This is a genomic window from Methylobacterium sp. E-012, assembly GCF_057836545.1.
The window spans coordinates 2316289-2372349 of record NZ_JBYQEY010000001.1 but is presented as its reverse complement, the minus strand read 5'-3'; the positions used below and the strand labels follow the sequence as shown (position 1 = coordinate 2372349).

Below are 56061 nucleotides of genomic sequence, written 5' to 3'. Positions count from 1 at the left end.
GCGTCCCTGTCGAAGGAACTCGTCGACGAGCTCGCGGAGATGCTGCGACCGGCATCCCTCGATCCAGACACCCGCGCGGAGGTGGACGAGACCGCCCAATTGTTGAAGAGCAATCTCGATAAGGTGGTCCAGCACGGAAAGCGTGCCGACTCGATCGTCAAGAACATGCTGCTGCACTCGCGCACCGGGTCCGGCGAGCACCGGCCCGTGGACGTCAACGCCCTCGTCGAGGAGAGCCTGAACCTCGCCTATCACGGTGCCCGCGCATCCAAGCCCCGCTTCAACGTGACCCTCGTGCGCGACTTCGATCCCGCCGCAGGGGTCGCCGACATCTATCCGCAGGAGATCACGCGCGTCCTCCTGAACCTGATGTCCAACGCGTTCTACGCCACCGAGAAGAAGAGCGACGGGGCCGAGGCGGGCTACGCCCCGACCCTGGCGGTGTCCACGCGCGATCGGGGCGACAGGGTCGAGATCCTGTTGCGGGACAACGGCACGGGCATCCCGGACAGCGTCAAGGCCAAGATGTTCGACCCGTTTTACACCACCAAGCCCGCCGGCGAGGGCACGGGGCTCGGCCTGTCCCTGAGTCACGACATCCTGGTGAAGCAGCATGGCGGCGCCGTCGATGTCGCCACCGAGCCGGGCCAGTTCACCGAGTTCACGATCACGCTGCCGCGCGGTGGCGTGGCGACGGCCGGTCCCGCACCCGCGGGTGCGGCCATGGACGAGCCGAGGAGCCAGCCATGAATGTCCTGATCCTCGTCGTCGATGACGAACCCGATGTCACCGAGCTGTTCCGCCAGCAGTTCCGCCGCGAGTTGCGGGCCGGACGTTTCGAGATGGCCTTCGCGCATTCGGCGCCGGAGGCCCTTGAGCGCGTCCAGGCCGCGAGCGGGCCGAACCTGCTGCTGATGTTCTCCGACATCAACATGCCCGGGATGACCGGGCTGGAACTGCTGCCGCTGGTGCGCAATGCGCGGCCCGAGGTGCCGGTGATCATGATCACCGCCTATGGCGACGCCGAGACCCGCGCGCGGGCCGAGGCCGCGGGGGCCGTCGGCCTGATCACCAAGCCCATCGATTTCACCGCGCTGAAGGCCGAGATCGACCGGCGGCTCGCCCTCCGCGCGGTGACGGAATGATCGACGGCCTCCCCAGCGCCAAGATCCTGGTGGTCGACGACGAGCCGGATCTCGAGACGCTGATCACCCAGAAGTTCCGGCGGCAGATCCGGCAGGGCGTGGTCACGTTCCTGTTCGCGCGTGACGGGCAGGAGGCGCTGGACAGCCTCGCGGAGCATCGCGATGTCGACATGGTGGTGTCCGACATCAACATGCCGCGCATGGACGGGCTGACGCTGCTCGCCAGGATGCAGGCGCTCCCCGAACGGCCGTCGATCATCATCGTCTCGGCCTACGGTGATATGGCCAACATCCGCACGGCGATGAACCGGGGCGCCTTCGACTTCCTGACCAAGCCGATCGACTTCGCCGATCTGGAGACCACGATCGCGCGGACGCTGCGGCATGTCGAGGTGCTGCGCGAGGGGCGGCGGCGGCAGGCGCTGGCGGAGCGCGCACACGCCTCCCTGGCGCGCTACTTCTCGCCGAACCTCGCCGAGCGGCTGGCCGGGGACGCGTCGGGCCTGGAACTCGGCGGCCACCGGCGCGACGTGGCCACCCTGTTCACCGACATCGCGGGCTTCACCAGCCTCGTGGAGAGCCTCGACCCGACGCTGCTCGCCGAGATCCTGAACGGCTACTTCGCCGAGATGACCGACGTCGTCTTTGCCCACGAGGGGACGGTGGCCAAGATCGTCGGCGACGCGCTCCACATCCTGTTCGGGGCGCCGGGCGATCAGCCGGATCACGCCGCCCGGGCCGTCGGCTGCGCGCTGGCCCTCGACCAGGCGGCCGAGGCGTTCCGGGCCCGCTGGCGCGAACGCGGGATCGCGGTCGGCATGACCCGGATCGGCGTGCATGCGGGGCCGGCGATCGTGGGGAATTTCGGTGGCGGCCGTTATTTCGATTACACGGCCTACGGCGACACCATCAACACCGCGGCCCGCTTGGAGAACGCCAACAAGGCGTTCGGGACGCGGATCTGCGTCAGCGCGACCACGGTGACCCGCGCCGGCACCTTCCGCGGCCGGCCCCTCGGGGATCTGCTCCTGCGCGGCAAGCAGGAGGCCTTGCGGGCCTTCGAGCCCCTCACCGAAGCCGCCTGCGGCGACGCCGCGCTGGGCCAGTACCAGGACGCCTTCGCCAAATTGGAAGCCGGCGAGACTGCTGCCCTGCCGGCCTTCGCGGCCCTGGTCGGACTGCGGCCCGACGACGGGGTCGCGGCCTATCACTTGAAGCGCCTGCTCAACGGTTCGAGCGGCACGCGGATCGAGATTCCCTGACGCCGTGACCGATCGGTCTTCGACTCGCGCCGGTCGAGATATTAAGTGCCCGGAGACAGATTGGCAGCGCCTAGAAGATGGTCCGATGCCCGCGACGGTCATCGGGTCTCACGGTGGTCACACGGCATCGTCGGCCGGCCCGCGGCCGGACTTAACCCTTGCGCGATCGATCGGAATCGTGGTGGCCGGGAGAGCGGCGTATGAGACGGCGCGACGTCATTGCGGGGCTGGGTGGCGCCGCGATCTGGCCGATGGCCGGTCGGAGCCAGACCAGAGGGCAGCGCCGGCTCGGGATCCTCCTCGTCTACGGCGAGACGCATCCCGACAGCCCCGTGATCGTCGAGACCCTGCGGGACAACCTGCAGCGCGCGGGATGGGCCTGGGGCGAGAATCTCGCGGTCGATCTGCAGTACGGCGACGGCGATACCGAGCGTATGCGCCGACAGACGGACGCCATGCTCGCGCGCAGGCCCGATCTCGTCCTCGCGCAGGGCATCGTCGGCGCGACCGTGCTGCAGCGCGCGACCGCGACCACGCCCGTGGTGTTCATGATGCTGCAGGATCCGGTGGGCGCCGGTTTCGTCAGCAGTCTGGCGCATCCCGGCGGCAATCTCACCGGGTTCACGAATTTCGACTTCGGGTTCGTGGGGAAATGGCTTCAGCTGCTGAAGGAACTCAGCCCGGGCGTCGACCGGGCGCTCGCCCTGATCAACCCGGACTACCCCGCCCGTCTCGCGGGCTACGCCGCCGAACTGGCCCGGATCGGCCCGGACCTCGGCATCGACGCCCGGATCGCCGGCGTCCACGACGCCGCCGAGATCGAGCGGGCGATCACTGGCTTCGCCGGGGAACCACGGGGCGGTCTGATCGCGCTGCCGGACGCGGTGACGGGGATCCACGGCCCCCGGATCATCGCCCTGGCAGCGAGCTGCCGCCTGCCCGCCGTCTACGCCTACGAGGCGCAGGTGCGGCTCGGCGGCTTGGCTGCCTACACGACCAGCGTCGCCCAGGACGTCCAGCGGGCGGCCGGCTATATCGACCGGATCCTGCGCGGCGCCGTAGTCGGCGACCTGCCCGTGCAGGCCGCCGAACGTTTCCTCACCGTGGTCAATCTCAAGACGGCCGCAGCGTTGAATCTGACGATCGCCCCTTCGCTGATGGCCAAGGTCGATCACCTGATCGAGTAGTCCGGGCCCGCCGGGACGCGACCGTCACGGCGGGAATCCCCACGGTGCCTCAGCCGAGAGCCGGCAGGCGTCCGTCCGGCGAGTAGCGGTCGATCGCGGAGGGCAGATCGCGCGAGAGACGGGCGACCAGCTCGCTGCGGCTCAAGCCAGTCCGCTGCTCGAGGGCGGTGAGGGTCTCCGGCCCGATCACCCGCTCGAGGTCTGCGGCCGGGATGTCCCGGTTCGGCCCGTGATCGATCCAGGACTGCGCCGTCTCGGCATGCCCGCCCTTGCCGAAGTGATTGACCAATTCGCCGATCCCGTGGGCGAGGAGACCGCCCACACCCACGGAGCCCGCGCCCCCGAGCAGGCGATCCAGATTGCCCGGCGCCGCCGTGCCCGAACCTGCGGAGACGGGGGGGACGCGCGGGGCGGCGCTTGAATTCTCACCGTGGCTACCGAGCCATTCGGAGATCTTGTCGCGGTGCTGGTAGCCGGCTACGGCCAGCAAACCCAGCAGCGCGGTCATCGACGGGTATCCCTCACTCATCGTGTTCTCCTTTTTGCGAACGGGCTCGTCGGCCCGGCTGATAGACGGCGATAGGCTGCCGCTGCTCCCGCCCGACCTCCGGGGTCATCCCGTCCGTTCGATCGGGATGGGTGCCATCGGGGGCCGGGCTCGGGGGTGGGGCCGGGCCGGCACCACCCCCGGTCGCGGCCTCAGTGCTTGCCGGTGACCTTGTCGGCCAGGCTCTTGGCGCCGTCCTTGACGTCGCCGACCGTCTTCTGCGCCTCGCCCTTCAGCTCCTGCGCCTTGCCCTCGGCCACGAGCTTGTCGTTGCCCGTCGCCTTGCCGGCCGCCTGCTTGACGTTGCCCACGGCCTCGTTGGCCAGGCCCTTGATCTTGTCGCCGGTGCTGCTCATCGCGTGCGCTCCTTCAGGTTGAGGTTGAGGTTGCGGTTAAACTTCGCGGTTGCGGGTTGGCCGGGCCCGCGCCGGTGGTGCCGGCCCCCGCAGCCCGCGGGGGCCGACCGGATCGCGCCGGGTCAGACGCGCCGGGTCTCGTAGGTGCCGAGCAGCGTCGCCGGCTTGGGCGCGCCCAGGCGCCCGCCCAGGAAGGCCGCCAGCGCCCCCAGGATCAGGGCGATCGCCGCGTAGAACGCCCCCTGCGTGGCCGCCGACTTGGCCGTCACCGCCGCGGCCTCGGCCTTCTGCTTGGCCGTGGCCACCGCCTGGTCGTACTGCTTCTCGTAGTCCTGGATCTGCTGCTTGGCCTGATCGACCGGGATGTTCTGCGCCTTGGCCAGGGCGTCGGCCGCCCGCGCCTCGGCCTGCTGCTTCTGCCCGGCATCACCCGTGAACAGCGCCTTGACCGCCGCCACCGCCGCGTCGCGGGCCGCCTGCGGGTCCTGGCCGGCCGCCTGCTGGCGCACCGAATTCTCGATCCCGTCGAGGGGGTTCGAGATCTTCGACAGGGACGGCGCCGCCGCCTGGGCCGCCGTCTGCACGGTCCCGCCCACGAGGTTGCCCGCCCCGCCCAGCGCCCCCGAGACGGTGCTCAGCGTCCCCCCGACCAGCCCGGTGGCCGCCGAGGTCAGCAGGTACAGGACCACGAGGGTCGTCACCGCCCAGGACACCAGCCCGTGCAGCGCGGCCGCCCCCGGCAGGGTCTTGCCCGAGAGCCGGCCCGCGATCGCCCCGCCGGCCAGCGAGGCGACGATGCCCGAGGCCACGAACCACACGCCCGCCGACATCGACACGGTCGAGGCGGCCGGGTTGTCGGCGGCGTTGGGGCCCACCGAGGCCAGGCCGACGCCGACGCCGATCAGGTTGACGATCACCTGGGTCACGAGGGCGGTCACGGCGCCCGCGAAGATGGCGCCCCAGGACACCTGATTGAGCAGGACGGCGCGCGTGTCGGCATGCGCGTCGGGGGAAAGCGGTGTCGCGGCGGTCTGGATGGGGGTCACGCTGTCACTCCGGAAAAGGGGTCGTCGAGGATCTGGAGCGCCCGCCGCCGACAGGGATACCGGTTCGGCGTCGGCGGGCGCGTCGAGGCGAGGGGATGGCTCAGTCGCGGGTGGCGCTGACCAGCAGGCCGAGGCCGAAGCCGGCCAGGCCGGCGATGAGCAGGGAGGCGAGCGGATACTCGGCGACCTGATGGCCGACCTCGCGGGTGCCCCGGCGCAGGTACTGGCTGCCGCGCGCGTAGGCGTCCTCAGCGTAGTCCGAGGCCTCGTCGGCGGCGTGGCGGACGCCGCGCTCGGCGCGGTCGTAGTGGTCCTGGGCGGCGCCCTGGGCGCGGCGGGCGCGGTCCTCGACATCCCCCGATCCGACGACGTCGCCCACGGTGTCGCGGACCTTGCCGCCGATGTGACGGGCGGTGTCGGCGACGTGCCCGGCCGCGTCGCGGACGGTGTCCTTGGCCTGGCCGTACAGGCCCTCGGCCTGTCCCGCCGCCTCCCGGGCGCGGCCCTCGGCCGAGTCCCGATGCGAGCCGGTCAGGTCGCCGACCGCGCCCTGCACCTTCCCGCCCAGCTCCTTCGCGGCGCCCGTGATCCGATCCGTGTCCACCATGTCGTTCTTCCTCTCTGTTCTGTTCGTTCCAGCGACCCACCGGGCCGCCACGCGATGCATGACGCTCAGCCCCGGGCCCCGGCCGGGTGTCGGCGGGGGGGCCGTTTGCGTCCTGGACCGCACGCTTGCGCTCCTCGACCGGCTAACGCGCTCGAGCCGTCCGCTCGTCCCGGGTCAGGAAAGACCGACCGTCAGATGTCGATCGCCCCAGCCGTTACAATAGTGCTTTCGTACCGGTATTCTGAAATTCAGCTACCGGCCGCGTGAAGTGGAAACCCGTTTTCGCGCCCCCAGACGAGCGCCTCGGTGCGTCGGTGGACGCCGAGCTTGCGGTACAGCGCGGCCCCGTGATTGCGCACGGTGTTGCGCGACAGGCCGAGCTTGCGCGCGATGGCGTCGTCGTCGAGACCTGCGCAGATCAGGTTCAGGATCTGGCGCTCCCGCACCGTCAGGTTCGGGGCGGATCCGTCCGCGCTCTCCCGGCCGGGGCGGCGGAGGTTGGCGAGCTTCTCGATCAGGCCGCGACTGAACCACGAGGTATCGGCCATCACCGCTTCGATGGCGCCGAACAACTCGCGCTCGGTGTGCTTGCGATCCGTGATGTCCTGCAGAACCAGCAACACGAAGTCGGCATCATTAATGGTGACCCGCTCCGCGGAGACCATGCAGTCGAGGCTGGATCCGTTCTCGTGACGCAGGCACACTTCGACGCCGAGGACGCTCCCGTCCCGGGCGACCGCGGCCTCGAACGCCGCCCGCTGGGCATGCGCGACCCAGAGACCGGCCTCGTCCAGGCTGCGCCCGACGACCCGATCCTCTCCCAGACCGAAGACCCGCCCGAAAGCCTCGTTGACGCCGGTGACCGTGAAGTCGTCCGCCCGGACCAGGATGGTCGGGATCGGCGTGAGGCGAAACGACGTGGCGAACCGCTCCTCGCTCTGGCGGAGCGCGGTCTCGGCTTTGCGGCGCAACTCCAGATCGGCGAAGGTGAACAGCATGCACGGCTCGTCGCCCATCTCCATGGGCTGCCCGGCCACGATCACGAAACGTCGTCCGCCATCCGGCAGGTCGAGGCACGCCTCCATCTGCGGGATCGTGCCGCCCTCGTTGAGACGCGAGACCGCCAGGTCCCGGTTGCGGGCATTGGCGAGCACGTCGACCTCGTAGACGCTCCGTCCGATCACGGCCTCACGGGTGTAGCCGGTCATCTCCAGGAAGCCGTGATTGACCTTCACGTGACGCAGATCTGCGAGCCGCGTGATCAAGGCCGGCGCCGGATTGGCGTTGAAGGTCCGCTCGAAGCGATCCTCGGCTTCGAACTGGTCCGAGACATCCTTCAGGATCAGGGCGAGGCAGCTCGGGGCACCATCGCGGTCGGTGGCGACCAGGCTCCGGAGCGAGTGGACGAAATCGCAATCGGGTCGGTCCGCGCGGGTGACCTCGACCACCACATCGTGAAAAGTTTCGCCGGCGACGACGCGTTCGATCGGGTAATTCTCCGGCGCCCGATGGTTGCGGTAGCGGAGCGAGAAGCGCGCGCGATAGGCATCAACCGTCGAGCCGAGCTCGTCGAGCGTTTCGACCCCGTGCATCGCCAGGGCGGCGGCGTTGGCATAGGCGATCGACTGGTCGGGCTCGACCAGGATCACACCCTCACTAAGGCCGGCGATGATCTGCCGAAGTTCGTGCCTGTCGACGCCCTCCGTCACGATCCGACCGGTTCCCATCCGCGTGCCGCTGCCCCATTGGCAACGCGGCTCAAACGGGTCGCGCGCAACGTGGTTCCGGTCGGTCGGGAATTATCACTGGTATACTTGCATCATTGGCGCCATCGATATCGACCAGAGATGAGTGCCGGTCGCTCTCTGCGCCGAAGAACCCGACGGGTTCCAGACCATCGGTCGATGTGAATCATCCGAACGGGCAACCCGCCGGCGAACAGCGGGAACCGCCCAGCGATGCCAGCTCCGGTCACACCCAAATGCCGGGGCAACACGGCGACAGGCCACGCCAGAACGATTCGGACGGTGTCGCGAAAGACCCTCGCTCGCCCCTCGGCGCGATCCTGTGACGCCTGACCCAATCCTCGGTGGTGCCGCGATCGTCCGGCACGCCCGGGCGTCTTCATGGATAACCTGATCGGCCTGGTGCCGCGGTTGCACCGCTATGCCCTGTCGCTGGCCATCGACCGGCTCGCTCCCGCGTTCCAGTTCAGGCTCCCGCCATCCCGACGACTGCCTTCATCGGTCGGGCGATGGATCGGGGCGCATCCTCAACCGCGCCGCAAGGAGGACGGAGCGCAGCTCGGCCGGGCGAACCGGCTTCGACAGGATCGGGATGTCCGGCGTGCCCAGGTCCGCGCGTACGCGCGTCGCGTCGTGTCCGCTGATCACCACCGCCGGCAGCGCGCCCCCCAGGAGGCCGCGGACCGCCGCGATGCACTCCGTCCCCGTGACGCCGTTCCCGAGTTCGAAGTCGGTGATGAGGAGATCGATCTCGGCGACGGCGTCGGGGATCGCGGATTCGGCCTGAACCCGGCATCCCCAGGTCTCGAGCAGGCTCGCCGTCGCCCTCAGCACGGCCTCGTCGTCCTCGACCAGAAGCACCCGCAGGCCGCCCATCGTCGGGGACGGGTCGCGTGCAACCCCGGCCGCCGCGGGCCCAGGGTCCCGGGTGACCGGAAGGTTGCCGATGCTCACGCAGGTCCCGCGGCCCGGTACCGAGCGAAGCGTCACCGCCAGGTCCAGCAAAGCCCCGAGGCGGCGAACGATAGGCAGGCCGAGACCGACTCCATCAAGATCCCGGTCGCCGCGTTGGCGGACCCGGTAGAACTCGTCGAAGACCCGCTCCTGATGCTCGACCGCGATCCCGGGACCGCGATCGTAGACCTGGATGGCGAGGCGGCCCCCCCGTCGGCGACAGGCGATCAGGATCGGCCGGCCGGGGGCGTACTTGATCGCGTTGTTGACGATGTTCTGCACCATCGTGGTGAGCAGCGCCCGATCGGTGTTCACGACGCACTTGCAGGGACGCGCGCGCAAAGCCGTCCCGTCGCGCAGCGCCGCCTCGGAATTCTGGCGCCGCACGTCCTCGATGATCGCGTCGATCGACACGGGCTCCGGACGGGGCTCCAACTTGCCGCTGTCGAGGGTCGAGATGTCCAGCAGCGACTTGAACAGGCGCGAGACGCTCTGCAGGGACCGGTCGATGTTCTCGACCATCTGCAGTTCGTCCGGACCCAGCCTGGCGCTCCGCAGGCAGGCGGTGAACAGGCTGATCGCGTGGATCGGCTGGCGCAGATCGTGGCTCGCCTGCGCCAGGAAGCGCGACCTGGACAGATTCGCCTCTTGCTCGCGGGCGTAGGCGCCGCGGAGGCGCTTCAGTAGGGTGTAGATGTAGGTCGGCACGAGGAGCGTGATGGCCGTCAGCGTCAGGACGACGAAGGGATTGTCGCGCCAATAGGCGTTGCAGTACGTCGTGACCGCGATCGAGATCAGGGCGGCGGCCGTAGATGCCGTCAGGGCGCCGGTCCCGTAGCGCAAGCCGTTGCCGACGATCAGCCGGATCACGATCATGTACAGAGGCAGGAACGGGGCGCCGCCCACGGCCATCGCGTAGGTCATCCCACCCAGGTCGAGGAGGACGGTGATCACGCGCCGCGGTGTGTTGCCGCCGGGATGCCGGGCGATCCAGCCGTACAGCGCCACGGCGAAGAGCCAGTGACACGTCACCAGGTACGCGACGAACCGGGCTTCCGGCGGGGCGATCCCGCCGAAGATCTGGGGCAGGAGATACAGGCAGACGCAGCCGATGATGACGGCCCGGATGAGCGCCTGGGCCTTCTCGTTATCGTAATCCTCGTCCGCCCGGCTTCGCGATAGGGTCATCGGCGGCTCAGGGCTGCCCGGCGGGGCGCAACGCGGCGCCGATGCCGTCCCGTGCCTTTGCTCGGGGCGCCCCTCTGGCGTCCGCTCCGAGCCCCACCGGGCCGGCCCCGGCGCGCTGTCGTCGACTCCTCGAGTCCAGGTGCCCTGTCGCGTCGCAGCCCGGCCGTAACCCCGTCATCCCCCGAGGCCGGCATTGGCCGCCTTCGCGGCGGCCGCGGACCGGGAGGGGACGTCGAGCGCCCTCAGGAGCGACGAGACATGGATACGCACCGTGAAGGGCGAGATGTCGAGCTCCCGGGCGATCTCCTTGTTGGTGCGCCCCTGGGCGACGAGGCGCAGCACCTCGTGCTGGCGCCGCGTCAGGGGCGGGAGCGGACAGCGCGGCATGCCGAGGCCCGAGACGGCGCTGCGCCGGATCACCAATTCCCCGTCGCGGATCGCCGCGATCGCCCGGGTGATCTCGCACGCGGGCAACGATTTGCCGATGAACCCGTCGGCGCCGTCCGCCATCGCCGCCCGAATCAGGCTCTCGTCCTCGATCATCGACACGACGACGATCGAGGCGCGCTCGAATTCCACGCGCAGCGCGCCGATCGACCGCCGTGGATCGAGGCCGGGAAACAGGAGGTCCAGGAAGAACGCCTGCGGGGGTAGCCCGGTACGGGCCGTCGCCAGGACCTGCTCCATCGTGGCGGCCTCCCGGACGAGAGCCTGCGGGTAGAGCCGTTCGGCGATCTGCCGCATGCCCTCACGGAACAGCGGATGATCGTCGGCGACGATCAGGGTCTCGCAGGCTGAGCCGTTCATTCCACTCCCAGAAGCGGCATCGCAATCGGTCCTCCGAGGCCGCGTCGACGCTGCCAGACCGGGAAAGACCTGCGCCTCGTCAAGCCTGTTGCGATAGGTCCGGAGCACCAATAGACCGGTTTTTTCCGTCTGCCTAGAAGTCGGTTTGGTGGCCGCACAGGCATATACCATGGTGTTTTTGAATCTATATGATCAATCCTAGTCGATTGGCGGATATTTTGAGAGAATTTGGCATGAGAATTACATCATTCCGTTTTCGTGGCCCTGACGAATGTCAAAAATCGAATACGAGAATAGTGCGCACCGAGTGCAGGTCGACGACACGGTTCTCGATCGCGGCACAGCCCGCCCCGGCTCGGGCAAGCCGATGCTCTCGCCGAGCCGCATCGTGATCGTCGGCGGGTTGGTGGCTGCGGGCGCAGTGGCGGGGATGCTGCTCGCGGGCGGCCGCGAGGCGGCCGAGGCCTGCCAGGCGTCGCAGGGCATGATGCGGCTGTCGAAGACGACGGCCGATGCCGGCGGCGCGGTGCGCATCCGGATCGGCAACGACCTGTCGCCGGCCTTCACCGTCGCCGACGGGCCGATCAACCTCGAGATGTCGCGCGTAGTGCTACTGGTACACCGGAGTGGACAGGGGCCATATTTTGCGCGGGCGCATTAGCTGGCCATAAGAAAGTCCGCCGCAATTATTGCAAATTTAGCAGTCGTATTGCTTAGAATGGTCAACTATTTAGGTTGTAACTGGATGATAACTCACAAAAATGTTTGGCAGGGAAGCTGAAAAACCTGATTTCCGCGGCCGAATCGGCCGACGACACTTTCCAAAACGCGGAGCGTCTTCTACCGTCACGCACCGGTACCGAATCGGCACGACAACATCCGATCGCATGACCCTGTCCGCCGATCAGATCCTCGATTTCGCCCCGGATGCGGCCAGCCGCAAGGCCGGCCAGGATCAGGCGAAGCCGGCGAAATGGCACGGGCTCGGGCGCACCGGCACCCTGGTCTGGGGCGAGATCAAGGGCAGCGGAGCCGCGCCCTACCGGACGGTGGCGGATCCGGCCGGGCCGGCGGCCAAGTGCAGCTGCCCGAGCCGGAAATTCCCCTGCAAACACGCGATCGGACTGATGCTGGTCGGGGCCGCCGCGGCGCTGCCCGAGGCCGAGCCGCCGGACTGGGTCGCCGCCTGGAGCCGCGGACGGGAGAATCGCGTCGCCGCGAGCCGAGCGGGAGGCGCCGCCAAACCCGTCGACGCAACCGCACAGGACCGGCGGCGGCAAGCCCGCGCCGAGAAGGTCTCCGCCGCCCTGGACGAACTCGACCTGTGGCTGCGCGATCTGATGCGGCGCGGGCTCGCGGCGGCCCGGGCCGAGCCCTACGCGTTCTGGGACCGCATGGCCGGGCGTCTGGTCGACGGGCAGGCGCCCGGCCTGGCCCGTCGGGTCCGTGCCCTGCCGGGCCTCGCCGCGGCGGGGTCCCGGCCGGGCGCGGCTGCCCCCGAGACGGCTCTGGCCCTCGGCATCGGCCGGCTCGCGCTCCTCGTCCGGGCGGCCCAGCGCCTCGACGCGCTCGCGCCGGAACAGGCGGCCGGCGTGCGCGGTGCCATCGGCTTCCCCGTGAGCGCCGACGCATTGGCGGCCCGTGCGGGGGTACCCGACGAGTGGGCCGTCCTCGCCCACACCGTCACCGAGGAGGACAGGCTGACGGTCCGCACCGTCTGGCTCGTGGGGCGCCGGACCGGCCTTCCGGCTCAGGTGATCGATTTCGCCGCCGGGGCGGGAGCTCTGCCGCTCGTGCCGTCCCCGGGCCAGGATTACGTCGGGAGCCTCGCCTTCCATCCGGGGGACCCGCCGCTCCGGGCGGTCCTCCGCGACCGCACGGTCGTGGTCGCCGCCGCCGCGCTGCCGGGCGCTGGGAGCGTGACGCTGGCCCGGGACACCTTCACGGCAGCCCTGGCACGCGCACCCTGGACCGAGGCCTGGCCGGTCTGCGTGGCCGGCGTGCGGCTCGGGCATCTCGCGGGCGGCGGCGGCCTGGCGGCGGGCGATTCTACCGGCTGCCTGCCCCTGCGGGCCGACCCGCACCTCCCCGCCGTGCTGGCGGTGTCAGGGGGCCATCCGGTCGATCTGTTCGGTCTCTTCGATGGCTTCGGCCTCCAGGTCCTGGCCGTGGGCGCCGCCGGGCGCCGCTTCGCGGTCCCGGCGCAGGATCCGCGCCCGATCCTTCTGCGGGCGGCCTGATGGACGCCGTGTCGCCCGGATCGACCGCGGTTGCGGAGGCCTGGGATCGGACCCTGGCGGCCGCCCTGCTCGGGGCCGACCGCGCCGGGGCGCACGGGACCGGCGACGACCGCGTGGCGCTCGACCCGAGCGGCGATGCCGGCGCCACCCTGCTGGCGCGGCTCGCTGCCCACGGGATCCACCACCTCGCCGGGTCAGGCCTTGCGCCGGACGCGCTGGTGCCGGTGACCGTGCGCCCACCCGCGGGTGCCGAATGCCCGCCCGCGGCGGCGTCGCGCCTCACTTTGCTCCTGACCAAGGGGGACCGGGCCCGCGTGGCGGAATGGTGCGATCTCGCGGGCGAGGCGGGGCTGCGGGCCCCGGCCTGGCTGCTGCCGGCACTGGCGGCCCGCCGCGGCGACCTGCCGGAGGCGGTCGCGCGGGTCGCCGGCGCCGAACTCGCCTGGCTCGACCGGGCCTGTGCCGGCGCGGGCGAGCCGGAGGCCACGCCAACCGCGCCCGACTGGACCCTGGGCGCTCCCGCGGAGCGCCAGGCCGCCTTCCGCAGCTTGCGCGCAGGCGACGCCGCGGCGGCGCGCGCGGCCCTCGCAGCCGGATTCACCGCCGAGAAGGCGGGGCTGCGCGCGCGATTCGCGGCGGCCCTGGTGGTCGGGCTGTCGGAGGCGGACGGTCCGTTCCTCGAAACCTGCCTGGATGACCGCGCCGCCGAAGTTCGGGCGGAGGCGCAGTATCTGCTCCCCCGCCTGCCGGGTTCGGCCTTCGCGGCCCGCATGGCGGCCCGGGCGCGGGAAGCCCTCCGGATCGAGGCCAAGCGCCGGCTGCTCGGAACCGCCTACACCCTGGTCGTCACCCTGCCGGAGGAGGATCCGGCGCTGGCCCGGGACGGAATCGCCCCGCGTGCCCATGCCGGGCAGGGGAGCGGCATCCGGGCCGGGCTGCTGCGGGAGGTGCTGGCGGCGTCACCGCTCCACGCCTTGGCCGAACACCCGCCGCGGCGCTGGATCGAGCTGGCGCTGCGCACCGACTGGTCGCGCGAGATCTGCGCCGGTCTGCTGACCGCCGCGCGCCGCGCGGGCGAGCCCGCCTGGAGCGAGGCTCTGGCGACGGTGCTGGGCGAGGCCTGCGCCGGGCGGCTCCCGGGCGTCGCATCCTCCGAAGCGCTCCGGGCCGACTGGGCGGCGGCGGCGGCCCTGCTGCCGGCGACGGATTGGGAACGGCTGGTGGAGGGACTCATCCGGGCCGACGCGACGGCGAACGTGCTCGTGCATCTCGGACAGGGACCGTCGCGCTTCTCCGAGCCGTTCACGCGCGTCCTGCTCGGTTGGCTCGCCGCCCTGATCGGGCGCGGCACGGTACCGGACCCGCCCTGGCAGCTCGGCCGCCTGATTGACGGCTTGGCCGAGCGGGCTTGGCCGAGCCGCGATGCCGCGGCCGCGGCGGGCGCACTCCGCGACCGGTTCCCGCAGGACGGCGACCGGCATCTGGCCAGCGCCCTCGCCCGCCTCGCCGAGACCCTGGAGCTGCGCGCCGCCATGCGGCGCGACTTCGCCGCCTGACGTGACCCTTTCGGAGACCGCCCCACGATGAGCCCGACCGACACGTCCACCCCGGCTTGGCTGCGCCTGGCCGCCGAGGAGGCCTTCGCGGAGGAGATCGCGGCCTTGTGCGTCGCCGACGACCGGCCCCGGCCGCCGAACTGGCGGATGTCGCCGCAGGCGGTCGTCACCTATCTGATGGGCGGGTCGCTGCCCTCCGGCGCTGCGATCAGCCAGAAATACATCGGTGACCGGCGGCTCATGGAGATCGCTGTGGCGACGTTGGCGACAGATCGGGCCCTGCTGCTGCTCGGGGTTCCGGGGACCGCCAAGAGCTGGGTCAGCGAGCATCTGGCGGCGGCGATCTGCGGCACCTCGCGGCTCACCGTGCAGGGCATGGCCGGGACCAGCGAGGAGGCGATCCGCTACGGCTGGAACTACGCCCTGCTGCTCGCCAAGGGGCCGAGCCGCGACGCCGTGGTTGCCTCGCCGGTGATGCGGGCGATGGAGCGGGGCCAGATCGCCCGGGTCGAGGAGCTGACCCGCATCCCCTCGGAAACGCAGGACAGCTTCATCACCATCCTGTCCGAGAAGACTTTGCCGATCCCCGAACTCAATGACGAGGTGCCGGCCCGGAAGGGCTTCAACCTCATCGCCACCGCCAACAACCGCGACCGGGGGGTGAATGAATTGTCGAGCGCGCTCAAGCGCCGGTTCAACACCGTGGTGCTGCCGCCGCCCGACACGATCGAGGCCGAGATCGCAATCGTGGAATCGCGGGTGGCCGCCCTCGGGCGCGCCTTCGAGATCCCGGCCCAGCCCCCGGGCGCCGACGAGATCCGCCGGGTGGTGACGATCTTCCGGGAGCTGCGCGAGGGCGTGACCGCGGACGGGAAGGCCAAGGTCAAGCAGCCCTCGGGGACGCTGTCGACTGCCGAGGCGATCAGCGTGGTCGGCAGCGGCCTCGCGCTCGCCGCCCATTTCGGCGACGGGCGGCTCACGGCGCGGGACCTTGTCTCGGGGATCGGCGGCGCCGTGGTGAAGGATCCCGTGCAGGACGCCATCGTCTGGCGGGAATACCTGGAGACCGTGGTCAAGGAGCGGCCGGACTGGTCCGGGTTCTACCGCGCTGCCCGCGAGTTCGGCTGAAGGCGCGTCATGGCCGAGATCCGGATCTTCGGCATCCGCCACCACGGCCCGGGCTCGGCCAAGTCCCTTCGGGCGGCGCTCGACGGGTTCACGCCGGATTGCCTGCTGATCGAGGGGCCGCCGGAGGTCGAGCCGCTGCTCCCGCTCGCCGCCGATCCCGGCATGGAGCCGCCGGTGGCGCTCCTGGTCTACCGGCCGGACCGGCCGCGCTCCTGCGCCTTTTTCCCCTACGCCGGGTTCTCGCCGGAATGGGTCGCCCTGCGCCACGGCCTCGCCGCTGGGGTCCCGGTCCGGTTCATCGACCTGCCGCAGGCCGTCCGGCTCGCGGACGGGTTTCCGCCTGGGCCGAGGCCTCCAGAGGCCGCGGCAGCCGATGCCGCAGCGGAGCCCGCGATCGAACGCCCGGACCCCGCCGCCGCGATGCGGCGCGATCCACTGGGCGAGCTTGCGCAGGCGGCCGGGCACGCCGACGGCGAGCGCTGGTGGGACGCCCTGGTCGAAAGCCGGGGCGGTGAGGCCGGCGACGTGTTCGGGGCCATCGCGGAGGCGATGACGGCCCTGCGCGAGGCCGAGCCGGAGGGGGTCGAACCCGAGGACACGGCCCGTGAGGCGCAGATGCGGGCCGGCATCCGGCGCGCCGCCCGAGACGGGTTCGCGCGGATCGCCGTGGTCTGCGGCGGGTGGCACGTCTCGGCGCTGCTGCGCCACGACGCCCGCGGCCAGGCGGCCACCGACACCGCGATTCTGAAGGGCCTGCCCAAGGCCAAGGTCGCCGCCGCCTGGGCACCGTGGTCCTATCCGCGGCTGGCGGCGTCGAGCGGCTACCGGGCCGGCGTGCTGTCGCCCGAATGGTACGACACCCTGTGGAACCAGGAGGGCCGGGTCGCGGCCCGCTGGCTGGCCCGGGCGGCCGCCCTGCTGCGCGCAGCCGATCTCGACGCCTCGCCGGCCTCGGTGATCGAGGCCGCTCGCCTTGCCGACGCCCTGGCGGGCTTCCGCGGCCGGGCGCAGCCCGCCCTGGAGGATCTCGACGAGGCGGCTCTCGCGACCCTGTGCTTCGCCGACCCGGCCCCGATGGCCCTGATTCGGCGCAAGCTCGTGATCGGCGAGCGCCTCGGCGCGACCCCGCCGGGCAGCGCCGGCACCCCCGTGGAGGCCGATTTCGAGGCCCAGTGCCGGCGCCTGCGGCTCAAGCCCGGCGCGGAGGCCGGCGAGATCACCCTCGACCTGCGCAAGGAGACCGACCTCGCCCGCAGCCGGTTCCTCAACCGGCTGCGCCTGCTCGACATCCCCTGGGGGACGCCCCGCCACGCGCGCGGGCGCGGCACCTTCAAGGAGGCGTGGGCCCTCGCCTGGCAGCCTGATTGGGTGGTGGAGCTGGTGGCGGCCTCCGCCGATGGCGGTACGGTCGCGGAGGCCGCCGCCGAGCGGGTCCGCGCCAAGGCGCGGGGCGCGACCCGGATGGCCGAGCTCGCGGCGCTGATCGGCACGCTGCTCGATGCCGACCTCGCGGCGGCGAGCGGCGACGTGGTCCGGGCGTTGGATGCCCGCGCCGCCGTCTCTGCGGACGTGTTCGACCTGATGGAGGCGTTGCCGCCGCTCGCGGAACTCGCCCGCTACGGTTCGGTCCGGGCCTCCGACACGGCACCGGTCCTGGCCCTGGTGCGGGGGCTGCTGCCCCGGGCCGCCGCCGGCCTCGTCGCCGCCTGCCAGAGCCTCGACGATGCGGCCGCCGCTGCCGCGAAGACCTGCATCGTCGCGGTCTCCGGCGCGGTTGCGCTCCTGGAAGATCCGGACCTCACGTCGGTGTGGCGGGACGCCCTGCGGGCGCTCGCCGACCAGGAGCATGTCCACGGCCGGGTGGTCGGCCGGGCCGTGCGCCTCCTCCACGAGGGTGGCGCCTTGACGGATGCCCAGGCGGGCGACCATCTGCGCCGCGCCCTGTCGCGGGCGACCGGGGCCCTGGCGGCGGCGGCCTGGATCGAGGGTTTTTTGGGAGACAGCGGCACGACGCTGATCCACGGCCGGGGCTTGCTCGCCTTGGTGGATTCCTGGCTCTGCGGCATGCCCCAAGAAACCTTCGCGGAACTCCTGCCCCTGGTGCGCCGGACCTTCGCGACGCTGGCCCCGGCCGAGCGCCGCGCCATCGGCGAGGCCGTGGCCCGGCCGGAGGGCGCGGGCGCCGGCGACGGACTCCCGGGGGCGACGTTCGATGCGGCGCGCGCCGCGCGGGTGCTGCCGATCCTGCGCCTGCTCCTCGGGCCCGAGCCCGCTGCCTGGGAAAAAACATCGGAGGAGACGGCGTGAGCGAGACCGAGCGCCTGCGCCGCTGGCGCCTCGTCCTAGGCGGCGGCCCGGCCGACGGCACCGGCTGCTCCCTGTCGGAGCGCGACCTGCGGATCGATCAGGCGCTCGGTGCCCTCTACGATTCCGACCGCAAGGGCGGGCTCGGCGCCTCCGCGCCCTCCGTGCCGCGCTGGCTGGGCGACATCCGCGACTACTTCCCGGCCTCCGTGGTGCAGGTGATGCAGCGCGACGCGTTCGAGCGGCTCGATCTCCAGCGCATGCTCACCGAGCCCGAGATGCTGGAGGCCGTGGTGCCCGACGTGGCGCTGGTCTCGACGCTCATCGCCATGCGCAGCCTGCTCGGCGGCCGGACCAAGGAGACCGCCCGGCTGGTGGTGCGCCGGGTGGTCGAGCAGCTGATGCGCAAGCTCGAAGAGCCGGTGCGGCAGGCGGTGAACGACGCGATCGACCGCTCCCGGGTGAACCGGCGCCCGCGCCACGCCGAGATCGACTGGAACCGCACCATCCGGGCGAATCTGCGCCACTACCAGGCGGACTATGGCACGATCATCCCGGAGACCCGGCTCGGCCACGGGCGTCGGAGCCGGGGCTCGCTGAAGGACGTGGTTTTGTGCATCGACCAGTCAGGCTCGATGGCCGCCTCCGTGGTCTATGCCAGCATCTTCGGGGCCGTGATGGCCTCGCTGCCGGCGGTCTCGACCCGACTCGTGGTGTTCGACACCGAGGTGGTCGATCTCTCTGACACCCTCGATGATCCGGTGGAGGTGCTGTTCTCGGTGCAGCTCGGCGGCGGCACCGACATCAACCGGGCGGTGGGCTACTGTGCCTCGCGCATCACCCGGCCCGAGGACACGATCCTCGTGCTGATCTCCGACCTCTACGAGGGGGGCGTCACGGAGGGGCTGCTCGGCCACGCGCAGCGCCTCGTCGCCGCCGGGGTGCAGTTCGTGGCGCTGCTGGCCCTGTCGGATTCCGGCGCCCCGGCCTACGACCGGGCGCTGGCGGCCCGGCTGGCGGCCTTGGGCGTGCCGGCCTTCGCCTGCACGCCCGACTTGTTCCCCAACATGATGGCGGCGGCGATCCGCAAGGCCGACCTCGAAGCCTGGGCGGCCGCGGCCGGCATCGCGGCGGTGCGGGCGGATCCGGGGCCGGACGCCTGACCCTTCAGGGGGCACCGATCGGGTGCGACCTGTTCAGCCGCGCTCCAACCCGTTCGCGCGCACGCATTGACGGGCCGCGTGCCATCCCTGCGTCAAGCCCCGGCGTCTCGCCGATCTCGGCACGGGCCGACCGACGATTTTCAGAAGACTGGATGCAGAGAATCCATTCTCGTTTGCTGATCGGATCAAAATTCCGCGCGTCTTTCGCCTCGGCGCAGACCTGTGCGGAGAAGTACCGGAGCGAGGGCATCCCGATGCTTCAGCCGCTCACGTATCAATCCTGGGCCATCATCCCCGGCGTGAACCCAAAGGTTGCATTCGACCGGACGACCCAGGCCGTCCTCGCGGAGGGCGTCACGGTGATCAGCACGGCCCCGATTGCCAGCCAGACGCACTGGCTGGCCACAAGCGACCCGCTGTTCGGCGGTTCGGCGAAGGGCGACATCGCGCTCGATCAGGAAACCCGGACGAAGCGCCTGCGCAAGGTTATCAGTGAGCACTACGCCAAGGGAGAACGTGGTCCCACCGCAATTGCGGGTTCCGAGCGCACTTCTATTAAGGCGCTGTCAAAGCTTGCGAAAAATGCACCGGTGGCGCTCCCAAGGGGAATCGAACCCCTGTTTTCGCCGTGAGAGGGCGACGTCCTAGACCGCTAGACGATGGGAGCTTTCCGGCGGTGCGGGGGTGCTATAGCCACGTGCCGCCGGGGGGGCAAGGGCCTTCCTCGGGAAATCCGCCGCGACAAGGCGGATCGAGCGCGGACAGGGATCGTGGTGGACAGGGATATCGAGAACCGCGCCGGGATCGTCGCGGAGGGCGGCCTGCGGCTCGACCGCGCCCTGGTGGCGCTGTTTCCGGACCTGTCCCGAGCCCGGTTGCAGGATCTCATTCGGGAAGGCCACGTGACCAGGGATGGCGCGCCAGTGCGCGATCCCGCCCAGAAGGTCGCGGCCGGCGCCCGCATCGCCCTGACGCTGCCCCCGCCGGCACCGGCCGTACCGGCGGCGGAGGCCGCGGACCTGCCGATCGTCTACGAGGATGGCGACCTGATCGTCATCGACAAGCCGGCCGGCCTGGTGGTTCATCCCGCCCCCGGCCACGAGAGCGGGACCCTGGTCAACGCGCTGATCGCCCATTGCGGGGCGAGCCTGTCGGGGATCGGCGGGGTGCGCCGCCCCGGCATCGTCCACCGCCTCGACAAGGATACGAGCGGGCTCATCGTTGTCGCCAAGAACGACGCCGCCCATCAGGGGCTCACCGCGCAGTTCGCCGATCACGGCCGCACCGGGCCGCTGGAACGCGCCTACGCGGCCGTGGTCTGGGGCCTGCCCCAGCCGCGCGCCGGCACGATCCGCGCGAATCTCGCCCGCTCCCGCTACCACCGTGAGAAGATCGCCGTGGTCTCCGACGAGTCCGGCCGGCACGCGGTGACGCACTACGCCGTCACCGAGGTCTACCCGGAGGCCGCCCTGGTACGCTGCCAGCTGGAGACGGGGCGGACGCACCAGATCCGCGTGCATCTTGCCCATCGCGGCCATCCCCTGCTCGGGGATCCGGTCTATGGCGGCGCGTTCCGGACCAAGGCTGCACGCCTGGCGTCGGATGCTCGGGCCGCCCTGGAGGCCCTGGAGCGACAGGCGCTGCACGCGGCGCTGCTCGGGTTCAGCCATCCGCGCACCGGCGAGACGCTGCGGTTCGAGAGCCCGCTCCCCGCCGATCTCGCCGCGCTGGTGACGCATCTGCGGGCCGGCGTGAGGGATGGCACGGTGCTGTAACCGCTCCCCTGCGGCGTGCGAAAGATCACCCCGTACCGCGTCACATCGTGCCATGGTACGACCAAATCGGCCGATGGCGCGTTGCTGGCGATGTAGGTGTCCTCAATCGCGACCGGCTCGCCGGCGGCTCATGCGAACATGGGTTGCCGACAGGGTCGGCTCAAGAGCGGCCCGAGTGGACGGCACTGTTGTCCGTCGCGTCCGCCCGACAGGGGGACATAGGTTTAGGAGATTGCCATGGCCGGTACGCTGCCCGTGCTCGCCAACGAAGGTGGCCTGTCGCGCTACCTCGACGAAATCCGCAAGTTCCCGATGTTGGAGCCGACGGAGGAGTTCACCCTCGCCAAGGCGTGGCGGGATGCGGGTGACCGCGAGGCCGCGCATCGCCTCGTGACGTCGCACCTGCGCCTCGTGGCCAAGATCGCCATGGGCTACCGCGGCTACGGTCTGCCGATCGGCGAGGTCGTGTCCGAGGGCAATGTCGGCCTGATGCAGGCGGTCAAGCGCTTCGATCCGGACAAAGGTTTCCGGCTGGCGACCTATGCCATGTGGTGGATCAAGGCCGCGATCCAGGAATACATCCTGCGCTCGTGGTCGCTGGTGAAGATGGGTACCACCGCCAATCAGAAGAAGCTGTTCTTCAACCTGCGCAAGGCCAAGGGCCGGATCTCGGCCCTGGATGAGGGCGACCTCAAGCCTGACCAGGTCGCACACATCGCCACCCGCCTCGGCGTGCCCGAGCAGGACGTGATCGACATGAACCGGCGCCTGTCCGGCGACACGTCGCTCAACGCGCCCCTGCGCGAGGAGGGTGAGGGCGAGTGGCAGGACTGGCTGGTCGACAACGCCCCGAGCCAGGAAACCGTGCTCGCCCGCGAGCAGGAGGGACAGAACCGTCTCTCGGCCCTGCGCGACGCCCTCGGCGTGCTCAACCCGCGCGAGCGCCGCATCTTCGAGGCCCGGCGGCTCGCCGAGGATCCGATCACCCTGGAGGATCTCTCCGGCGAGTTCGGGGTCTCCCGTGAGCGGGTCCGGCAGATCGAGGTCCGCGCCTTCGAGAAGGTGCAGGAGGCGGTCAAGCGCAACATCGCCAACCGGGAATTGCCCCGGGCGGGTATCGAAGCCCACTGATCCCCGGGGTGGGCGCGCCCGTCGCGCCTCCCCACCGCCGGGGCCGCGGCGCTCACTGCCAGGCGTCGAACGCGCTCTTCATCACCTGCGTCCCGGCCGAACCCTTCTCGAACGTCAGGACCGCCCGCCGGCCGGACGTGTAGCGCAGGGCCAGATCGAACCAATTCCGGTGCAGCAGCATGTCGGTGTTGCGCTCCACGTCGTTCGGGAGCGACGAGAGCCCGATGAGGAACAGGTTGTCGCGAACGCGCACCGGCAGGCCTGAGACCGGGGAGCCGCGGGCGTTCTGATCGTCCTTCGCCTGAAGCAGGCCGACATCCTGGACCATCCGGCCGCCGCCACCGCCGGTCTGGCTGAAGGCCAGGTTCACCGTGTGGGACGCCGGCAGGGTCGTGTCCAGATTGCGCTGGATCGTCATGACCAGCGTGAGACCCGCATCCGGAACGGTCACGGTTGCCACCACGGCGTTCTGAAGCGGCTGCCCCTGTTCGCCGTTCACCGTGTCGAGGCGCCAGGTCACCCGGCCCGGGAGCGATGTCGGCTGCGCATTCTCGCCGCCCGCTCCCTCTTCGATGAGTTCGGCCCGCTGGGCGACCGAGACCGACGGCTCGTTGGCCGGCGCGGCGGCACGCGGCGGCGCGGCACTTTCCTGACGCGGGGCGGCGCGTGGGGCGGGCGTCGCGTCACCGCCGACGCGGTCGCCGAACTTCGTCTCGCCCTCAGGCTGCTGCGTGTTCGCTGTTTCGGCACCCCCCGAGGCGAGGATCTGCGGCCGGTCGCGGAGCAGGAAGGCCGCAACGGCGATCAGGGCGATGACCACGGCGAGCACGCCGCCGACGAAGACATTGCGCAGCACCCGGGATCGGCCGGCGCGCGGGGGCACGACCTCGATGCGTGGGCGTTGGCGGGCGTTGCCGGGATCGATCGCCGCCGCGGCGGCATCGGGATCCTCGGCCGGTGGGGCTGCGGCGGCCGGCGCGAACGGCTCGGGCGCGGCCGCCTGGGCCGGGCCTGGGCGCCGCGGGGTGATCGCGATCGGGGCCTCACGGGGCTCCGGCTCGGGTGTGAGCGTCGGCGGCTCGTAGCGCGCCTCCACGGGCGCGTCGTCGGGCGCATTGAAGGGCGGCCCAGCGGCGGGAAGGGTGGGCTCGGGAGACGGCTGGGGGGGCGACGGCTCCGGGAGCGCGGGCTGTCGGGCGGCCTCCGTCGCCTGCGCGGCATCGTTGGCCGGGGCCGGAAGTCCGCCGTGATCGACTTCGAGCCGCTCGATCGCGGCGTCGAGGGCCCGGCGCTCGAGGTCGATATCGGCCTCGGATAGCGGCGGGTCGAGGGAGCGGAGCTGGCTGATCAGGGCGTTGCGCGCACGGTCGTAGACCGCCTTGCGCAGGGCGGGCGTTCGATCGGGCAGCGCATCGAGTGCGCGTGCCAGAAGCGGGTAGTAATCGGCCATGTGCCCCTGATCCGCCCCTACGGCCGCTATCCGGCGATGCCGGTCGGTGGCCGGAAGCCGAACACCGCGCCCGTCCCGGCCGGGTCGGTCACGGCCCTCGGCCGGTGATGTCGTGTCCTCCCAGCGCGAGGCCGCGGCCGAACGCCGGTCGTGTCTTCGTTGGCCGCCGGCCTCCAGGACGGCTGCCGAGCCGCGTGTCCTTCTAGATCGCGGTCACGCGGCGTGGATACAGACGGGATCGTCGAAAAGACGCGTCGTCAACGGGATAGCGTTCCGCGCGTCAATCCTCGAAGGGGTTGTGCATGAGGATCGTGTCGTCGCGCTCCGGCGAGGTTGACAGCAGCGCCACCGGCGCGCCGATCAGCTCCTCGATCCGGCGGACGTACTTGATCGCCTGCGCCGGCAGGTCCGCCCAGGACCGGGCGCCCGCGGTGGTCTCGGACCAGCCGGGGATCACCTCGTAGACCGGCTCGACGCGGGCCTGGGCGGCCTGGCTCGCCGGGAGGTGATCGATCGGCTTCCCGTCCAGCATGTAGCCGGTGCAGACGCGGATCTCCTCGAACCCGTCGAGGATGTCGAGCTTGGTCAGGGCGATCCCGTGAATGCCGGAGGTCCGGACCGTCTGGCGCACCAGCACGGCGTCGAACCAGCCGCAGCGGCGCTTGCGTCCGGTGTTGACGCCGAACTCCCGGCCGCGGCTGCCGATGGTCTCGCCGATTTCGTCGAACAACTCGGTGGGGAACGGCCCCTCCCCGACCCGGGTCGTGTAGGCCTTGGCGATGCCGAGCACGTAGCCGATCGCCCCTGGGCCGAGGCCCGAGCCGGTGGCGGCCTGCGCGGCCACGATGTTCGACGAGGTGACGAAGGGATAGGTGCCGTGATCGACGTCGAGCAGGGCGCCCTGCGCCCCCTCGAACAGGATCCGCTTGCCGGCCCTGCGCTCCTCGTCGAGAAGCCGCCAAACCGTGTCGGCATAGGGCAGGACCTTCGGTGCGATGGCCTTCAACTCGGCCAGCAGGGTCTCGGCGTTGACCTCGTCGATCCCGAGGCCGCGCCGCAGGGCGTTGTGGTGGGTCAGGACGCGCTCGATCTTGGCCGGCAGTGCGTCCGGGTCGGCGAGGTCGACCACGCGGATCGCCCGGCGCCCGACCTTGTCCTCGTAGGCCGGCCCGATCCCGCGCTTGGTGGTGCCAATCTTGAGGCCGGCATTGGCGGTCTCGCGGAAATGGTCGAGCTCGCGGTGAAGCGGGAGAATCAGCGTCGCGTTGTCGGCGATCCGCAGGGAGGCGGGCGAGACCTCGACGCCCTGCGCCCGAATCCGGTCGATCTCGTCCACGAGGTGCCAGGGATCGACCACGACGCCGTTGCCGATCACCGAGAGCTTGCCGCCGCGCACCACGCCCGAGGGCAGCAGCGCCAGCTTGTAGGTCACGCCGTCGATGACCAGCGTGTGGCCGGCATTGTGCCCGCCCTGGAACCGGACGACGATGTCGGCCTGCTCGGACAGCCAGTCGACGATCTTCCCCTTGCCTTCGTCGCCCCACTGGGCGCCCACAACGACGACGTTGGCCATGTCTGCCTGCTTACCCGCGACGGAAACCGGGACGGCGCCATCCACGGGTGCAGGCGGCGCACGTCGTGAGCCGTTTCCGCGATCCAGGCAGCGAAATCAAGCAATCCGGCCGCATGGCGGCCCCCGAGACCGGTCGCAGGGGATTACTTCGCCTCGGTTCCCGGCGAACGCCCCGGCAATTCGTTCGGCTTGATCACCGGCATCGAGCCGGACTGGTCCGGGCTCACCACGGTCCCGGTCGTTCCGGTTTCGGGCGGCTTGATGACGCCGTCGTTCTGCCGGAGCCTGTCACTGAGCGACTGGTCCCGGGACGGCGTCTCGGTCGCTGGCGGCCGGGCCGGGTCGGGCGTCTGTGCGTCAGCGGACCCGGCAAGGGTCGTCGCGGCGAATGCGGTTGCCGCGAGGGCGGCCAGCAGGAGCGTCTTCGGCAAGAGGAGCCTCCCCGTTTTGAGATACGAATTCGGGGAGGAACAGACGGAGCGTGGATCCGTTCCTGCCGTCGGCTCGGGCTGCGGCAGCGCCCCGGGGCGGGATCCGGGCCTCAACCCTGGCGGGCCGTCTCGATGTATAGCTCGCGCAGGCGTCGGGTGAGCGGACCGGGACGGCCCTCTCCGATCGGCCGGTTGTCGATCTCGACCACCGGCATCACGAAGGCCGAGGCGCTGGTATAGAACGCCTCCTGAGCTTCGTAGGCCTCCGCGACGGGGATCAGGCGCTCCTCGATCCGCAGGTCGGCCTCCTGGGCGAGCCGCAGGACCGAAGCCCGGGTGATGCCGGGCAGGAGCGCCGTCGACAGCGGCCGGGTCACCAGCACCCGGTCGCGGCTGACGATGAACGCCGTGGACGAGGAGCCCTCCGTGACCGCCCCGTCCTCCACCATCCAGGCCTCCGCGACGCCGGCCTCCGCGGCCTGCTGCTTGGCGAGCACCTGGGCCAGCAGGGCCACCGATTTGATGTCCCGACGCTTCCAACGGAGATCCTCGACGGTGATCACCCGGGCGCCGGTCTCGACCAGCGGGTTGGCCAGCACGGTCTTGGCCTGCGTGAACATCATCACGGTGGGCGCAACATCCCCCTTCGGGAAGGCGAAGTCGCGCTCGGCGACGCCGCGCGTCACCTGCATGTAGACCAGCCCTTCGGTGACGCCGTTCCGGGCGACCAGCTCGGTCTGCAGGCGCTCCCAGCCGGCCGCATCGTGCGGGTTACGGATACCGATCTCGCCCAGGGAGCGATCCAGGCGGGCGAGATGCGCGGCGTTGTCCACGAGCCTGCCGTCGAGGATCGCCGAGACCTCGTAGATCCCGTCGGCGAACAGGAAGCCGCGGTCCATGATCGGCACGCGGGCCTCCGCGAAGGGGAGGAATTCGCCGTTGAGGTAGACGATGCGGCTCATGATGGTGGCTCTCTATCGAAGTCTCAGGTCAAAAATCCGAGTGGCGCTTATCGACCGCGTTGCCTGCATGGCCAACACCATTCGGACGTTGGCCACCCCAGACGAACACACCGGCCAGTCCCGCGATCGGCGTGACCAGGGCTGCGATGGCGTAGACATTGGCACCTTGAGCCACTGCGAATGCACCCAAAGCTATGGTGCCCGACGCGAGAGCCGTGCCGAGGAACAAGCACAGATGCCGGTAGATCCGCGCGTGCGAAGCATCGGCCACCATGGTCCGTAGCTGAGCCCGTCGTTCGTCGTCATCCGTTTCCAAGGCACGAAAGTATGCGTCCAGGAAGCGTGCGCCACTGCCCGGAACGAGCGCTTCGAGGTCCGCCACCACACCGAGATCGGGCCAAGCGCCGTTCGACGGCTTCGGTGGCCCGGACATCTCAGTGTTCGAAAGCCTTCAGGAAGAAGGCGGCGAAGCCCACGCACGCCCCGGATGCGGCGATCAGCAGTGAACCGTATGATAACAGCCGCGTAAAGCGCTCCTCGCGCGCGAGCAGCTTCTGAACCCAGAGATCTCGGTCGGACCTGCGTTCTGCGAGCGCGACGATGCGCTCGGCAGAGCCGGGCAGGACCTGCTCATACTTTTCCAGATCGCTTGGCGCGGGCAATGCGGAGGAATCGGCCATGCCGAACCTCATAGCACGACCTGCGCCTCCCCGGCCCGTTCAGGCCGCGCCGAACACCCGCGAAAAAATCGTGTCGACGTGCTTGAAGTGATAGCCGAGATCGAAGCAGTCCTCGATCTGCTCGGGGGTGAGCGCGGCGGCGACCTCGGGATCGGCCTTCAGCAGCGCCAGGAAATCGCCCTCCCCGCGCCAGACCGGCATCGCGTTGCGCTGGACCAGCCGGTAGGAATCCTCGCGGGAGACCCCGGCCTGGGTGAGCGCCAGCAGCACCCGCTGCGAATGGACGAGGCCGCCGAGGCGGTCGAGGTTCTTCTGCATGGTGGCCGGGTAGATCAGCAGCTTCTCGATCACCCCGGTCATGCGGGCCAGGGCGAAGTCGAGGGTCACGGTGGCGTCGGGGCCGATCATCCGCTCCACGGAGGAATGCGAGATGTCGCGCTCGTGCCAGAGGGCGACGTTCTCCAGGGCCGGGGTGACGTAGCCGCGCACCATCCGCGCCAGGCCGGTGATGTTCTCGGTGAGCACCGGGTTGCGCTTGTGCGGCATGGCCGAGGAGCCCTTCTGGCCCTCGGAGAAGAACTCTTCCGCTTCCAGCACCTCGGTGCGCTGGAGGTGGCGGACCTCGATGGCCAGACGCTCCAGCGACGAGGCGACGACGCCGAGCGTCGCGAAGAACATCGCGTGGCGGTCGCGCGGGATGACCTGGGTCGAGACCGGCTCGGGCGTCAGGCTCATCTTCGCCGCGACGTAGTCCTCCACCCGGGGGTCGATGTTGGCGAAGGTGCCGACCGCCCCCGAGATGGCGCAGGTGGCGACCTCCGCGCGGGCCGCGACAAGGCGCGCCCGGTTGCGCGCGAACTCGGCATAGGCCTGGGCGAGCTTGAGACCGAAGGTTACCGGCTCGGCATGGATGCCGTGGGAGCGGCCGATGGTGGGCGTATGCTTGTGTTCCAGCGCCCGGCTCTTCAGCGCCGCCAGCAACGCGTCGACATCGGCGATCAGGATGTCGGCGGCGCGCACAAGCTGCACATTGAGGCAGGTGTCGAGCACGTCCGAGGAGGTCATGCCCTGGTGGACGAAGCGCGCCTCGGGACCGACGATCTCCGCGAGATGGGTCAGGAAAGCGATGACGTCATGCTTGGTCACCGCCTCGATCGCATCGATGCGGGCGACGTCGAAGACGGCGTCCCTGCCCTTCGCCCAGACCGTCTCGGCGGCTGCCTTCGGGACGACGCCGATCTCGGCGAGCGCCGTGGTGGCATGGGCCTCGATCTCGAACCAGATCCGGAAACGGGTCTCGGGCGACCAGATCGCCGTCATCGCGGGGCGGCTGTAGCGGGGGATCATGGGGCCTCGGCAGGGTCCGGAATACGTGCCAGGCGGGTAGCATGCACCGCCCCGGGCGCTCAATGCGGATCCGTCATGGCGGAACGGCACCGGATGCGGAGCGTCAGTCCGCCCGTACCCAACCCTGGCCCATCAACCGCTCCTGCGGCAGGAAGCGGGACTTGTAGTCCATCTTGCGCGAACCCTCGACCCAGTAGCCGAGGTACAGATACGGCAAGCCGAGGCGCTGGGCGCGCCGGATGTGGTCCAGGATCATGAAGGTGCCCGGCGAGCGCCCGGCCTCAGCGGGATCGTAGAACGAGTAGACCATCGACAGACCGTCGGCGAGGACATCCGTCAAGCAGTAGGCCAGCGGCGGGCCCGAACCGCGCCCGGTGATCGCCGTGTCCGGCCCGTGCCGCCGGTACGACACCAGATGCGTGTCGACATGGCTGTCCTCGACCATCATGGCATAGTCGAGCACCGTCATGTCCACCATGCCGCCGTCGCCGTGCCGGGCATCCAGGTAGCGACGGAACAGGGCGTATTGCTCGGAAGCCGGCCGGTTCGGCTCCGGCGTGCCGACCCAGTCCGCATTGCGGGCCAGGATGCGCCGCTGGCTCGCGCTCGGCTCGAACGCATCGACCACCACGCGGACCGAGATGCACGCCCGGCAGGTCTCGCAGGCCGGCCGGTACGCGATGGTCTGCGAGCGGCGGAATCCGCCTTGCGTCAGGATCTCGTTTAGGTCGCGGGCGCGCCGTCCGACGAGGTGGGTGAACACCTTCCGCTCCTCCTGATCCGGCAGATAGGGGCACGGCGAGGGCGCGGTGAGGTAGAATTGCGGTGTGTCGCGCGGATGACTGGTCACGCTCGGTCTTGACCCTGCACCGGGTCTGTCCTCTCGGCGCCGGCGTGCCAATGTACAGGCGTGGCGGCCCGGCTCAATGCCCCGGGCCGCCACCGGGCGAGATTTTCACCGCGGCACAGACGCCTCAGCGTGCGTGGACGACGGCGAGGCCGAGCAGCACGTCGTGCCCGAGCCGCCGGTCGGACCGGACGAGGCCGAAGGCGACGTCAACGCACCACAGCAGGAAGGTCGAGACCGCCACGTAGAACAACAGGGCGTGGACGGCCGCCGTGATGATGTCGACCCGGGCACCGCTCTCGGGTGACACGACCCGCAGACCCATCAGCCGCTGCCCGATCGTGCTCTGCCGTGCACCGCCGACGGTGATCGCGCTGTAGATGATCCCGCTCGCCGGCAGGACGGCGAACAGGGTCCAGCCCAGCCCGAAGGTCACGACGCCCACGACCGTGATCAGCAGCGTCAGCAGGGCGGTGAAGCCCATGATGAACAGGATGTCGAGGAGGTAGGCCACGGTGCGGCCGCCCAGGCTCGCGCGCACGAACGGGACGGGCAGCGAGGCCGCGTAACCGGTCGTCTCGAATCGCGGGGCGTAACCAGATTGCGTGTTCTGCATGATGTCGCGTCCTGCAAGCGAGGCTGCGGACGATGAAGTGGGTGCGGGGCGCGGGGGTCGCAAGGGGCCTCCGCGCGGAGACGCTCGGGCCGGTCAGCGCTCGACCGGGTCGCCGGCTTCGGCATCGGGCGTGTCCAGATAGAAGCGCTTCAGCATGTACAGCGCGGGACCCGACAGGCTGCGACCCTCGGTGCCCAGGGCCAGGAGGGTTGTGCCCGCATCGAAGCGGCAGGTCAGCCAGTGCTGGCGGGTGCCTTCGACGTAATCGACCCGGACCGTATCGGCCGCCGACCCTGGTGCGGCGCGCAGCAGGCGGATCCCGGGTTGCGGCGCGATCGCCGGTAGCGCCCGGCGACAGGTGGCGACCCGCTCGCGCCGCTGGGTGTCCTGGCAGGCCGCGAGCCCGCCGAGGAAGCCCGCCGCGACCGCCGCCCCGAGGAGCCAGCGGTGCGTGGGCTTCACGGTTGGCTGCGCAGGCGCTCGGCGACCCGGGGGGCGTGATAGGTGAGGACACCGTCCGCTCCGGCCCGCTTGAAGGCCAGCAGCGCCTCCACCATCGCGCGGTCGCCGTCGAGCCAGCCGTTCCGCGCGGCCGCCTCGATCATCGCGTACTCCCCCGACACCTGATAGGCGAAGGTCGGCACCTGGAACGTGTCGCGGACCCGGCGGATGATGTCGAGATAGGGCAGCCCCGGCTTGACCATGATCGAATCGGCGCCCTCGTCGAGGTCGAGGCGCACCTCGCGCAGGGCTTCGGCGGAGTTGCCCGGGTCCATCTGGTACGTGCGTTTGTCGCCGACGAGCGCGGCCTTGGTGCCGATCGCGTCGCGGAACGGCCCGTAGAAGGCGCTCGCATACTTGGCCGCGTAGGCCATGATCTGCACGTCGAGGTAGCCGGCCTGGTCGAGCCCGGCCCGGATCGCGCCGACGCGACCGTCCATCATGTCGGAGGGCGCGATGATGTCGGCTCCGGCCTCGGCCTGGATCAGGCTCTGCTCCACGAGGATCGCCACGGTCTCGTCGTTGAGGATCGCGCCGCCCCTCATCACGCCGTCATGGCCGTGGCTGGTATAGGGGTCGAGGGCCACGTCGGTCATGATCCCGACCTCGGGGACCGCCTGTTTCACGGCGCGCACGGCCCGGCAGACGAGGTTGTTGGCGTTGAGCGCCTCCGATCCCGTCGGGTCGCGCAGGGCCACCTCGGTGAACGGGAAGAACGCCACGGCCGGAATGCCCAGCCGCGCCGCGCGCTCGGCGTCGCGGACGATCTCGTCCACGGAGAGCCGCTCGACCCCCGGCATCGACGCGATGGGCTCGCGCCGCCCGGTTCCGTCGATGACGAACATCGGCCAGATCAGGTCGTCGACGGTGAGCGTGTGCTCGCGGACCATGCGACGCGACCAGGCCGCCTTGCGGTTGCGGCGCGGGCGCTGGGTGATCTTGAGGCCCTCGACGCGGGCGGCCTCCAGGGCGAGGGGACGCGGCTCTGGCAAGGTGTCTGACATGCGGCTTCGCTACCGTTCGCGCGGCCGACGCCGCGGATCGCTCGGCGCAGGCGCGCCGGAAGCGCCGGATTAGCACACCGGGCCGAGGCGGCGAAACCCGACCGTTGACGCAGAGTCGCGGAACCGCTTCAACCCGGCATCCCCGCCGCCATCAATCAGGATCCCGGCCCTCATCATGCACCGGCCCCTCCCTTCCGCGAGCACGCCGTAGTGCCCGGCTACCTTCCGATCCGGCGCAAGGCCCCCCGGCCCGGCGAGATCCCGACCGACCGGATAGAGCGCGCCCAGGGCCCCGCCTCCGGCACGTGGGACACGGTGCTGATCTGGTTCATGCGGCTCACGGCGCTGCTCTGGCTGCTCAAGAGCATCGCGTCCTGGGCCACGATCCTCGACGTCATCCCCGGGGCGCGGCCGTTCGAGACCGAGCCGTTCGGCCGGCAGGCGGCGATCGTCGCCTTCGCGGTGGTGGACGCCGCGGCGTCGATCGGCCTGTGGCTGACGAGTGCCTGGGGCGGCGTGATCTGGCTGCTGGCCGTGACATCCGCAATGACGCTCGCGGTCCTGACACCGCAACTCCTGCCGATGCCGCTCGCGCTGCTCGTATTCGGGGGCTGTGTGGTGACGCTGTACTTCCTGCTGTCCTGGCTGGCCGCGCAAGAAGCACGGTGAACGAACCGTTCTGATCTTCGCTTCAGTTTGTCTTTACCGCGAAGCGTAAATCGGGAATTCATCCTGTCGCTTAAATCGCCTTTCATTCCCGAGCGATAGCTTATCCATCATCAGCTGCACCGCATCGAACGGACACCGCAGCATTGGATGGCGAGGCAGAGATGAAGACGCAGAGCGCCCGGGTCACGCAGATCGAGACCGCCGACGAGCCGCTGGCCGGGAAAGGCTCCTATCTGGAGGCTCTCCACCTGGTGGAACGGCTGCACCGCCGGCTCCTCGACGTGATCAAGGACGAGTTCGAGCGCCGCGGCCGCGAGGACGTCAACAGCGTCCAGGCCCTGCTCCTGTACAACATCGGCGACAAGGAGCTCACCGCGAGCGAGCTGCGGACGAAGGGCTACTATCTCGGCTCCAACGTCTCCTACAACGTCAAGAAGCTCGTGGAGTCGGGCTACCTGCACCACGCCCGGTCGAAGACCGACCGCCGCTCGGTCCGGATCAGCCTGACCGACAAGGGCCGCCAGGTGCACGAGATCATCCAGGGTCTCTACGACAAGCACGCCCGCACGATCGCGCCGATCGGCGGCATCTCCGACGACGACTTCAACCGGCTCAACCTGGCGCTCGGCCGTCTGGAGCGGTTCTGGACCGACCAGATCCGCTATCGCCTCTGACGTGCCCTACCAGAGGTTCAGAAGTCCCAGGATCCCGGCGATGACCGCGTAGGCGAAGCCGGCGTTGATCGCGACGCCGAACAGGCCGATGACCAGGCCGCAGATCACCACGATGCCGTCCCGCTCGACGAGGCCGAGGCCCACGAGGCAGACGGCGAGCCCGAGAGGGATCTGTCCGACGATGGGCGCGGCCACGATCAGGGCGAGCGCCAGGGCCAGCAGAGCAACGCCCATGCCGCGCATACCCAGCGCGGTCTCGAACACGCTCATGCGCGGGCGCGACCAGCGCTCGAGGCGCCGCAGCACCGGTACCGCCCGGGTCACGGCGCGCCGCACGTCGGCCAGAGCGATGGAACGGCCGAGCAGCATCCGCGGCAGCCATGGCGCCGACATGCCGGCGGCGATCTGGACGGCCACGAGCAGCAGCAGCAGGCCGCAGATCAGCGGGATCGGCGGCGGCATCGGCAGGCAGTTCGGCAAGCCGAGCAGCACGACGAGCAGCGCGAAGGCGCGATCCCGGAGGACCGCGACGATGTCGCCCACGGTGAGGCGCTCGCCCTCCTGGCTCGCCAGCACCGTGAGGACGTCCGACGTTCGTGCACCGGAGGTCAAGGATCCGCCAACCTTCGCTGTCCCGCGGGCGCTCTAGCCGAGATCCTGTGGCAGGCCAAGCATGGCAGCTTTGCGACAGGGCGACACGGAGCCGACCGCAAACGGTCGCCATCAGAAGACGACGGCCTCAGGCCGAGCAACGGTGATGTTTCTCGAAGATCTATCGATGGATCTCATCGTCTCTTGCGACGCTGCAGAACCAGGGGCGATGCTTTTTTCCGTTGATACGTCGGGCGTACCGCTCGTTTTGCTCGGGTTCGTCAGACATCGTCCCTGCGTCAGGGCCGATCGGTGCGACTCGTGCGTATCTTATCGAGGCAGAGCGGTATTTTCATCTGCGCGGCCACGGACCTTCTCCGCTGCGCGCTGTTGCCCGCTGGAGCCCGGGCCGGGGAAATCGACACGCTTCTGTTCGGCAGCCTTGACGCCGCGGCCGCGACCTTCGTGACGACCGGGGTGAAAATCGGCCTGCCGGCCCTCGATCGTGACGGCGCCGTCGTGCTGGCGAGCCTCGGCGGCGGAGGCCGGGACGAGCGCGGCCCGGACGGCGCCCGCCGGCGCTACACGGCCGCCGGCGCCCTGGTCGTCGGCTACCAATGGTTCTTCGATTGGGGCGTGGTCGCAGCCTTCGCGGGCCCCGAGTTCACGCGGGAGATGCTCGTGGGCAACCGGGGGCCGGCCCTTCTGCCCGCCCGTTACGCCCTGCGCCTCCACGGCGAAATCTGGGCGCGTCCGACCGAGGCGACGTTGCTCCAGATGACCGTGATCGTGGGCTCGGGGCGCGACAGCCTGTGGGCCCGCGCAGCCTGGGGTTACCGCCGTTGGGGGGCCTATCTCGGGCCGGAGCTCAGTCTGTACACGGATGCCACCGGCTATCGGAAATGGAACTTCGGCCTGCATGCCACGGATTTCGCCGTCGGTCGGTTCACTGTCCGCGTCTCCGCCGGCGTCCAGACCGAGACCGGTCGGCGGACGATCGGTCCCTATATGGCGTTCGCCGTCTGGTCGCCCTGGTGAGCGGCATCGGGCCGGCTACTCAAGGACTCCAGGAACGCGGCGGCGTCGTGGCGGATCTCGGCGCGCCGCTTGTCCGTCATGCCGCGCAACGTCCGGTACGGCATCGCCATCCGGGGATTCTGCGCCAGCCGATCCTCGTTCTCGATCAGAAAATTCCAGTACAGGTAGTTGAACGGGCAGGCCGCGGCTCCTGACTTGACCTTCACGTCATACGTGCAGGATCCGCAATAATCCGACATCCGGTCGATATAGGCCCCCGATGCGGCATAGGGCTTCGAGCCCATCACGCCGCCATCGGCCCAGAGTACCATCCCGTGCACGTTGGGCAGCTCGACCCATTCGTAGGCGTCGGCGAAGACGATCAGATACCATTCCTCGACCTGCGCCGGATCGAGGCCGGCGATCAGGGCGAAGTTGCCCGTGACCATCAGGCGCTGGATGTGGTGGGCGTAGGCATGGGCACGCGTGTCCGAGACCACCTGGGCGATGCAGTTGAGCTCGGTCTCGCCCGACCAGTAGAACCACGGCAGCGCCCGTCCCGCTTCGAGGGCGTTCGTCTCGCGATATGCGGGCATCCGCGCCCAGTAGACACCCCGGACGTATTCCCGCCAGCCGAGGATCTGCCGGATAAACCCTTCGACGCAGTGCAGGGGCGCCGCGCCCTCGCGATAGGCCCGCTCGGCGGCCCGGCAGACCTCTTCGGCGGTCAGCAGACCGGCATTGAGGGCCGGCGAGATCAGCGCGTGATAGAGGTAAGGCGCGCCGGTCTTCATGGCGTCCTGATAGTCACCGAAGGTCGGCAGGCACGCGGCGATGAAATCCCGCAGCGCGGCAAGGGCATCGTCCCGCGTCACGGGCCAGGAGAACGTGGCGAGATCGCCGAAATGCCCGTCGAACTCGCGCTCCACCAGGGCGATCACATCCCGGGTGACCGCGTCCGGCTGGAATCCGATCCGGTCGGGTACCCGATGCCCCCGCGGCAGGCGCTTGCGGTTCTCGGCGTCGAAGTTCCAGCGCCCGCCGACCGGCTCGCCGTTCTCCATGAGCAGACCGGTGCGGCGGCGCATGCCGCGGTAGAAGGTTTCCATCCGCAGATGGTGCCGGTCCTCGGCCCAATTGGTGAAATCCGCGCGCGGGCAGAGGAAGCGGTTGTCGTCGCGGATCTCCACCGGCACGGCAAGCGTCTCGCGCCAGTCCTGCATCATCGCCCAGACCCGCCATTCCCCGGGCTCCGTGACCACCACGCGCTCGGGACGGTGCCGGGCGACCGCCCGCTCCAGTTCACCGGTGAAGCTGCCGGTATTGCCGGGGTCGGTCAGGCGAACGTAGTCGACGGTCACGCCCTCGGCGGCGAGGTCGGCCGCGGCATGGCGCATGGCGGCGAACAGGAAGGCGATCTTCTGCTTGTGGTGGCGGACATAGGTCGCCTCGTCCCGCACCTCGACCATGAGCACGACATCGCGCTCCGGATCGAGGTCGATCAGGCTCGAGACGCGGCGGGTGAGCTGGTCGCCGAGGACGAACCGCAGCGTTCCACAGGATCCAGCGGGGCGCTTTACGGGCATCGCCTCAGCCCTTCGTCCGCAGGTTGGAACGGCCGCCATCGACGCCGATCACCTGACCGGTGATCCAGGCCGCCTCGTCCGAGACCAGGAAGGCGGCCAGCGCACCGACATCATCCGGCCGGCCGAGCCGCGGGATGGCGTGCATCGCGGCGATGCCCTGGGCGAGGGTCTCGTTGCAGGTGATCGCGGCGGCGAGCGGCGTCCGGGTCAGCGACGGCGCCACCACGTTGACGCGGATCTGCGGAGCGAGTTCGGCCGCCAGCGACAGCGCCAGCCCCTCGACCGCCCCCTTGGCCATGGCCACGGAGGCATGCGCCGCGAAGCCCTGGGCGACCGCGACCGTCGAGAACAGCACGATTCCGGCGCCCGCCTCGCCACCGCCGCGCTTCAGCGCACCGGCCGCCGCCTGTACCGCCGAGAAGGCGCCGAGGGCGTTGATCCGGAAATCGGTCTCCACGTCCGCCCGCGTCAGCCTGCCCAGGGGACGCAGATTGATGGTCCCGACCGCGTAGACGAGCCCCGCGAGGTCCGGGCCCGCCTCCTCCGTCGCCGAAGGGAAGAAGGTGGGATCGGCGATGTCGCCGGCGCTGAACGTGGTCTCGCCAAGTCGCTCGGTGGCCTCGGACAGCCGATCGCCGTCCCTGGCGGCGAGATGCAGGGCATAGCCGCGGGCGCGCAGGGCCGCTGCGGTCGCCAAGCCGATCCCCCCGGTTCCGCCGTAGATGATCACCCGTCCCACGTGGAACCCCCGCGCTACCCAATCCGATGGGATCAAGGTAAGGCCCGTGGCGGTGTCGGGCAGGCGATAGGCCTGCGCGCAGCACGTGCACAAGGTCGCAGGCGGGAAGCATGAAGTTCGCGTTCGCCGGCATCGATTTCCTCGGCGGCGTGTTCGAGGGGCTTCTGGATGCCGGCTGGACGCCGATCAAACTGTTCACCCGCCCCTGCGACGGGATCTACGACCACAACGACGTGATCGTTGCCCGCGCGCGGACGCTGCGCCTTCCGATCCAGCTCTCGCGGATCCGGGAGCGCGACATCGAGGCGATCCAGGCCGAGCACGGCAAGGACTGGGCGCTCGTGGTGGCGGGCTATCCGTGGCTGGTGCGCGGCTGGCGCGGCCGCGCCGCCTACGGGTTCAACATCCATCCGTCGCCGCTCCCGATCGGGCGCGGCCCCTACCCGCTGTTCCGCGCCCTGCTCGACCGTTACGAGACCTGGGGCGTGACCGCCCATGTGCTCGCCGACGGCTTCGACACCGGCGACATCCTCGCCCAGGACATGTTTCCGCTGAGCCCGCAGGAGAACCACGAGACCCTGCTGGCCAAATGCCAGATGGCGGCCCGGCGCCTCGTCGCCGGCCCCCTCGGCCGCGACCTGCCGAACCGATGGCGCTTCGCCGAGCCGCAGGGAGACGGCTCCTACTGGCCCCGCGCCAGCGATTCCGACCGCACCCTCGATTTCCGGCAGGACGTGACCGCGATCCTGCGGCGGGTGCGGGCCTTCGGCACCGTCGAGACGATCGCCCGCTTGGGCGAGACCCGGGTCTTCGTCGCGGAGGCCCAGGGCTGGCAGGAACGCCACACCCACGCGGCCGGTGCGGTGGTGCATCGGCACCGCCGCCACATCGTGGTCGCGGCCCTGGACGGATACGTTCAGATCACCCGGTGGTCGCCGCTGCCGCTGACCGAGGCGGCCCAGATCGGCCGCTGACCGGAGCGGGGCGGGAACCGATCCGGGATCGGCGGTGTTTCCGCGAGCCCTGGTGGTCACGGAGCCCGACATGTCGAAACGCGCAAGCCTCGCGGCCGCCCTCGGGTTCGCCGCCCTGTTCACCGGATCCGCCTTCGCGCAGGCCGTGATCGTGGAGCCAGACGAGTTCGGCCCCGACGACGATGTCGTCGTGCGCGACTACATCGTGCGCCGTCCCGTCGGGCCGGGCCCGATCGTCGGCTCGATCCCGCTGCGGCCCGGCAGCATCGTGCCCGAGGACGTGCGGCTCGCGCCCTTCACGGAGGCCCCGAACCCCCGCCTGCGCCGCTTCGGCTACTTCGTGGCGCCGGGCGACAAGATCGTGGTGGTCGATCCCGCCACGCGCGCGGTGGTGCGCATCCTCGACCGCTGACGTCCGGCGCCGCGGCGCTCACCAGTCGCTCAGCGGCGCGCGCTTCCAGCGGTTCAGCGCCACGCAGCGGTACTCGTAGGCCTGGTCCCAGGCGTGGTCGCCGGGGAGGCAGGCCTCGCCGCTGCTCCGGGGCGGGTGTGGCAGCGTCTCGCGAATGGCGGCGGCCTCGACCCGACCGGCATCGCTCACGCGGAACACTGGCGCGCCGCCGATCCCGTAGATCAGGTCGCGCCCGTCGAAGCCGAGGCTTCGGGTGAACCCACCCTGGCGCGTGCCGTCGAGGCCGATCATCTGCCCCGGGCCGAGCAGGATCGGCACGCCGGTGAAGTGGGCCGCGGCGGCGTCGATCCCGATGCCGTAGGTGCCCTCGCCCTGGAACGAGAGTCCGCGGTCGGTGACGGATCCGGAGAGATTGCCCATCAGGATGCCGTATCCGGTGTGGGCGCCCGGCACGCCGCCGGTGGAGACCTGCAGGCCGACCCGCTGGCGGTTGCGATCCGTCGTCGGCGATTGCGCCGACACGTCGATCTCGGCGCCGATGCAGGAGGCGACCGGGTCGGCCTCGCTGGTCATGTCCACGCAGTTGAAGTTCCCGGCCCAGGACGGCCCGACCGGCCCGAGGCCGTTGGGCTCCTTGAAGATCGTCCCGTTGACCGCGACGTTCTGTGCGCCGGCGCTGGCAAGCGCCCGGTTGTGCTGTTCACCAGTGATCGTCCACTCGTAGCCGGCGTTGTGGGGTCCGGAGGAACCGAGCACCCAGAGCGCCTTGTAGGTATGGGTGGCCTCCCCCGACCCCTCCGGCACGTGCCGGTCGACCCGGAGGGTCGAGACCGGATCGAAACCTCCGGGCCGGTTCCACAGGAAGACGTGTCCGCCATCGAGCCCCGGCACGCCGGTGCCCTGGACGTTCTGGGAGAAGTTCTGCGGCCAGGCGAGAGCCGCCGTGACGGTCGGCGGCGCCCCCGGCGCTTCGGCTGACGCGGGGGAGGTCAATCCTCCGGAGAGAGCGAGGAGGCTCGGCAGCAGCGCGAGGCCCGTGTGCAGACGCATGGTGGTTTCCCGATGACCCTCCGGTGTACCCCCGAGCGGCCACCGGGGTGAGGAATTTAACAGCGGATCGGATAGGCCCCGTGGTCCGGGGAACGACCGCACCGTCGTTCCAGGGCCATGCGGCCCCCGGCCAGGGATCCCGGACAGCGCCGGGGTCTGATATCGACACGGGTGGCAAGCAGGGAGCGGTTCACGATGAAGGCGCTGCGATTTCTGAGAGCCTGGTTCCTGATGTCCGTCCCGCTCGGCCTGATCGTGGGCAAATTCATCAAGGCCGGCAAGGGCCCGCCCGCGCGCGGTCACGACCGCCGATAGGGCTCCCCGGTGGCGTCGGCTTCGCGGACCTGCGCGGCGTCGCGAGATGTGCAGTCGTCAATTACATATTAGTAAATCGACTGCATTTTTAAGGAACTCGCGCCATGTTGGCCGACATGGGCAGGAACATCGGCCATGTCTCGCAATGCCACGCCCGGCAGCGGCGCCGTGGAACGACGCCGTACCGCACGAAAACCCACTGCGCTGCTGGCCTTCGCGCTGCATCCGGATGGGGCGCGGTTCCCCTGTCAGATCAGGAATATCTCTGACCGCGGCGCGATGCTGGAATTTCTCGGCTCACACGTGACGCTGCTGGAGAACGCGTTCGAACTGGTGCTGACCGACGCCAAGATGCGTTATGCGGTCAAGGTCGTCTGGCGGAAGGAACGAACCGCCGGCGTGGTGTTCTGCCTGGACGGGGAATGACGCGGGGCGAAACGCGGTCGGCACAGACGCGCCGGCCGGCCGCGGCCTTGCAATCCGGTCCGGATCCGTCGAGGCCCACGGGGGAGCCGCGCCAGCGAGGATGGTCGGCCGAGCGACGGACGCACGGATAGGTCATGACGAGCGGCAATGGGGTGGCCGTGGGGCAGGACGGCTGGCTCTACTGGGTCGGGCGGGCCGGGGAAGTCGAAAGATTCTACGGGGACACCGCCCTGTCGCGCCGGATCCTCCGACGCTGGGCGCGGCTGATCAACCGGCGGGCCCGCCGCCTGGACGGGCTCGGGATCCGGCACGTCCACGCTGTCGTACCGGACAAACTGGCTGTCTATCCCGACACCCTCGGCCGCGCCTTCCCGGGTCTCGACGACCCGCCCGGCATGCGCCTCGCGCGGCTTCTGGCGGCAGACGGCCTCGCCCCGATGGTCGATCTGCTGACACCGCTGCTGGCGGCGAGGGACGACGAGCCGGTCTATCTGCGGACGGACACGCACTGGACGTATCGCGGCTATCTCACGGCCTACCGCGCCTTGTGCGAGGCCCTTGACGCGCCGGTGGCCGAGCATGTCTTCGCGGGCACGCAGACCTGCGAGCGCTTCACCTTCGATCTCGGCGAGAAGCTCCAGCCGCCGGTCGATGAAGCCTATGTCGCCTACGACTTCCCGCGCCGCGCCGAACGGGTCGACGCGAACGCGCTGGTCCGGGTGCGCGAGACCGGACAGGTGGTCCGACAGCGTGGCCTGTTCGTGGGGTCGCGTGTCGTGATGAGGAACCCCGCGGCTCCGGATCCGCGCCGGGTGGTGCTGTTCGGGGATTCGTACATCTACAGCCCGGGGGCACGCCTCACCGCCATGCTGGCGGAGACGTTCGGCGAAGTCCACGCGATCTGGTCGGCCAATCTCGACTGGGCCTACATCGAGGCGACCCGGCCCGACATCGTGATCTTCGAGATCGCCGAACGCTTCCTGCGCCAGGTTCCAACAGATCGGATCCGCATCGACGCCTTCGCGGAGCGACGCGCGCGACGCGCGGTCAGGCCACCCTTGCGTCAGTGGCTCGGGCGGTACCTCCGGTAGATGGACGCGCGGCCCGAGCTTCGTTCCCGCAGGCGAGCGGCCTGTGCCAGGGCGAAGCCGTTTCGGACGCCGCCCACACCGTCCATGAATAAGCCCTGCCGCGCAGGTGCGGCAGGGCTTCAGGTCGTTTCCGGCGGAAGGATTCAGTAGCCGCGGCCGTAATAGCCCGGACCGCCACGGTCGAAGGCCCCCGCAGCCGCGGCGCCTGCCGCGGCGCCGGCGATCCCGAGGCCGACGGCGGCACCCGTCGAGAGACCGCGGTGGCGGCGGTAACCGTAATCCCGGTTCCGGCCATAGCCGTGGTCATAACCACGGCCGTACCCGTCTCGGTAGCCGCCGCCGTAGCCAAAACCCTGCGCCTGTGCGCCGCTCGCGCCGATAGCTCCAAGGCTCAGCGTCATGGCGGAGATGAGTACAAGTTTACGCATCGATCGACCCTTCGCAGTTGCGTTGCGGGGCCAACACCAACCGCGTCGATGGGTTCCGATCTGCCTGTGCATGCACGGCGGCCGTAAGGTTCGACGGCGTGATCTTTCCGGCAGCCGACCATGCGTGCGGCCGGCGGTCCCGGCCGAGACGAAGGCCGGTCGTTCCACGGTAGCAGCCTGCCCACATCGGCGGCCGGCTCATACTCCGTAACGGCTACGCTCTATGCTTCCGCATGAGGTCGATTTACGCCCTCATGAGTGTATTGCACGCCCACGCAGCGCGACAGACTGACCAGGAAGTCCGACATGTCGACGTTGTTCGCGGATCCACTCGGTCGGGCCCTGCTGACCCTGCTCACGACCGATCACGGCCTGCCGGGTGCTCCGCAGCGGAGGACGCTCCTGCACGCGCTCCAGGACCTCCGCGCCGAAGCCGAGTTGCAGGGCGCATCGGCTCAGGTGCGGGGCGCGATCCGCTCCGCCCTGTGGGCCCTGCGCGCCGAATTTCCGACGGCTTACGCGGTCATGCCCACCACGGGCGCCGACGTGTCCGTCGATCACTGAGGCGCCGCACGCACCGGCAGTCGGACGACGAAGCAACGGCTCTCCATACCGATCAGCAATCTCCATCGGGCTGCCCTGACCGCGGGTCCAAGCTATCCGGGATGCGTCGCGTGCGTATGGATGCTTTGATGCCGGCTCATTACTGTATCGACCCGCTGGATCCGTATGCGGAGCGCGAAGTTCTGGTCTCGTACGACGAGGTGTGCCCGTTCGCGTTCCTCAGAACCGCGATCGATCAGGACGGTTGCGATCTCCTTCCCGACCTGTCCGACGAATGTCGCAGGATCCTCCAGCTGGAGATCGCGGTCTACCACGGGCTCATCCAGCCCTGCGAATGGGCCCAGCACGCGGTCGACGTACCTTCCGCTCCGAACGCCGCCTGAGCGCGATCCAACGCACCCGCGAACGCGTGCGCGCTGCCGGTTGTCGGCACCGGGACCGGGGTTGGATGCCCGCGCCCGTAGCGCTCTCCGTGACAGACTGCACCCGCGTGACCACGCCCGAAGTCCGGGCTGCTGCCAGCCGCAAGCGAAACGCTGAACCCTCTCGATGCGCAGGACGTTACGGGGACCGGACTCATCGGGACGGCTGCCATGCGACACGTCAAGTTCAGGTTGATGGAGCCGGGCCTGCGCCCGCGGCGCACGCGGCTCGAGATCCCCGGTTGGGCGGGAAACCCGGAGCCCCGCACCGACGGGGCGCAGGAATATGCGTGGCACTGCCTGCCCTTCTCGGAGGCGGCCAAGGCGGGAATCGAGCTGTTCTACCCCTACGAAGCCGAATTGCGCGTCAGCACCCGCGATGGCGCGCTCGTCTTCGAGGGCGATTTCGGCGAACCGCCGGAGCCCGGCATGCAATGGCCGCCGTTCCGGACCTTCGGCGACGCCTACTACACCTATCAGATCCTCCTCGACCTGAAGGTAGAGGATGGCTGGGCGATCAAGACCGAGACCCATCCCCGCTTCTATACTGACCGGTCCGGGACCGTTCCGGTCGCGGTGCCGGCGCTCCTGCGGAACTGGTGGCCGATGATGTATTTCATGGTCTTCAAGTCCCCCGACGAGGGGCGCACCCACGTCTTCCGGCCCGGCGAGCCGTTCATGCAGGTGACCGTTGTGCCGGCGGAGGCCGATTTCGAACTCGTGCCCATGCCCGAGGAGGAGGCCGCCGAGCGCGAACTGCAATCCCGGCGGATCTATGCCAGTCGGTCGACTTTGGCGTCGGATTCGCAGTGGACCTCGGCGACCAACACCGTGTTCGACGGGACCTACCGGCGCATCCTGGGCGCGGCCAAGAGCACGCGCTGACGGACCGCGGAGAGGGGCGCGCCCCTCTCCGCGGCCGGCTGCTTAGTAGCCGTAGGGGCGGAAGTAGCCGTGGTGATGGTGGTGATGGTGGTGGAACCGCCGGAAGAAGCGGTGGTGGTGATGATGGTGGTGGTAGAAGCGGCGGTAGAAGCGGTGGTGATGGTGGTGGTGGTGATGGTAGTAGTACTGAGCCTCCTGGACCGTCGCCTCGCCCTCGGTGGCGGGCGCTAGCAGTTCGGCCTTCGCCTCGGCCGCGTCGGATTCCTTGAGGAGCGCCACCGCGTCGGGAATCGGCTTCAGCAGGTCGGCGTAGCTCTCGGCCTGCATGGCCGCCTTGAGGCCGGTCGGGGCCGGCATCGCGGCGAGCGCCGGGTCGACGGCGGCAAGGAGCGTGACGGCTCCGATCAGGCCAGCGACTGTCTTGTCCATTGACGGGATCCTTTCAGGAACAGCGCCGGCGGCCCCCTTGACCGGTTCGATGGCCGCGGCGCGGTCTGAAACACCGGGCGGGAGCGGACCGTTCCGGCCCCGGCGCCTCGGGGGAAAGTCAATTTCCCGGCATATTCCGTGCCCCGCACCTTGGATCGGCAGGATCTCGAGGGATTGGATAATGAAACCGAATTTAGTGGACGTCGTCCAAGACGAGTCTGGTAGACATTCGGCGCCAGGTTGCTTCGCTCCACGATGGATGACTGAGGGGCGCCCAGGCCCAGCGTCACACAGCTTTGCCGACAGGGATGATACGCGATCCAGGGGCGGTGCAGCGCCGAGATCCCGGAAGCCGCCGCACCCCAATCCCGGCCGATCCGGGCCCCGACGCGAGATTGGGGCTTTGACCGTCCAGGGCAGCCTCGTCCCCCCTTGCACGTCCGGAGAACTTTAGACTAATTCCAATCTGAAATGACCGACCACGATGGAACACGGGCTTGGCGCGCCCTCACCCCCGGGCAGCGGACGATGTTGCAGCGTCTGGGTGCCGAGGGGTCTCTGCATTCACTCGGGCCCTGGGAGATGCGCACCGTCCGCTCCCTCCTCGAACGCGGGCTCGTCAGGCCGAGACTCCCCGGTCGGACCGGCCGCGACGTGCCGGGATTGTGGTTCCTGAGCGCGAAGGGCCGCCGCATCCTGCCGCGCCAGCCGTCCGCAGCCAGCGGCGCGGAGGCTCGCTCCGTGCCGCCACAACCCCAGACGGCCGCTGTGGAGATGCCGCGATGAGTTCGAAACCGATCATCACCATCGAGCGGGCCCCGCCCGGCGCCGCGACCTACGACCGGGGCACGATTGCCCTGCACTGGCTGACCGCCGCCCTCGTGCTGATCCTCTGGTTGATCGGCACCTTCCTCGAAGATCTTCTGCCCAAGGGGACCCTGCGCACCGGCATCTGGTCGGCGCATTTCGATGCCGGTTTCGTCGTTGCCGCGCTGATTGTCGGGCTCCTCCTCTGGCGATCAACGCGGGGCCGCAGCTTGCCGGTCGCGGATCCGGGTCCGCTGCACCAGCTGGCGAAGGCGACGCATGGGGCCCTGTATGGGCTGCTGTTCGCCGTCGTCGGCCTCGGCATCGCCAACGCCTTCGTGCGGGGTGTCCCGCTCGTCGGATCCATCGCTCTGCCGCAGCTCGGCGACGCCACGTGGCGCAGGCCTTTGACGCAATGGCACGGCCTGGCCGCCAACATCCTGATGGTCCTGGCGCTGTTCCACGCCGCGGCGGCGCTGGTGCACCATTACCTGTGGCACGATACGATCCTGCGCCGCATGCTGCCCGCGAAGCCGTGACGGTGATGGAGCCCCCTGGCACCGAGCGCCCCGGCCGCCGCCGCGAAGGTGAGGCTCTGGTCCTCGCGATAAGGATTCTGGTCGGAAACGGGCGATGTCTTTGAGAGAGCGGCCTCGAGTGTGAAAACCCTTTTAGTCGGCAATCCTGCCCGGCGTGGTATTCACGATCGGCGGGTGCTCTGAATGGTGATCCGCAGGTTCGGAGGTAGACCGCCGTCCCCCGATGCGTTCGAATACCGAACGCAATCCGTGCTGAGCCCACAGACGCCGGTGCGCATTCTTCTGGTCGAGGATAACCGCCGGCTGGGCGCGCTGATCGGCGATGCCCTGCGCGTCCAAGGCTTCGTTGTCGACCTCGTCCGGACCGGCGAGGATGCGGAGGCCGCGCTGGCCACGGCCGCGTACGATGCCGTCGTCCTGGACCTCGGGTTGCCGGATCGCGACGGCATGACGCTCCTGCCCAGCAAGGGCGGAGGCCGGCCCGGCTGCCCGATCCTGGTCCTGACCGCGCGGGACAGCACCCAGGCGCTGATCGACGCCCTCGACGGCGGTGCCGACGACTACCTGCGCAAGCCCTTCGAGATGGAGGAACTCCTCGCCCGCCTGCGCGCGCTGATGCGCCGGCCCGGGCAGGCGTTGGGGCTGCGCCTGACCGGACGCAACGTCGAGTTCGACACGGTCCGCCGGCAGGTCCGTATCGCCGGGTGCGACGTGGAGATGAGCCGCAAGGAACTCGCGGCCTTGGAACTGCTGCTACGCCGGACCGGGACCGTGGTGTCGAAGGCCCATTTCGAAAGCTCCCTGTACGGCTTCGACGAGGAGGTCGGATCGAACGCCATCGAGGTTCTCATTCACCGCCTGCGCAAGAGGCTCGCGGGCGCGCATGCCGAGCTGGAGATCCACACGCTGCGGGGAATCGGCTACGTCCTGACCGACGCTCGCCCGTGAGGCCGGTGGGTTCGACCCTGTTCACGAGGCTCGCGGTCGCGACGGTGGCCCTGTTCGTCCTGGCGATCGGGGTCGCCACCCTGTTCCTGTACGACCGCTTCGAGACCCTGAACGGGCAATTCCGCGAGGGGACGCTCCGGAGCTTCGCCTACACCCTCGCGCGGGAAGTCACGGCCGATCCCGAGAACGGCCGCGACGGGCATACCGGGACCGTTGCCCATCAGGTCATCGACGACGGCGGCGTGTACGTCCTGCTGACGCAGCAGGGTCAGCTGCTGGCGGCTGCGCCGGGCATCGCCGCGCCGCTTGTCGTGCCGCAGGGCCCGCGGGAGCAATTCTTCATGCTGCCGCGCCCAGGGCAGGCGCCGCTCTATGGCCTGTCGAGCACCGTCCGGACAACGCAACCGCCGCTGATCCTGCAGATTGCTTTCCCCAACGGGCCCCTCGTGTTCGACACGGTGCTGGAGGAGTTCGTCCAGGACATCGCCTGGATCTGGATCCCCTTCCTGGCCGGGACGGTGGCGGTCAACCTGCTGGTGACACGCCTCGCTCTGCGTCCGCTCCGCAGGGCCGCCCAGGAGGCGGAGCTGATCGAACCCGGCAATGTCGGCACCCGCCTCTCGGAGGGGGCGATGCCGGACGAGGTCCTGATCCTCGTCCGGGCCGTCAACCAGAGCCTGGCGCGGCTGCAGCAGGGCTACCTCGTCCTGGAGCAGTTCGTCGGGGACGTCGCCCACGAGCTGCGCACGCCGCTCGCGATCATGAAAACCCGGATGGCCATGGCCGGCGGCACGATCGCGCGTCCGATCACGGAGGATCTCTGCCGTATGGAGCGCCTCGTCGAGCAGCTCCTCGACAGGGTCCGGCTCGGCGGCCTCCACGTCGAGGCGGACGACGTCGTCGACCTGTCGATGGTCGCCCGCGAGGTGACGGCCATGCTGGGTCCCGCCGCGATCGCCCGGAGCTTGTCGATGGAGCTCCTCGGCGCGGAGCGGCCAGTCCCGGTCGCGGGTCTTCGCGATTACCTGGGCCGGGCCCTGCGCAACCTTCTCGAGAACGCCCTGATGCACGCGCCTCCCGGCACGACGATCACCGTGACCGTCGAGGCGGCGGGTGCGCTGAGCGTGCGGGATCGCGGCGGCGGCTTCGGGCCCGATCTGCTGGCACCGGGGGCCGTACAGGGACGGGAGTTCCGCAGCGGCCGGGAAGACGGGATCGGGCTCGGGCTGTCGATCGTCGAACGGACCATGACGGCGCATGGCGGGCGGCTTGCCCTGCGCAACGCGCCGGACGGCGGCGCCGTCGCAATCATGGAGTTCGCGCAAGAGGCCCGGGCAGAGCCGTCACTATTACTGGCCGGAAACCTGGCCGGAAACCTGGCCTTGAAATGACCTTGTTCTCGCCGCGTCCTGACCCGCACGCCGTAAGGTCTGCGTAAGCTTGAGGACTAGGATCCGCCGCGGCAGCGACGGGTCCGGTCCGACGACGCGTGTTCGACGGCGGGGCCGGACCGACCCTATTCGATGCCCTGCCGTTCCGGCGGTCCGTCCAGCCGGTGCGCGCCGATAGACGGCTTGGACGCCCCCTTCCATCAGGCACACAGCAGATGAGCGAACCGCCCCCAGCGGCTCTGCGTGTCCCCGCGTTCGTGCAACGGCGCGGCGGGGCAGAGGGGACCTGCGACCGATCCGGTCGATCCAGCCGGTTGGGCTGGGACGCCCTGCGCAACCCCTACCTGTTCGACGTCCCGGTCCTCGGCGACCTGTCCGGGCTGGTCGAACTGTTCGTCCGCGCCCCGCGGGATCTGCCGCCCGAGACGATCGTGCCGGGCCTGTTCCTCAGCCACGATCCACCGATCTTCTGCTGTCAGCCGCGGCCCAAACCCTTCGGGGTCGCCCATCACATGGCGGCGCGATACCCGGACGTTCCGTTCATCTTCCTGCATCCGCTGACGCACAGCCTCGAACGTGCGGCCTTCGCGGTTTCCCTGGCCGTCCAGCACCGCCGCTTCCGGACCGCGCACCCCCGTGCCCGCCTCATCGTCCTCGCCAACACGCCCGGAGAGGAGCGGCTGCTGCGCGGTCTCGGCGTCGATGTCCATCTCGCGCCGCAGAACATGTTCGTCGACGAGACGATGTACGTCCCGATGCCCGAGCAGCCCCGGCATTTCGACGCGATCTACAACGCGCAGATCGCGCCGATCAAACGCCATGCGCTGGCCCGAACCGTGCCGAGCTGCGCCTACGTGACGAAGCTGTTCGGGACATGGTCGCCCCGGCTGAAGCGGGCGCAGCTCGACCGGTTCGTCCGGTCCCTGCCGCGGGGGCACGTCATTCTGAATGCGCTAACGCCCGACGATGTCGTGCCCATGGACCATGTGGCGGTGAACGGCGCCATGGCCTCGGCGCATGTCGGCCTGTGCCTCTCCCGGATCGAGGGGGCCATGTACGCCAGCATCGAGTACCTGCTGGCCGGGCTCCCCGTGGTCACGACCCGGAGCAAGGGAGGCCGGGACCACTTCGCGCATCCCGACACCACGCTGGTCGTCGATGACGATCCCCGGTCCGTTCAGGACGGGGTCGCGGCGATGAAGGCCCGGGCCCTGCCGCCGGACTACGTCCGCACCACGACGCTGCGGCTGGTGACGGCCGAGCGGGAGCGGTTCAACGCCTTCATCGACGGCCTGCGCGGGCACGCCACGGAGCGGGGTACCGACGGGCGCTGGTCGTTCCCGTACCGCCACAAGCTCAGCCGCTACGCCTCGCTCGCCGACTTCGAATCCGAGCTGACGGCGGCCCTGTCGGCGCAGAGCACGCGCGGGCCGCCTGATCGGCCGGGCTGAGCGGGTCCGGCGTCGCGCGCGCGGCCTGTCCCTCGGCGGGCGGGAGGATCGGATCCGGGTGGGCCATCGGTCGGCCTGCGCCCGGACGTCGCTCGGGCTCCGCCGACTTCGGGCCTGCTCGAAGACGACCGCGGATACAAATCTTCCGGCGTGACCTCGACCTCGGATGCCGGAGCCATATTTCAGCGGTCGGGCCGAAGGTGAGCATGGACGATTGCAGCGAGGGCTGGTCGCCAACGGCATTGCGGGTCAGGCCAGCCAAATCGATCGCAGTCATTCGATAGCAAGCGAGATTTCGATGAACGAAATGACGATTGACAAAACCAATACCACGACTTTCGAGATGGAAGGTAAGTGCCCGTTCGGAGGCGACCGGATTGGTGGTGCTTTCGGCGGCAAACCCGCGCTGGAGAATTGGTATCCCCACCGCCTCAGGGTCGAGCTCCTGCACCAGAACGGGGTGTCGGCCGATCCCCTCGGGCCGGAGTTCGACTACGCGGCCGAGTTCAATAAGATCGACCTCGACGCGCTCAAGCGGGACATCAAGCAGTTCCTGACCTCGTCGGTCGCCTGGTGGCCGTCCGACTACGGCAATTACGGACCGCAGATGATCCGCATGTCCTGGCACGCGGCCGGGACCTATCGGATCGCGGATGGCCGCGGCGGCGCCGGCACGGGCATGCAGCGCTTCGCGCCGATCAGCAGCTGGTGGGACAACGGCAACACCGACAAGTCGCGCCGTCTCCTGCAGCCGATCAAGCACAAGTACGGCAATGCCCTGTCCTGGGCCGACCTCATGGTCCTGACCGGCAATTGCGCCCTGGAGATCATGGGTCTGCCGACCTACGGCTTCGGCGGCGGCCGGCTCGACGCCTGGGAGGCGGACAACGCCACCTACTGGGGTCCCGAGGTCGTCGACATGGGCACGGTGTCGAGCTTCGACGACATGGTCAACCGCGACAAGCGCTGGCGCGGTCAGAACGGCGACGCCGATTACGACCTGGAGAACCCGCTCGCGGCCTCCCACCAGGCACTGATCTACGTCAATCCCGAGGGGCCCTATGCCAGCGGTGATCCGATGGCCTCGGCGCGTGACATCCGGGTCACCTTCAGCCGCATGGCCATGAACAATGAGGAGACGGTGGCGCTGATCGCCGGCGGTCATGCCTTCGGCAAGAGCCACGGCATGGTGCCCGCCAAGGAAATCGGCCCGCCCCCCGAGATGGCGCCGATGGAGGCCATGGGCCTCGGCTGGCACAATCCGAAGGGGGCAGGGTCCGGCAAGGACACGATGACCAACGGCATCGAGGGCAGCTGGACGCCCGACCCGACCAAGTGGGACAACGCCTACTTGGAGAACCTCTTCAAGTTCGAGTGGGAGCAGACCAAGAGCCCGGCCGGGGCGCTCCAGTGGACGCCGAAGGACCCGAACGCGCCGCGGACCCCCGACGCCCATGTCGACGGCGAGATGCATCCGCTGATGATGATGACCTCCGACATCGCCCTCAAGGTGGATCCGGAGTACCGCAAAGTCTGCGAGAAATTTCTCGGCGACTTCGATGCCTTCACCCAGGCCTTCTCCAAGGCGTGGTACAAGCTCACGCACCGCGATATGGGTCCGAAGCACCGCTACCTCGGCCCGGAGGTCACGATCGAGGACGGGCTCCTGTGGCAGGACCCGCTGCCCGATGCGGCCTACGCGCCGATCGGTGACGCGGAGATCGCCGCGCTGAAGCAGGCAATCGGCGCGACCGGCCTGTCGGTCTCCGATCTGGCCTTCGCGGCGTTCTCGGCAGCCTCGACCTACCGCGACAGCGACAAGCGCGGCGGCGCCAATGGTGGCCGTCTCGCCCTTGCCCCCCAGAAGGACTGGACCGTCAACCGGCGCGCCGCGCCGGTGGTCGAGGCCCTGCGCGGGGTGATGGCGCGGTTCAACGACGGGCGCAGCGACGGGAAGCGGGTCTCCCTCGCGGATCTGATCGTGCTCGGCGGCTGTGTCGGCGTGGAGAAGGCCGCGCAGGATGCTGGCGTCGCCGTGACGGTGCCGTTCACCCCCGGGCGTGTCGACACCACGCAGGAGCTGACCGACATCGAGATGTTCGAGTGGCTGAAGCCGGTGACGGACGGGTTCCGGAACTACGTCGATGACGGGTTCGGACAGATGACCCGCAGCGTCTCGCCGGAGGAACTGTTCCTCGACAAGGCCAATCTGATGACCCTCACCGCCCCGGAATGGGCGGTCCTGACCGGCGGTCTGCGTGCGCTCAACGCCAACCACGACGGGTCGAAGCGCGGCGTCTTCACCGATCGCGTCGGCGCGCTCACGAATGACTTCTTCCGGACGATGACCGACACCGACCTCGTCTGGGAGAAGGCCGATGCGGAGGCGATGACCTTCGTGCTCAAGGACCGCGCGAGCGGGCAGGCACGCTTCGAGGCCACGCGCAGCGATCTCGTCTTCGGGTCGAACGCGCAGCTGCGGTCCATCGCCGACGCCTATGCCGGCAGCGATGGACCGCAGCGATTCGTGGCCGATTTCGTCCGGGTCTGGGACAAGGTCATGATGCTCGACCGCTTCGATGTGAAGGGCCACAAGCGCTACGCGCCCATGGCGGCCTGATCGTCCGACCTCGGCGTGCGCCGGTTCAACCGGCGCCCGTTGGAATCAGATCCGCGCCGTCCCAATCGGAGACGGCGCGGATCGCGAACGCGCGCGAAGTCCGGCGCGGCACGCGTTTCGGCGGGCTACTGCACGTGGAGCGTGAGTTTCATCTTCGGATGGATTCCGCACTGGATCACGAAGTCCCCGGGCTCCTTCAGCGTCAGCGTCGCCTGCTTGCCGGGCTCTTCATCGCCGGCGTCGAACGAGAACTGATCGGCCTCGATGAAGGCGTGATGCACGGCGTTCTCGTCGCCGTTGACCAGGGTGATGGTGTCACCGCGATGCAAAAAAAGGTCGGTCGGATCGTAGCGTCGGCCCTTCTGCAGCACGATCCGGACGGCGCTCGACAGGCTGGCCTGGGCCGGGCCGAATGCGAGCAACGCCATCACGATCGCGATCGGTGCGCCGACGAGAAGCGGGCGGTGTAGATTGCATATTGCCACGGATACAACCTGGAAAAATCAAATCTCGAGCCGGCAATGTAGCATCGCTAGGATAGACATCTCTTAATATGTGTTGGAATAGCCATTCTTATTTGGCGGCGCTTTGCACGACATATGCGCGGAGAACCGCATTTTCAAAATGCTGGAAACGCAATCTTAATTATGGGCTGTCGCGTTTCCAAGGATGCGTAGTCTCTTGCGCTGGTCAGGATGCACATCGTCCTTTCGGAAGGCGCCGGAGTAGCAGCCGATAGTGGTGCTCCCCAGCTGGCGCCCGTTCGGCGTAGCCCGGCAGGCGATACCGCTGCGCTCGCCATCTCCCGGCTGCTGACCGCGCGAATGCCTCAGACCCGGACCTCCTCCGCATGGAGGCCGCCAACGCGCAGATGCTCTGGGATATCGCTGTGGTCGTAGTAGCCGGCCTCATGGGCCATCGCATCGAGGGCGGCGATCGGGTCTGCTGCTGAGCCGGTCCAAAGGATCGTCCCCGTTGATCCCTGACGCACCTGAAACACACGCATCGACGGCTCCTATGCTGCCCGCATGGTCAAGCATCTCGACGAACCACCGTTCCGCGTGGCAGCGATCGATATCTCAGCTGTCGAGGCCGAGGCCGTGGATCAGGGCGCGGATCGGGTCGAACCGGGTCGCTGCCGTCTGTACTTGGTCGGGCGAAGAAACCGGTCGATCCATGGCCGGCTCGTTCCGCGCGCTGCGCGTGAGCGCCGCCTGATGCGTGCGAATCCTGCGCTGCGCCACCTTGTGCCGCCGGGAGGTGTCCGGCTTCCGTACCGCCTGCACAGCCGCTGGCGACGGGGCGGCTTCGGCGACCGGCCCGGCCGTCGACAGCTGCGCCTGGGCCGGCGCGGCCTCGGCCGCCTGCGCCGTCGCGATCAGGGCGCCGGACAATGCCGTCGAAACACTCTGTCGTGCCGGCGGATCGACCCAGGCCACAATGCTGGGCGAGTCGACGGCGCCCACGCTGAGCGCGCGAACCCGCCTCGGCTGATCCTCGTAATTACCGGGATGCAGGAGGTGTGCAGCGGCCAGAAGGCCGAATGCAGCAACCGCAGCCGTCGTGAGGGTGGACTTATAGTGTTCCATGGCCCGTGAACGAACGGCTCAGCTAATGGTTCCGCTTCGGTGCGTGCCGATCCGCTGCGCGTGATCGTGGCGGTCACGACGTCCGAGGCCGGCCTCGGAAAGGGGCGTGTTCGACCGGCCGACAGCCGTCGATCAGCGGTCCAAGCGTCCTGAGATTTTCATCCGCAAGGCAGCTGCTACGGGAACTTGCCGCGACTGTTGAACGGCTGCGCATCCAAGTCATGACCCGACATTGGCCGCGTATCGACGATCGGAGAACTGGGCTGCTCGCGTCGGCGTCAAGTCTTTTTTGGCCCGGGCCGCGGCACAGGGACATCGACAATCTGTCCTGTAATGGGATTGAGGATCAGCATGACCGAGCATCTCCGGTGGGGTTGCCGAGAGAACGTCGGCCGGGCCCCGTGGGATCGCGGCGGACCGTGCAATTGCGCACAGTTGGTTAAGGGTCCGCTCACCCTGCCGTTGCGCCGATGAACGAGCCCCCTCACCGCCTCGGCGACCCGGCGGATCGACAGGCGCGATCCCATCGATCCAGAGGCAACTTGCGGTTTGCGTCCGCGAGTGATCCGATCCGGACCGCGCCCAGAGAAGGCCGCCAAAACATCCGGAGGAGACCCCATGCTGTCGCGTAGACAGACGCTCGCTTTCGCCGCCATCGGCGGCTTCGTCCTCACCGACCGGCCGGGTCGGGCGGCGGACGAGGCCCCGACCGTGAAGACCCCCGTCAGGTTCCAAGTGCCGCCGGGTGCGTGCGACTGCCATGTCCATGTCATCCCGGATCCGGTTAAGTTCCCGTTCTGGAGCGGGCGCGCCTACACGCCACCGGTCGATCCGCCCGAGGCCCTGCTCGCCCTGCAGCACGCGCTCAAGCTCGACCGCGTCGTGATCGTGACGCCGAGCGTCTATGGCACCGACAACGCGGCGACGCTCGACGGCCTGCGCGTGCTCGGGCCGCAGCGGGCCCGCGGCGTTGCCGTGATCGGACCGGGGACCAGCCCAGGCGACCTCGATGGGCTGGCGAAGGCCGGGATCCGCGGCATTCGAGTCAATCTGGAGCAGGCCGGCGTGTTCGATCCCGCCGTCTCAGCCAAGGCGCTGGACAGCGCCGTCCAGCAGATCGGCCAGCGCCCCTGGCACCTGCAGGTCTACTCCCGCCTCTCGGTCATCGCCCCGCTGAAGCAGCAACTGTCGGCCCTGCCGGTCCCGGTCGTGTTCGATCACTTCGCCGGTGCCCAGGCTGCCCTCGGGCCCGATCAGCCCGGCTTCGGCGACGTGCTTGACCTCGTGCGCAGCGGGAAGGCCTGGGTGAAGCTGTCGGGTGCCTATCGCGCCTCCGACAGGGCACCGGATTACGCCGACGTGCTGCCGCTGGCCCGTGCGCTCGTGGCGACGAACCCGGACCGGCTCGTCTGGGGCAGCGACTGGCCACACCCGGACAGCACGCCGAGGCCGGACCGTAAGCCGACGGATCTCGCCCCGGCCCAGAACGTCGATGACGGCCGCCTGCTTGATCTGCTCGCCGAATGGGTGCCGGACCGCGCGACGCGGGACCGGGTCCTCGTCGACAATCCCAAGCGGCTCTACGACTTCTAAGGGGCGTCGCCGAATCGGCCGACGGGCGAGGTCACCGGAAGGTGGAGGCCTCGCCCCGTCGCCGTTCTGGTGTCAGGCAGATCCTCGATCGGGACCACGTCCGGCCGCGTGCCGCGGGCGTGGCGTCGTGCCATGATGGCGGCGGAGGACGTGACATGCACGACGGCGACGACGATCACACCCACGCGCACGAGCCCGGCGAGGCCGTGGACGCTTGGAAGCACGATGGGGTTCGGGTTATTCGAGGGGATCGCCTCGACCCCAACACCGCACAGACCCCTGGCATGTTTCGCCAGGCGGCGATCAGCGCCGCGCGGGTCGGCGCCCAGAAGATCTGGGCCGGTACCGTGGCGATTCAGCCCGATGCCAAGACCGGCGTCCACCACCACGGCGAACTCGAGAGCGTCATCTACGTGGTGTCCGGCCGCGCCCGGATGCGCTGGGGCGAGCGGCTCGAATATGTCGCCGAGGCCGGGCCGGGCGACTTCATCTTCGTCCCGCCCTTCGTGCCCCATCAGGAGATCAACGCGTCGACGGACGAACCCCTGCATTGCGTGCTGGTCCGCTCCGACAACGAGGCGGTGGTGGTGAACCTGCCCGATGTCGAAGCCGTCGAACCGCCGGAGGCCGTTTACTGGGTCGACCCGATCCACAAGCAGCCCGGTTGAGTGGCCCCGTCTAAATCGCAGACTTTCTCGCCACGGACATGCCCAAGCATCGCAGAATAGGGACACAATATATCCGACCAAAAATGGTCAGTTTCAGACGGAAAAACGGGCACGGTAATTCAAATCGTTATGCAAGAAAGAGTTCGTAGGCTTGGCGGTATTGCCATGGCGAAGGATATCTCTGCCCTCGGCGAGCCTGTTTGACCGATCCTTCACCGCCTCGACCTCATCCTGAAGTCGCGTACTGACTCGAAGGAACCCTCCAGCCGGCCGTTCAGTCCTTGGAGAGCTTCTTCGAAGCTGCTGCGCACCACGTCGAGGTAAGGAGACGATCGGGTTTCACCTCGGTTGATACCTTTACGCGACTGCAATTGCGCAGTTCGTATCCCGATGAGAACGAGTCCCGGATTCGGATGGGCGCGCAGGGCGGCGGCGCAATTTTTCTGATGGGAGAGCGAAGAGTTTTTAGCGGCACACCACGCCAATTCCGGAGTACTATGCTCGGAAAGGTACGCCGCATCGTGCGATGCCGCAAATATTGATGCGGTGCAATAGGGACCGTATGCTGAACTCGACTGGTCCTGAACTCCGATCCAGTCCGGCCGCACGCGGTTGGTGCAGACCAGTCTTC

At 69.4% G+C, this 56061-nt stretch carries 56 protein-coding genes and 1 tRNA gene (1 of these 57 only partly in view); 29 read left to right on the top strand and 28 right to left on the bottom strand.

Annotation, left to right across the window (positions count from 1 at the left end):
- The 4 genes from AC3IF1_RS11310 to AC3IF1_RS11295 form a co-directional block, all read left to right on the top strand.
- Positions 1-750, top strand: the 3' portion of a protein-coding gene (locus tag AC3IF1_RS11310; RefSeq protein WP_489217605.1) for a sensor histidine kinase. 1281 nt of this gene lie to the left of the window's left edge; 750 of the gene's 2031 nt are visible here — the last part of the coding sequence; its start codon lies beyond the left edge, outside the window; the stop codon is at positions 748-750.
- Complete coding sequence (locus tag AC3IF1_RS11305; protein WP_489217604.1) at positions 747-1145, top strand: response regulator; 399 nt, start codon at positions 747-749, stop codon at positions 1143-1145. The genes AC3IF1_RS11310 and AC3IF1_RS11305 overlap by 4 nt, the downstream gene beginning before the upstream one ends.
- Positions 1142-2407: an adenylate/guanylate cyclase domain-containing protein gene (locus AC3IF1_RS11300; RefSeq protein WP_489217603.1), complete on the top strand. Its 1266-nt coding sequence runs from the start codon at positions 1142-1144 to the stop codon at positions 2405-2407. The genes AC3IF1_RS11305 and AC3IF1_RS11300 overlap by 4 nt, the downstream gene beginning before the upstream one ends.
- 200 nt (positions 2408-2607) lie before the next feature.
- Positions 2608-3594 carry an ABC transporter substrate-binding protein gene (locus tag AC3IF1_RS11295; RefSeq protein WP_489217602.1) on the top strand — a complete coding sequence of 329 codons (987 nt, stop codon included), beginning with the start codon at positions 2608-2610 and terminating at the stop codon, positions 3592-3594.
- A 49-nt stretch (positions 3595-3643) separates the two neighbouring features.
- On the opposite strand, the gene AC3IF1_RS11290 is transcribed toward AC3IF1_RS11295, so the two are convergent.
- From AC3IF1_RS11290 to AC3IF1_RS11260, 7 genes are all read right to left on the bottom strand, one after another.
- Entirely contained in the window at positions 3644-4123 is a 480-nt protein-coding gene (locus AC3IF1_RS11290) for a YidB family protein (RefSeq protein ID WP_243968434.1), read from the bottom strand.
- Between the two features lie 170 nt (positions 4124-4293).
- Positions 4294-4497, bottom strand: coding sequence for a CsbD family protein (locus AC3IF1_RS11285; RefSeq protein ID WP_489216095.1), 204 nt, complete (start codon positions 4495-4497; stop codon positions 4294-4296).
- 122 nt (positions 4498-4619) lie between these two features.
- A complete protein-coding gene (locus AC3IF1_RS11280; RefSeq protein ID WP_489216093.1) occupies positions 4620-5543 on the bottom strand; it encodes a PhnA-like protein in 924 nt (307 codons plus the stop codon).
- Between the two features lie 100 nt (positions 5544-5643).
- Positions 5644-6150 carry a CsbD family protein gene (locus AC3IF1_RS11275; protein ID WP_243971911.1) on the bottom strand — a complete coding sequence of 169 codons (507 nt, stop codon included), beginning with the start codon at positions 6148-6150 and terminating at the stop codon, positions 5644-5646.
- A 248-nt stretch (positions 6151-6398) separates the two neighbouring features.
- Positions 6399-7859: a helix-turn-helix transcriptional regulator gene (locus AC3IF1_RS11270; RefSeq protein ID WP_243972025.1), complete on the bottom strand. Its 1461-nt coding sequence runs from the start codon at positions 7857-7859 to the stop codon at positions 6399-6401.
- 531 nt (positions 7860-8390) lie between these two features.
- Positions 8391-10037, bottom strand: a complete 1647-nt coding sequence (locus AC3IF1_RS11265; protein WP_489217601.1) for an ATP-binding response regulator — start codon at positions 10035-10037, stop codon at positions 8391-8393.
- A gap of 174 nt (positions 10038-10211) precedes the next feature.
- Positions 10212-10844 carry a LuxR C-terminal-related transcriptional regulator gene (locus AC3IF1_RS11260; protein ID WP_489217600.1) on the bottom strand — a complete coding sequence of 211 codons (633 nt, stop codon included), beginning with the start codon at positions 10842-10844 and terminating at the stop codon, positions 10212-10214.
- Positions 10845-11151: 307 nt separating this feature from the next.
- On the opposite strand from AC3IF1_RS11260, the gene AC3IF1_RS11255 reads away from it, so the two are divergent.
- The 6 genes from AC3IF1_RS11255 (at position 11152) to AC3IF1_RS11230 (ending at position 19235) form a co-directional block, all read left to right on the top strand.
- Positions 11152-11505 carry a hypothetical protein gene (locus AC3IF1_RS11255; protein WP_489217599.1) on the top strand — a complete coding sequence of 118 codons (354 nt, stop codon included), beginning with the start codon at positions 11152-11154 and terminating at the stop codon, positions 11503-11505.
- Between the two features lie 226 nt (positions 11506-11731).
- Positions 11732-13084 carry an SWIM zinc finger family protein gene (locus AC3IF1_RS11250; protein ID WP_489217598.1) on the top strand — a complete coding sequence of 451 codons (1353 nt, stop codon included), beginning with the start codon at positions 11732-11734 and terminating at the stop codon, positions 13082-13084.
- A complete protein-coding gene (locus tag AC3IF1_RS11245) occupies positions 13084-14640 on the top strand; it encodes a DUF5691 domain-containing protein (RefSeq protein WP_489217597.1) in 1557 nt (518 codons plus the stop codon). Before AC3IF1_RS11250 ends, AC3IF1_RS11245 begins: the two co-directional genes overlap by 1 nt.
- Positions 14641-14667: 27 nt before the next feature.
- On the top strand, positions 14668-15768 hold the full coding sequence (locus AC3IF1_RS11240) for an ATP-binding protein (RefSeq protein WP_489217596.1): 1101 nt from the start codon (positions 14668-14670) through the stop codon (positions 15766-15768).
- Between the two features lie 9 nt (positions 15769-15777).
- Positions 15778-18075, top strand: coding sequence for a DUF5682 family protein (locus AC3IF1_RS11235; protein WP_489217595.1), 2298 nt, complete (start codon positions 15778-15780; stop codon positions 18073-18075).
- Positions 18072-19235 (top strand): VWA domain-containing protein, encoded by a 1164-nt coding sequence (locus tag AC3IF1_RS11230; protein WP_489217594.1) that lies wholly within the window; start codon positions 18072-18074, stop codon positions 19233-19235. The genes AC3IF1_RS11235 and AC3IF1_RS11230 overlap by 4 nt, the downstream gene beginning before the upstream one ends.
- Before the next feature lie 591 nt (positions 19236-19826).
- On the opposite strand, the gene AC3IF1_RS11225 is transcribed toward AC3IF1_RS11230, so the two are convergent.
- A tRNA-Glu gene (locus AC3IF1_RS11225) sits at positions 19827-19902 on the bottom strand.
- 103 nt (positions 19903-20005) lie between these two features.
- Here AC3IF1_RS11225 and AC3IF1_RS11220 point away from each other — a divergent pair.
- On the top strand, positions 20006-21010 hold the full coding sequence (locus tag AC3IF1_RS11220; RefSeq protein WP_489217593.1) for an RluA family pseudouridine synthase: 1005 nt from the start codon (positions 20006-20008) through the stop codon (positions 21008-21010).
- A gap of 237 nt (positions 21011-21247) precedes the next feature.
- Complete coding sequence (rpoH, locus tag AC3IF1_RS11215) at positions 21248-22141, top strand: RNA polymerase sigma factor RpoH (protein WP_243971931.1); 894 nt, start codon at positions 21248-21250, stop codon at positions 22139-22141.
- Positions 22142-22193: 52 nt separating this feature from the next.
- Here rpoH and AC3IF1_RS11210 read toward each other — a convergent pair whose 3' ends face one another.
- The 11 genes from AC3IF1_RS11210 to hemB all read right to left on the bottom strand — a co-directional run bounded on the left by AC3IF1_RS11210 (position 22194) and on the right by hemB (position 31552).
- Positions 22194-23591, bottom strand: coding sequence for a histidine kinase (locus AC3IF1_RS11210; protein WP_489217592.1), 1398 nt, complete (start codon positions 23589-23591; stop codon positions 22194-22196).
- 280 nt (positions 23592-23871) lie between these two features.
- Entirely contained in the window at positions 23872-25164 is a 1293-nt protein-coding gene (locus AC3IF1_RS11205; RefSeq protein WP_489217591.1) for an adenylosuccinate synthase, read from the bottom strand.
- Between the two features lie 143 nt (positions 25165-25307).
- Positions 25308-25595: a hypothetical protein gene (locus AC3IF1_RS11200; protein WP_489217590.1), complete on the bottom strand. Its 288-nt coding sequence runs from the start codon at positions 25593-25595 to the stop codon at positions 25308-25310.
- A gap of 110 nt (positions 25596-25705) precedes the next feature.
- The gene (locus AC3IF1_RS11195; RefSeq protein WP_243971939.1) at positions 25706-26557 is read right to left on the bottom strand and encodes a D-amino-acid transaminase; all 852 of its coding nucleotides are present in this window, start codon (positions 26555-26557) and stop codon (positions 25706-25708) included.
- Between the two features lie 28 nt (positions 26558-26585).
- On the bottom strand, positions 26586-26939 hold the full coding sequence (locus AC3IF1_RS11190; protein WP_243971941.1) for a hypothetical protein: 354 nt from the start codon (positions 26937-26939) through the stop codon (positions 26586-26588).
- Positions 26940-26991: 52 nt separating this feature from the next.
- Positions 26992-27237 (bottom strand): DUF2335 domain-containing protein, encoded by a 246-nt coding sequence (locus tag AC3IF1_RS11185; RefSeq protein WP_489217589.1) that lies wholly within the window; start codon positions 27235-27237, stop codon positions 26992-26994.
- A gap of 39 nt (positions 27238-27276) precedes the next feature.
- Positions 27277-28584, bottom strand: a complete 1308-nt coding sequence (gene purB / locus AC3IF1_RS11180) for an adenylosuccinate lyase (protein ID WP_489217588.1) — start codon at positions 28582-28584, stop codon at positions 27277-27279.
- Positions 28585-28687: 103 nt separating this feature from the next.
- Complete coding sequence (locus AC3IF1_RS11175) at positions 28688-29434, bottom strand: arginyltransferase (protein ID WP_489217587.1); 747 nt, start codon at positions 29432-29434, stop codon at positions 28688-28690.
- Positions 29435-29558: 124 nt separating this feature from the next.
- Positions 29559-30047, bottom strand: coding sequence for an RDD family protein (locus AC3IF1_RS11170; protein WP_489217586.1), 489 nt, complete (start codon positions 30045-30047; stop codon positions 29559-29561).
- Positions 30048-30140: 93 nt separating this feature from the next.
- A complete protein-coding gene (locus AC3IF1_RS11165; protein WP_489217585.1) occupies positions 30141-30509 on the bottom strand; it encodes a hypothetical protein in 369 nt (122 codons plus the stop codon).
- Positions 30506-31552 (bottom strand): porphobilinogen synthase, encoded by a 1047-nt coding sequence (hemB, locus tag AC3IF1_RS11160; RefSeq protein ID WP_489217584.1) that lies wholly within the window; start codon positions 31550-31552, stop codon positions 30506-30508. Before hemB ends, AC3IF1_RS11165 begins: the two co-directional genes overlap by 4 nt.
- Before the next feature lie 210 nt (positions 31553-31762).
- Here hemB and AC3IF1_RS11155 point away from each other — a divergent pair, with 210 nt between their 5' ends.
- Entirely contained in the window at positions 31763-32221 is a 459-nt protein-coding gene (locus AC3IF1_RS11155; protein ID WP_243971955.1) for a DUF6163 family protein, read from the top strand.
- Positions 32222-32382: 161 nt separating this feature from the next.
- Positions 32383-32895 (top strand): transcriptional regulator LdtR, encoded by a 513-nt coding sequence (gene ldtR, locus AC3IF1_RS11150; protein ID WP_243971956.1) that lies wholly within the window; start codon positions 32383-32385, stop codon positions 32893-32895.
- A gap of 6 nt (positions 32896-32901) precedes the next feature.
- Here the strand turns inward: ldtR and AC3IF1_RS11145 are convergent, their stop codons facing one another.
- Positions 32902-33507 (bottom strand): exopolysaccharide biosynthesis protein, encoded by a 606-nt coding sequence (locus AC3IF1_RS11145; protein WP_279598581.1) that lies wholly within the window; start codon positions 33505-33507, stop codon positions 32902-32904.
- Positions 33508-33876: 369 nt separating this feature from the next.
- On the opposite strand from AC3IF1_RS11145, the gene bcsS reads away from it, so the two are divergent.
- A complete protein-coding gene (gene bcsS / locus AC3IF1_RS11140; RefSeq protein ID WP_489217583.1) occupies positions 33877-34524 on the top strand; it encodes a cellulose biosynthesis protein BcsS in 648 nt (215 codons plus the stop codon).
- On the opposite strand, the gene AC3IF1_RS11135 is transcribed toward bcsS, so the two are convergent.
- On the bottom strand, positions 34491-36089 hold the full coding sequence (locus AC3IF1_RS11135; protein WP_489217582.1) for a cryptochrome/photolyase family protein: 1599 nt from the start codon (positions 36087-36089) through the stop codon (positions 34491-34493). The genes bcsS and AC3IF1_RS11135 overlap by 34 nt on opposite strands.
- Positions 36090-36093: 4 nt before the next feature.
- On the bottom strand, positions 36094-36828 hold the full coding sequence (locus AC3IF1_RS11130) for an SDR family NAD(P)-dependent oxidoreductase (RefSeq protein WP_489217581.1): 735 nt from the start codon (positions 36826-36828) through the stop codon (positions 36094-36096).
- A gap of 110 nt (positions 36829-36938) precedes the next feature.
- Here AC3IF1_RS11130 and AC3IF1_RS11125 point away from each other — a divergent pair, with 110 nt between their 5' ends.
- Positions 36939-37802 (top strand): formyltransferase family protein, encoded by an 864-nt coding sequence (locus AC3IF1_RS11125; RefSeq protein ID WP_489217580.1) that lies wholly within the window; start codon positions 36939-36941, stop codon positions 37800-37802.
- Positions 37803-37872: 70 nt separating this feature from the next.
- Positions 37873-38214, top strand: a complete 342-nt coding sequence (locus AC3IF1_RS11120) for a hypothetical protein (protein ID WP_243971966.1) — start codon at positions 37873-37875, stop codon at positions 38212-38214.
- Positions 38215-38232: 18 nt separating this feature from the next.
- On the opposite strand, the gene AC3IF1_RS11115 is transcribed toward AC3IF1_RS11120, so the two are convergent.
- On the bottom strand, positions 38233-39264 hold the full coding sequence (locus AC3IF1_RS11115) for a hypothetical protein (protein ID WP_489217579.1): 1032 nt from the start codon (positions 39262-39264) through the stop codon (positions 38233-38235).
- Between the two features lie 450 nt (positions 39265-39714).
- Between AC3IF1_RS11115 and AC3IF1_RS11110 the strand changes: the two genes are divergently transcribed.
- Both AC3IF1_RS11110 and AC3IF1_RS11105 read left to right on the top strand, forming a co-directional pair.
- Positions 39715-40005 (top strand): PilZ domain-containing protein, encoded by a 291-nt coding sequence (locus tag AC3IF1_RS11110; RefSeq protein WP_243971969.1) that lies wholly within the window; start codon positions 39715-39717, stop codon positions 40003-40005.
- Positions 40006-40139: 134 nt separating this feature from the next.
- Positions 40140-41096, top strand: coding sequence for an alginate O-acetyltransferase AlgX-related protein (locus tag AC3IF1_RS11105; RefSeq protein WP_489217578.1), 957 nt, complete (start codon positions 40140-40142; stop codon positions 41094-41096).
- A gap of 143 nt (positions 41097-41239) precedes the next feature.
- Here the strand turns inward: AC3IF1_RS11105 and AC3IF1_RS11100 are convergent, their stop codons facing one another.
- Positions 41240-41524: a hypothetical protein gene (locus AC3IF1_RS11100; RefSeq protein ID WP_489217577.1), complete on the bottom strand. Its 285-nt coding sequence runs from the start codon at positions 41522-41524 to the stop codon at positions 41240-41242.
- Positions 41525-41830: 306 nt separating this feature from the next.
- Between AC3IF1_RS11100 and AC3IF1_RS11095 the strand changes: the two genes are divergently transcribed.
- The 3 genes from AC3IF1_RS11095 (at position 41831) to AC3IF1_RS11085 (ending at position 43395) form a co-directional block, all read left to right on the top strand.
- A complete protein-coding gene (locus AC3IF1_RS11095; RefSeq protein WP_489217576.1) occupies positions 41831-42088 on the top strand; it encodes a hypothetical protein in 258 nt (85 codons plus the stop codon).
- Between the two features lie 110 nt (positions 42089-42198).
- Positions 42199-42471 carry a hypothetical protein gene (locus tag AC3IF1_RS11090; RefSeq protein WP_489217575.1) on the top strand — a complete coding sequence of 91 codons (273 nt, stop codon included), beginning with the start codon at positions 42199-42201 and terminating at the stop codon, positions 42469-42471.
- A 210-nt stretch (positions 42472-42681) separates the two neighbouring features.
- Positions 42682-43395 (top strand): hypothetical protein, encoded by a 714-nt coding sequence (locus AC3IF1_RS11085; protein WP_489217574.1) that lies wholly within the window; start codon positions 42682-42684, stop codon positions 43393-43395.
- Positions 43396-43437: 42 nt separating this feature from the next.
- Here the strand turns inward: AC3IF1_RS11085 and AC3IF1_RS11080 are convergent, their stop codons facing one another.
- Positions 43438-43824 carry a hypothetical protein gene (locus AC3IF1_RS11080; RefSeq protein ID WP_243971979.1) on the bottom strand — a complete coding sequence of 129 codons (387 nt, stop codon included), beginning with the start codon at positions 43822-43824 and terminating at the stop codon, positions 43438-43440.
- A gap of 782 nt (positions 43825-44606) precedes the next feature.
- Between AC3IF1_RS11080 and AC3IF1_RS11075 the strand changes: the two genes are divergently transcribed.
- From AC3IF1_RS11075 to katG, 5 genes are all read left to right on the top strand, one after another.
- A complete protein-coding gene (locus AC3IF1_RS11075; protein ID WP_489217573.1) occupies positions 44607-45170 on the top strand; it encodes a cytochrome b in 564 nt (187 codons plus the stop codon).
- A 249-nt stretch (positions 45171-45419) separates the two neighbouring features.
- Positions 45420-46118, top strand: coding sequence for a response regulator (locus AC3IF1_RS11070; RefSeq protein WP_489217572.1), 699 nt, complete (start codon positions 45420-45422; stop codon positions 46116-46118).
- Positions 46119-46123: 5 nt separating this feature from the next.
- A complete protein-coding gene (locus tag AC3IF1_RS11065) occupies positions 46124-47509 on the top strand; it encodes a sensor histidine kinase (RefSeq protein ID WP_489217571.1) in 1386 nt (461 codons plus the stop codon).
- 314 nt (positions 47510-47823) lie between these two features.
- Positions 47824-48960 carry a glycosyltransferase gene (locus tag AC3IF1_RS11060; protein ID WP_489217570.1) on the top strand — a complete coding sequence of 379 codons (1137 nt, stop codon included), beginning with the start codon at positions 47824-47826 and terminating at the stop codon, positions 48958-48960.
- 298 nt (positions 48961-49258) lie between these two features.
- Positions 49259-51580, top strand: coding sequence for a catalase/peroxidase HPI (gene katG, locus AC3IF1_RS11055; protein ID WP_489217569.1), 2322 nt, complete (start codon positions 49259-49261; stop codon positions 51578-51580).
- 125 nt (positions 51581-51705) lie between these two features.
- Here the strand turns inward: katG and AC3IF1_RS11050 are convergent, their stop codons facing one another.
- The 3 genes from AC3IF1_RS11050 to AC3IF1_RS11040 all read right to left on the bottom strand — a co-directional run bounded on the left by AC3IF1_RS11050 (position 51706) and on the right by AC3IF1_RS11040 (position 53169).
- On the bottom strand, positions 51706-52008 hold the full coding sequence (locus AC3IF1_RS11050; RefSeq protein WP_489217568.1) for a cupredoxin domain-containing protein: 303 nt from the start codon (positions 52006-52008) through the stop codon (positions 51706-51708).
- 401 nt (positions 52009-52409) lie between these two features.
- A complete protein-coding gene (locus tag AC3IF1_RS11045) occupies positions 52410-52586 on the bottom strand; it encodes a hypothetical protein (protein WP_243971992.1) in 177 nt (58 codons plus the stop codon).
- A 73-nt stretch (positions 52587-52659) separates the two neighbouring features.
- Positions 52660-53169: a hypothetical protein gene (locus AC3IF1_RS11040; protein ID WP_489217567.1), complete on the bottom strand. Its 510-nt coding sequence runs from the start codon at positions 53167-53169 to the stop codon at positions 52660-52662.
- 618 nt (positions 53170-53787) lie between these two features.
- On the opposite strand from AC3IF1_RS11040, the gene AC3IF1_RS11035 reads away from it, so the two are divergent.
- Together AC3IF1_RS11035 and AC3IF1_RS11030 are read left to right on the top strand one after the other, a co-directional pair.
- Positions 53788-54762, top strand: a complete 975-nt coding sequence (locus AC3IF1_RS11035; protein WP_489217566.1) for an amidohydrolase family protein — start codon at positions 53788-53790, stop codon at positions 54760-54762.
- Positions 54763-54917: 155 nt separating this feature from the next.
- Positions 54918-55430 carry a cupin domain-containing protein gene (locus AC3IF1_RS11030; protein ID WP_489217565.1) on the top strand — a complete coding sequence of 171 codons (513 nt, stop codon included), beginning with the start codon at positions 54918-54920 and terminating at the stop codon, positions 55428-55430.
- Positions 55431-56061 lie beyond the last annotated feature (631 nt).

Coding starts and splice junctions, on each gene's coding strand:
- AC3IF1_RS11305 (WP_489217604.1), top strand. CDS start 747: ATGAATGTCCTGATCCTCGTCGTCGATGACGAACCCGATGTCACCGAG.
- AC3IF1_RS11300 (WP_489217603.1), top strand. CDS start 1,142: ATGATCGACGGCCTCCCCAGCGCCAAGATCCTGGTGGTCGACGACGAG.
- AC3IF1_RS11295 (WP_489217602.1), top strand. CDS start 2,608: ATGAGACGGCGCGACGTCATTGCGGGGCTGGGTGGCGCCGCGATCTGG.
- AC3IF1_RS11290 (WP_243968434.1), bottom strand. CDS start 4,123: ATGAGTGAGGGATACCCGTCGATGACCGCGCTGCTGGGTTTGCTGGCC.
- AC3IF1_RS11285 (WP_489216095.1), bottom strand. CDS start 4,497: ATGAGCAGCACCGGCGACAAGATCAAGGGCCTGGCCAACGAGGCCGTG.
- AC3IF1_RS11275 (WP_243971911.1), bottom strand. CDS start 6,150: ATGGTGGACACGGATCGGATCACGGGCGCCGCGAAGGAGCTGGGCGGG.
- AC3IF1_RS11265 (WP_489217601.1), bottom strand. CDS start 10,037: ATGACCCTATCGCGAAGCCGGGCGGACGAGGATTACGATAACGAGAAG.
- AC3IF1_RS11260 (WP_489217600.1), bottom strand. CDS start 10,844: ATGAACGGCTCAGCCTGCGAGACCCTGATCGTCGCCGACGATCATCCG.
- AC3IF1_RS11250 (WP_489217598.1), top strand. CDS start 11,732: ATGACCCTGTCCGCCGATCAGATCCTCGATTTCGCCCCGGATGCGGCC.
- AC3IF1_RS11245 (WP_489217597.1), top strand. CDS start 13,084: ATGGACGCCGTGTCGCCCGGATCGACCGCGGTTGCGGAGGCCTGGGAT.
- AC3IF1_RS11240 (WP_489217596.1), top strand. CDS start 14,668: ATGAGCCCGACCGACACGTCCACCCCGGCTTGGCTGCGCCTGGCCGCC.
- AC3IF1_RS11235 (WP_489217595.1), top strand. CDS start 15,778: ATGGCCGAGATCCGGATCTTCGGCATCCGCCACCACGGCCCGGGCTCG.
- rpoH (WP_243971931.1), top strand. CDS start 21,248: ATGGCCGGTACGCTGCCCGTGCTCGCCAACGAAGGTGGCCTGTCGCGC.
- AC3IF1_RS11210 (WP_489217592.1), bottom strand. CDS start 23,591: ATGGCCGATTACTACCCGCTTCTGGCACGCGCACTCGATGCGCTGCCC.
- AC3IF1_RS11205 (WP_489217591.1), bottom strand. CDS start 25,164: ATGGCCAACGTCGTCGTTGTGGGCGCCCAGTGGGGCGACGAAGGCAAG.
- AC3IF1_RS11195 (WP_243971939.1), bottom strand. CDS start 26,557: ATGAGCCGCATCGTCTACCTCAACGGCGAATTCCTCCCCTTCGCGGAG.
- AC3IF1_RS11185 (WP_489217589.1), bottom strand. CDS start 27,237: ATGGCCGATTCCTCCGCATTGCCCGCGCCAAGCGATCTGGAAAAGTAT.
- purB (WP_489217588.1), bottom strand. CDS start 28,584: ATGATCCCCCGCTACAGCCGCCCCGCGATGACGGCGATCTGGTCGCCC.
- AC3IF1_RS11170 (WP_489217586.1), bottom strand. CDS start 30,047: ATGCAGAACACGCAATCTGGTTACGCCCCGCGATTCGAGACGACCGGT.
- hemB (WP_489217584.1), bottom strand. CDS start 31,552: ATGTCAGACACCTTGCCAGAGCCGCGTCCCCTCGCCCTGGAGGCCGCC.
- ldtR (WP_243971956.1), top strand. CDS start 32,383: ATGAAGACGCAGAGCGCCCGGGTCACGCAGATCGAGACCGCCGACGAG.
- AC3IF1_RS11135 (WP_489217582.1), bottom strand. CDS start 36,089: ATGCCCGTAAAGCGCCCCGCTGGATCCTGTGGAACGCTGCGGTTCGTC.
- AC3IF1_RS11125 (WP_489217580.1), top strand. CDS start 36,939: ATGAAGTTCGCGTTCGCCGGCATCGATTTCCTCGGCGGCGTGTTCGAG.
- AC3IF1_RS11120 (WP_243971966.1), top strand. CDS start 37,873: ATGTCGAAACGCGCAAGCCTCGCGGCCGCCCTCGGGTTCGCCGCCCTG.
- AC3IF1_RS11115 (WP_489217579.1), bottom strand. CDS start 39,264: ATGCGTCTGCACACGGGCCTCGCGCTGCTGCCGAGCCTCCTCGCTCTC.
- AC3IF1_RS11110 (WP_243971969.1), top strand. CDS start 39,715: ATGTCTCGCAATGCCACGCCCGGCAGCGGCGCCGTGGAACGACGCCGT.
- AC3IF1_RS11105 (WP_489217578.1), top strand. CDS start 40,140: ATGACGAGCGGCAATGGGGTGGCCGTGGGGCAGGACGGCTGGCTCTAC.
- AC3IF1_RS11100 (WP_489217577.1), bottom strand. CDS start 41,524: ATGCGTAAACTTGTACTCATCTCCGCCATGACGCTGAGCCTTGGAGCT.
- AC3IF1_RS11095 (WP_489217576.1), top strand. CDS start 41,831: ATGTCGACGTTGTTCGCGGATCCACTCGGTCGGGCCCTGCTGACCCTG.
- AC3IF1_RS11085 (WP_489217574.1), top strand. CDS start 42,682: ATGCGACACGTCAAGTTCAGGTTGATGGAGCCGGGCCTGCGCCCGCGG.
- AC3IF1_RS11080 (WP_243971979.1), bottom strand. CDS start 43,824: ATGGACAAGACAGTCGCTGGCCTGATCGGAGCCGTCACGCTCCTTGCC.
- AC3IF1_RS11075 (WP_489217573.1), top strand. CDS start 44,607: ATGAGTTCGAAACCGATCATCACCATCGAGCGGGCCCCGCCCGGCGCC.
- katG (WP_489217569.1), top strand. CDS start 49,259: ATGAACGAAATGACGATTGACAAAACCAATACCACGACTTTCGAGATG.
- AC3IF1_RS11050 (WP_489217568.1), bottom strand. CDS start 52,008: ATGGCGTTGCTCGCATTCGGCCCGGCCCAGGCCAGCCTGTCGAGCGCC.
- AC3IF1_RS11045 (WP_243971992.1), bottom strand. CDS start 52,586: ATGCGTGTGTTTCAGGTGCGTCAGGGATCAACGGGGACGATCCTTTGG.
- AC3IF1_RS11040 (WP_489217567.1), bottom strand. CDS start 53,169: ATGGAACACTATAAGTCCACCCTCACGACGGCTGCGGTTGCTGCATTC.
- AC3IF1_RS11035 (WP_489217566.1), top strand. CDS start 53,788: ATGCTGTCGCGTAGACAGACGCTCGCTTTCGCCGCCATCGGCGGCTTC.
- AC3IF1_RS11030 (WP_489217565.1), top strand. CDS start 54,918: ATGCACGACGGCGACGACGATCACACCCACGCGCACGAGCCCGGCGAG.